Source organism: Paenibacillus apiarius (genome assembly GCF_017052585.1).
Classification (GTDB): Bacteria; Bacillota; Bacilli; order Paenibacillales; family Paenibacillaceae; genus Paenibacillus_B; species Paenibacillus_B apiarius.
Map to the genome: position 1 here is coordinate 2,365,001 of NZ_JAFFHZ010000001.1, position 57,671 is coordinate 2,422,671.

At 50.9% G+C, this 57,671-nt stretch carries 56 protein-coding genes, 2 rRNA genes and 2 riboswitches (2 of these 60 running past the window's edge); of the genes, 56 read left to right on the plus strand and 2 right to left on the minus strand.

Annotation, left to right across the window (positions count from 1 at the left end):
- Window positions 1-1,626: ribosomal RNA gene (locus tag JSQ80_RS10770) — 23S ribosomal RNA — on the plus strand (it extends 1,302 nt beyond the left edge of the window).
- 68 nt (window positions 1,627-1,694) lie between these two features.
- Window positions 1,695-1,811, plus strand: a 5S ribosomal RNA gene (rrf, locus tag JSQ80_RS10775).
- Window positions 1,812-1,916: 105 nt separating this feature from the next.
- On the opposite strand, the gene JSQ80_RS10780 is transcribed toward rrf, so the two are convergent.
- The gene (locus tag JSQ80_RS10780) at window positions 1,917-2,288 is read right to left on the minus strand and encodes a hypothetical protein (protein ID WP_240463619.1); all 372 of its coding nucleotides are present in this window, start codon (window positions 2,286-2,288) and stop codon (window positions 1,917-1,919) included.
- Window positions 2,289-2,816: 528 nt separating this feature from the next.
- Here JSQ80_RS10780 and JSQ80_RS10785 point away from each other — a divergent pair.
- The 10 genes from JSQ80_RS10785 (at window position 2,817) to rsmI (ending at window position 10,342) form a co-directional block, all read left to right on the plus strand.
- Window positions 2,817-3,002, plus strand: a complete 186-nt coding sequence (locus JSQ80_RS10785) for a sigma factor G inhibitor Gin (RefSeq protein WP_206095304.1) — start codon at window positions 2,817-2,819, stop codon at window positions 3,000-3,002.
- A 150-nt stretch (window positions 3,003-3,152) separates the two neighbouring features.
- A complete protein-coding gene (locus JSQ80_RS10790; RefSeq protein WP_336245725.1) occupies window positions 3,153-4,799 on the plus strand; it encodes an aminotransferase class I/II-fold pyridoxal phosphate-dependent enzyme in 1,647 nt (548 codons plus the stop codon).
- Window positions 4,796-5,461, plus strand: a complete 666-nt coding sequence (gene tmk, locus JSQ80_RS10795; RefSeq protein ID WP_206095305.1) for a dTMP kinase — start codon at window positions 4,796-4,798, stop codon at window positions 5,459-5,461. Before JSQ80_RS10790 ends, tmk begins: the two co-directional genes overlap by 4 nt.
- Window positions 5,462-5,503: 42 nt before the next feature.
- Window positions 5,504-5,833 carry a cyclic-di-AMP receptor gene (locus JSQ80_RS10800; protein WP_019420265.1) on the plus strand — a complete coding sequence of 110 codons (330 nt, stop codon included), beginning with the start codon at window positions 5,504-5,506 and terminating at the stop codon, window positions 5,831-5,833.
- A gap of 24 nt (window positions 5,834-5,857) precedes the next feature.
- The gene (locus JSQ80_RS10805) at window positions 5,858-6,301 is read left to right on the plus strand and encodes a YaaR family protein (RefSeq protein ID WP_087434312.1); all 444 of its coding nucleotides are present in this window, start codon (window positions 5,858-5,860) and stop codon (window positions 6,299-6,301) included.
- Window positions 6,302-6,345: 44 nt separating this feature from the next.
- On the plus strand, window positions 6,346-7,326 hold the full coding sequence (gene holB, locus JSQ80_RS10810; RefSeq protein ID WP_206095306.1) for a DNA polymerase III subunit delta': 981 nt from the start codon (window positions 6,346-6,348) through the stop codon (window positions 7,324-7,326).
- Window positions 7,327-8,127, plus strand: coding sequence for a PSP1 domain-containing protein (locus JSQ80_RS10815; RefSeq protein ID WP_019420268.1), 801 nt, complete (start codon window positions 7,327-7,329; stop codon window positions 8,125-8,127). It begins immediately after the preceding gene.
- Window positions 8,128-8,160: 33 nt separating this feature from the next.
- On the plus strand, window positions 8,161-8,547 hold the full coding sequence (yabA, locus tag JSQ80_RS10820; RefSeq protein WP_087434314.1) for a DNA replication initiation control protein YabA: 387 nt from the start codon (window positions 8,161-8,163) through the stop codon (window positions 8,545-8,547).
- A 126-nt stretch (window positions 8,548-8,673) separates the two neighbouring features.
- Entirely contained in the window at window positions 8,674-9,438 is a 765-nt protein-coding gene (locus JSQ80_RS10825) for a tRNA1(Val) (adenine(37)-N6)-methyltransferase (protein WP_087434315.1), read from the plus strand.
- A 1-nt stretch (window position 9,439) separates the two neighbouring features.
- Window positions 9,440-10,342, plus strand: coding sequence for a 16S rRNA (cytidine(1402)-2'-O)-methyltransferase (rsmI, locus tag JSQ80_RS10830; protein WP_206095307.1), 903 nt, complete (start codon window positions 9,440-9,442; stop codon window positions 10,340-10,342).
- Between the two features lie 204 nt (window positions 10,343-10,546).
- On the opposite strand, the gene JSQ80_RS10835 is transcribed toward rsmI, so the two are convergent.
- Window positions 10,547-10,801 (minus strand): AbrB/MazE/SpoVT family DNA-binding domain-containing protein, encoded by a 255-nt coding sequence (locus JSQ80_RS10835; protein WP_005545514.1) that lies wholly within the window; start codon window positions 10,799-10,801, stop codon window positions 10,547-10,549.
- A gap of 362 nt (window positions 10,802-11,163) precedes the next feature.
- Between JSQ80_RS10835 and JSQ80_RS10840 the strand changes: the two genes are divergently transcribed.
- The 44 genes from JSQ80_RS10840 to cysK form a co-directional block, all read left to right on the plus strand.
- Window positions 11,164-12,447 carry an HD domain-containing protein gene (locus JSQ80_RS10840; protein WP_206095308.1) on the plus strand — a complete coding sequence of 428 codons (1,284 nt, stop codon included), beginning with the start codon at window positions 11,164-11,166 and terminating at the stop codon, window positions 12,445-12,447.
- Between the two features lie 102 nt (window positions 12,448-12,549).
- Window positions 12,550-13,317, plus strand: a complete 768-nt coding sequence (locus JSQ80_RS10845; protein ID WP_206095309.1) for a TatD family hydrolase — start codon at window positions 12,550-12,552, stop codon at window positions 13,315-13,317.
- Between the two features lie 192 nt (window positions 13,318-13,509).
- A riboswitch (cyclic di-AMP (ydaO/yuaA leader) is annotated at window positions 13,510-13,710 on the plus strand.
- Between the two features lie 312 nt (window positions 13,711-14,022).
- Window positions 14,023-15,135 carry a ubiquitin-like domain-containing protein gene (locus JSQ80_RS10850; protein WP_206095310.1) on the plus strand — a complete coding sequence of 371 codons (1,113 nt, stop codon included), beginning with the start codon at window positions 14,023-14,025 and terminating at the stop codon, window positions 15,133-15,135.
- A 305-nt stretch (window positions 15,136-15,440) separates the two neighbouring features.
- Window positions 15,441-16,013, plus strand: coding sequence for a ribonuclease M5 (gene rnmV, locus JSQ80_RS10855; RefSeq protein ID WP_087434320.1), 573 nt, complete (start codon window positions 15,441-15,443; stop codon window positions 16,011-16,013).
- A 5-nt stretch (window positions 16,014-16,018) separates the two neighbouring features.
- A complete protein-coding gene (gene rsmA / locus JSQ80_RS10860) occupies window positions 16,019-16,912 on the plus strand; it encodes a 16S rRNA (adenine(1518)-N(6)/adenine(1519)-N(6))-dimethyltransferase RsmA (protein ID WP_206095311.1) in 894 nt (297 codons plus the stop codon).
- 96 nt (window positions 16,913-17,008) lie between these two features.
- A complete protein-coding gene (yabG, locus tag JSQ80_RS10865; protein WP_206095312.1) occupies window positions 17,009-17,902 on the plus strand; it encodes a sporulation peptidase YabG in 894 nt (297 codons plus the stop codon).
- 147 nt (window positions 17,903-18,049) lie between these two features.
- Complete coding sequence (gene veg / locus JSQ80_RS10870) at window positions 18,050-18,325, plus strand: biofilm formation stimulator Veg (RefSeq protein WP_087434323.1); 276 nt, start codon at window positions 18,050-18,052, stop codon at window positions 18,323-18,325.
- 176 nt (window positions 18,326-18,501) lie between these two features.
- Window positions 18,502-18,681: a small, acid-soluble spore protein, alpha/beta type gene (locus JSQ80_RS10875; protein ID WP_087434324.1), complete on the plus strand. Its 180-nt coding sequence runs from the start codon at window positions 18,502-18,504 to the stop codon at window positions 18,679-18,681.
- Window positions 18,682-18,886: 205 nt separating this feature from the next.
- Window positions 18,887-19,741: a 4-(cytidine 5'-diphospho)-2-C-methyl-D-erythritol kinase gene (gene ispE / locus JSQ80_RS10880; RefSeq protein WP_206095313.1), complete on the plus strand. Its 855-nt coding sequence runs from the start codon at window positions 18,887-18,889 to the stop codon at window positions 19,739-19,741.
- Window positions 19,742-19,904: 163 nt separating this feature from the next.
- Window positions 19,905-20,753 (plus strand): pur operon repressor, encoded by an 849-nt coding sequence (purR, locus tag JSQ80_RS10885; protein ID WP_087434326.1) that lies wholly within the window; start codon window positions 19,905-19,907, stop codon window positions 20,751-20,753.
- A gap of 24 nt (window positions 20,754-20,777) precedes the next feature.
- Window positions 20,778-21,161, plus strand: coding sequence for a RidA family protein (locus tag JSQ80_RS10890; RefSeq protein ID WP_206095314.1), 384 nt, complete (start codon window positions 20,778-20,780; stop codon window positions 21,159-21,161).
- A 137-nt stretch (window positions 21,162-21,298) separates the two neighbouring features.
- The gene (spoVG, locus tag JSQ80_RS10895) at window positions 21,299-21,583 is read left to right on the plus strand and encodes a septation regulator SpoVG (RefSeq protein WP_005545528.1); all 285 of its coding nucleotides are present in this window, start codon (window positions 21,299-21,301) and stop codon (window positions 21,581-21,583) included.
- Window positions 21,584-21,705: 122 nt separating this feature from the next.
- Window positions 21,706-23,100 (plus strand): bifunctional UDP-N-acetylglucosamine diphosphorylase/glucosamine-1-phosphate N-acetyltransferase GlmU, encoded by a 1,395-nt coding sequence (glmU, locus tag JSQ80_RS10900; RefSeq protein ID WP_272491114.1) that lies wholly within the window; start codon window positions 21,706-21,708, stop codon window positions 23,098-23,100.
- A gap of 151 nt (window positions 23,101-23,251) precedes the next feature.
- Window positions 23,252-24,205 (plus strand): ribose-phosphate diphosphokinase, encoded by a 954-nt coding sequence (locus JSQ80_RS10905; protein WP_087434329.1) that lies wholly within the window; start codon window positions 23,252-23,254, stop codon window positions 24,203-24,205.
- A gap of 121 nt (window positions 24,206-24,326) precedes the next feature.
- Complete coding sequence (gene pth, locus JSQ80_RS10910) at window positions 24,327-24,887, plus strand: aminoacyl-tRNA hydrolase (protein ID WP_087434330.1); 561 nt, start codon at window positions 24,327-24,329, stop codon at window positions 24,885-24,887.
- A 64-nt stretch (window positions 24,888-24,951) separates the two neighbouring features.
- Window positions 24,952-25,182: an anti-sigma-F factor Fin gene (locus JSQ80_RS10915; protein ID WP_087434331.1), complete on the plus strand. Its 231-nt coding sequence runs from the start codon at window positions 24,952-24,954 to the stop codon at window positions 25,180-25,182.
- A gap of 227 nt (window positions 25,183-25,409) precedes the next feature.
- A complete protein-coding gene (gene mfd, locus JSQ80_RS10920; RefSeq protein ID WP_206095315.1) occupies window positions 25,410-28,940 on the plus strand; it encodes a transcription-repair coupling factor in 3,531 nt (1,176 codons plus the stop codon).
- The gene (locus JSQ80_RS10925) at window positions 28,927-30,018 is read left to right on the plus strand and encodes a peptidylprolyl isomerase (RefSeq protein WP_206095316.1); all 1,092 of its coding nucleotides are present in this window, start codon (window positions 28,927-28,929) and stop codon (window positions 30,016-30,018) included. Before mfd ends, JSQ80_RS10925 begins: the two co-directional genes overlap by 14 nt.
- Before the next feature lie 445 nt (window positions 30,019-30,463).
- Window positions 30,464-31,006, plus strand: coding sequence for a stage V sporulation protein T (gene spoVT, locus JSQ80_RS10930; protein ID WP_087434334.1), 543 nt, complete (start codon window positions 30,464-30,466; stop codon window positions 31,004-31,006).
- A 318-nt stretch (window positions 31,007-31,324) separates the two neighbouring features.
- Entirely contained in the window at window positions 31,325-33,067 is a 1,743-nt protein-coding gene (locus JSQ80_RS10935; protein ID WP_206095317.1) for a putative polysaccharide biosynthesis protein, read from the plus strand.
- Between the two features lie 108 nt (window positions 33,068-33,175).
- Window positions 33,176-34,696: a bifunctional methyltransferase/pyrophosphohydrolase YabN gene (yabN, locus tag JSQ80_RS10940; RefSeq protein ID WP_206095318.1), complete on the plus strand. Its 1,521-nt coding sequence runs from the start codon at window positions 33,176-33,178 to the stop codon at window positions 34,694-34,696.
- Between the two features lie 185 nt (window positions 34,697-34,881).
- The gene (locus JSQ80_RS10945) at window positions 34,882-35,154 is read left to right on the plus strand and encodes an HU family DNA-binding protein (protein ID WP_019420292.1); all 273 of its coding nucleotides are present in this window, start codon (window positions 34,882-34,884) and stop codon (window positions 35,152-35,154) included.
- Window positions 35,154-35,432: an RNA-binding S4 domain-containing protein gene (locus tag JSQ80_RS10950; RefSeq protein WP_206095319.1), complete on the plus strand. Its 279-nt coding sequence runs from the start codon at window positions 35,154-35,156 to the stop codon at window positions 35,430-35,432. The genes JSQ80_RS10945 and JSQ80_RS10950 overlap by 1 nt, the downstream gene beginning before the upstream one ends.
- Before the next feature lie 161 nt (window positions 35,433-35,593).
- Window positions 35,594-35,637: riboswitch (PreQ1 riboswitch) on the plus strand.
- A 303-nt stretch (window positions 35,638-35,940) separates the two neighbouring features.
- Window positions 35,941-36,612 carry a 7-cyano-7-deazaguanine synthase QueC gene (queC, locus tag JSQ80_RS10955; protein ID WP_206097551.1) on the plus strand — a complete coding sequence of 224 codons (672 nt, stop codon included), beginning with the start codon at window positions 35,941-35,943 and terminating at the stop codon, window positions 36,610-36,612.
- Window positions 36,609-37,097 carry a 6-carboxytetrahydropterin synthase QueD gene (gene queD, locus JSQ80_RS10960; protein WP_087434338.1) on the plus strand — a complete coding sequence of 163 codons (489 nt, stop codon included), beginning with the start codon at window positions 36,609-36,611 and terminating at the stop codon, window positions 37,095-37,097. The genes queC and queD overlap by 4 nt, the downstream gene beginning before the upstream one ends.
- A complete protein-coding gene (gene queE, locus JSQ80_RS10965) occupies window positions 37,094-37,819 on the plus strand; it encodes a 7-carboxy-7-deazaguanine synthase QueE (RefSeq protein ID WP_206095320.1) in 726 nt (241 codons plus the stop codon). The genes queD and queE overlap by 4 nt, the downstream gene beginning before the upstream one ends.
- A gap of 46 nt (window positions 37,820-37,865) precedes the next feature.
- Complete coding sequence (gene queF / locus JSQ80_RS10970; RefSeq protein WP_206095321.1) at window positions 37,866-38,357, plus strand: preQ(1) synthase; 492 nt, start codon at window positions 37,866-37,868, stop codon at window positions 38,355-38,357.
- Window positions 38,358-38,431: 74 nt separating this feature from the next.
- On the plus strand, window positions 38,432-38,719 hold the full coding sequence (gene yabP / locus JSQ80_RS10975; RefSeq protein ID WP_087434341.1) for a sporulation protein YabP: 288 nt from the start codon (window positions 38,432-38,434) through the stop codon (window positions 38,717-38,719).
- Window positions 38,716-39,357 carry a spore cortex biosynthesis protein YabQ gene (gene yabQ, locus JSQ80_RS10980; protein ID WP_087434342.1) on the plus strand — a complete coding sequence of 214 codons (642 nt, stop codon included), beginning with the start codon at window positions 38,716-38,718 and terminating at the stop codon, window positions 39,355-39,357. Before yabP ends, yabQ begins: the two co-directional genes overlap by 4 nt.
- Window positions 39,358-39,501: 144 nt before the next feature.
- Window positions 39,502-39,828: an FtsB family cell division protein gene (locus tag JSQ80_RS10985; protein ID WP_176392865.1), complete on the plus strand. Its 327-nt coding sequence runs from the start codon at window positions 39,502-39,504 to the stop codon at window positions 39,826-39,828.
- Window positions 39,829-39,956: 128 nt separating this feature from the next.
- The gene (locus JSQ80_RS10990; protein WP_087434343.1) at window positions 39,957-40,442 is read left to right on the plus strand and encodes a S1 domain-containing RNA-binding protein; all 486 of its coding nucleotides are present in this window, start codon (window positions 39,957-39,959) and stop codon (window positions 40,440-40,442) included.
- 514 nt (window positions 40,443-40,956) lie between these two features.
- Complete coding sequence (spoIIE, locus tag JSQ80_RS10995; RefSeq protein ID WP_206095322.1) at window positions 40,957-43,461, plus strand: stage II sporulation protein E; 2,505 nt, start codon at window positions 40,957-40,959, stop codon at window positions 43,459-43,461.
- 176 nt (window positions 43,462-43,637) lie between these two features.
- Window positions 43,638-44,402, plus strand: coding sequence for a vWA domain-containing protein (locus JSQ80_RS11000; RefSeq protein WP_206097552.1), 765 nt, complete (start codon window positions 43,638-43,640; stop codon window positions 44,400-44,402).
- Entirely contained in the window at window positions 44,374-45,417 is a 1,044-nt protein-coding gene (locus JSQ80_RS11005; RefSeq protein ID WP_206095323.1) for a protein kinase domain-containing protein, read from the plus strand. Before JSQ80_RS11000 ends, JSQ80_RS11005 begins: the two co-directional genes overlap by 29 nt.
- Before the next feature lie 185 nt (window positions 45,418-45,602).
- The gene (gene tilS / locus JSQ80_RS11010) at window positions 45,603-47,192 is read left to right on the plus strand and encodes a tRNA lysidine(34) synthetase TilS (RefSeq protein WP_206095324.1); all 1,590 of its coding nucleotides are present in this window, start codon (window positions 45,603-45,605) and stop codon (window positions 47,190-47,192) included.
- Window positions 47,193-47,321: 129 nt separating this feature from the next.
- Window positions 47,322-47,870 (plus strand): hypoxanthine phosphoribosyltransferase, encoded by a 549-nt coding sequence (gene hpt, locus JSQ80_RS11015; protein ID WP_206095325.1) that lies wholly within the window; start codon window positions 47,322-47,324, stop codon window positions 47,868-47,870.
- Window positions 47,871-47,960: 90 nt separating this feature from the next.
- Entirely contained in the window at window positions 47,961-50,102 is a 2,142-nt protein-coding gene (gene ftsH, locus JSQ80_RS11020; protein WP_206095326.1) for an ATP-dependent zinc metalloprotease FtsH, read from the plus strand.
- Window positions 50,103-50,306: 204 nt separating this feature from the next.
- Window positions 50,307-51,251 carry a quinolinate synthase NadA gene (nadA, locus tag JSQ80_RS11025; protein ID WP_087434349.1) on the plus strand — a complete coding sequence of 315 codons (945 nt, stop codon included), beginning with the start codon at window positions 50,307-50,309 and terminating at the stop codon, window positions 51,249-51,251.
- Window positions 51,252-51,330: 79 nt separating this feature from the next.
- On the plus strand, window positions 51,331-52,947 hold the full coding sequence (gene nadB, locus JSQ80_RS11030; protein WP_206095327.1) for an L-aspartate oxidase: 1,617 nt from the start codon (window positions 51,331-51,333) through the stop codon (window positions 52,945-52,947).
- Window positions 52,940-53,803, plus strand: a complete 864-nt coding sequence (gene nadC, locus JSQ80_RS11035; protein WP_206095328.1) for a carboxylating nicotinate-nucleotide diphosphorylase — start codon at window positions 52,940-52,942, stop codon at window positions 53,801-53,803. Before nadB ends, nadC begins: the two co-directional genes overlap by 8 nt.
- A 6-nt stretch (window positions 53,804-53,809) precedes the next feature.
- Window positions 53,810-54,583, plus strand: a complete 774-nt coding sequence (locus tag JSQ80_RS11040) for a type III pantothenate kinase (RefSeq protein WP_206097553.1) — start codon at window positions 53,810-53,812, stop codon at window positions 54,581-54,583.
- Window positions 54,584-54,630: 47 nt separating this feature from the next.
- The gene (gene hslO, locus JSQ80_RS11045; protein WP_206095329.1) at window positions 54,631-55,548 is read left to right on the plus strand and encodes an Hsp33 family molecular chaperone HslO; all 918 of its coding nucleotides are present in this window, start codon (window positions 54,631-54,633) and stop codon (window positions 55,546-55,548) included.
- Window positions 55,549-55,590: 42 nt separating this feature from the next.
- On the plus strand, window positions 55,591-56,541 hold the full coding sequence (locus JSQ80_RS11050) for a peptidylprolyl isomerase (RefSeq protein ID WP_206095330.1): 951 nt from the start codon (window positions 55,591-55,593) through the stop codon (window positions 56,539-56,541).
- Window positions 56,542-56,785: 244 nt separating this feature from the next.
- Window positions 56,786-57,671: the 5' portion of a cysteine synthase A gene (gene cysK / locus JSQ80_RS11055; RefSeq protein ID WP_206095331.1), read on the plus strand. Its footprint extends 53 nt past the window's final position; 886 of the gene's 939 nt are visible here — the first part of the coding sequence; its start codon is at window positions 56,786-56,788; its stop codon lies off the right edge, out of view.

The window sequence follows — 57,671 nt, forward strand, 5'->3', positions numbered from 1 at the left end:
CCGGTATGAGTAACGAAAAGACATGTGAGAATCATGTCCGCCGAAAGCCTAAGGGTTCCTGGGGAAGGCTCGTCCGCCCAGGGTAAGTCGGGACCTAAGGCGAGGCCGAAAGGCGTAGTCGAAGGACAACAGGTTGAAATTCCTGTACCACCGTAAGCCGTTATGAGCAATGGGGGGACGCAGAAGGATAGGGACGCGAGCTGATGGATGCTCGTCCAAGCAGTGAGGCCGGTCAGTAGGCAAATCCGCTGACCATAAGGCTGGGCTGTGACGGGGAGGGAAATTTATAGTACCGAAGGTCTTGATTTCATGCTGCCAAGAAAAGCCTCTAGCCAGGTGAAGGTGCCCGTACCGCAAACCGACACAGGTAGGCGAGAAGAGAATTCTAAGGCGCGCGGAAGAACTCTCGTTAAGGAACTCGGCAAAATGACCCCGTAACTTCGGGAGAAGGGGTGCCTCGGTAGGGTGAATAGCCCGAGGGGGCCGCAGTGAAAAGGCCCAAGCGACTGTTTAGCAAAAACACAGGTCTGTGCGAAGCCGCAAGGCGAAGTATACGGGCTGACGCCTGCCCGGTGCTGGAAGGTTAAGGGGAGTGGTTAGCCGCAAGGCGAAGCTATGAACCGAAGCCCCAGTAAACGGCGGCCGTAACTATAACGGTCCTAAGGTAGCGAAATTCCTTGTCAGGTAAATTCTGACCCGCACGAATGGCGTAACGACTTGGGCGCTGTCTCAACGAGAGATCCGGTGAAATTTTAATACCTGTGAAGATGCAGGTTACCCGCGACAAGACGGAAAGACCCCATGGAGCTTTACTGCAGCTTGATATTGGACTTTGGTACGGTCTGTACAGGATAGGTGGGAGCCTGCGAAGCCGGTGCGCCAGCATCGGTGGAGGCATCGTTGGGATACCACCCTGATCGTATCGGAGTTCTAACCTAGGACCGTAATCCGGTTCGGGGACAGTGTCAGGTGGGCAGTTTGACTGGGGCGGTCGCCTCCTAAAGAGTAACGGAGGCGCCCCAAGGTTCCCTCAGAATGGTTGGAAATCATTCGAAGAGTGCAAAGGCAGAAGGGAGCTTGACTGCGAGACCTACAAGTCGAGCAGGGACGAAAGTCGGGCTTAGTGATCCGGTGGTACCGCATGGAAGGGCCATCGCTCAACGGATAAAAGCTACCCTGGGGATAACAGGCTTATCTCCCCCAAGAGTCCACATCGACGGGGAGGTTTGGCACCTCGATGTCGGCTCATCGCATCCTGGGGCTGAAGTAGGTCCCAAGGGTTGGGCTGTTCGCCCATTAAAGCGGTACGCGAGCTGGGTTCAGAACGTCGTGAGACAGTTCGGTCCCTATCTGTCGCGGGCGTAGGAAATTTGAGAGGAGCTGTCCTTAGTACGAGAGGACCGGGATGGACGTACCGCTGGTGTACCAGTTGTCTCGCCAGAGGCATGGCTGGGTAGCTACGTACGGAAGGGATAAGCGCTGAAAGCATCTAAGCGTGAAGCCCCCCTCAAGATGAGATTTCCCAATTAGTAAGACCCCTTGAAGACGACGAGGTAGATAGGTTCGGGGTGGAAGCACAGCAATGTGTGGAGCTGACGAATACTAATCGGTCGAGGGCTTATCCTAATAACAATGATTCTAGAGCAAATGAAACTTTCGCGTTCAGTTTTCAAGGCGCAATCCTTGAATATCTGTTTGGTGGCGATAGCGGAGGGGTTCCACGCGTACCCATCCCGAACACGACCGTTAAGCCCTCCAGCGCCGATGGTACTTGGACCGCAGGGTCCTGGGAGAGTAGGACGTTGCCAAGCAGACAAAGCCCACTGATGATTTTCATTGGTGGGCTTTTTTCTGTTTATTAGCATGATTTTTTCGTGAAGATACAGAAAAACACCCGCCTGCGGGTGTTTAGATTATTACGCTTTATAGACAGAAAGATCGGACTCGTTCAGCTTCACTAACCCATTTTTTCCTTCGGCCAACGCGGATAATGTACCAAAAATACGGGGGGCCATCAGCCATAAATGCCAAAAAACGAGCTGCAGCGTAAGTCCGATAGGAAGCCAAGGACTAATGATGCCAATGACGATAAACGTAATGAAAGTGGTGTGCCACAATATTTTCGACCAATACCGATGACTGATAAATTGCTGTTCTTGCGGCAGAAAGCCTATCCACGGCATCCGCCATCTCCATGTCCATCTTCCTTTATATGCATAACGGTCAATGACGAAGACAGACCTTCCGGTAACGTAATGCACCCATCCGATAACAATCCATGAAGTCACTACATATGCAATTCCTATCGCACCGCTCATATATATTGCCGCTAAAAATGACAACGCAGCCAAAAAGAGAAACCAAACTGAAAAAGCGCGTACAAACCGGACCTTTTTCAATAGCTGGTAATGGTAAAAGGTTCGATCGCTGTTTAATGAGGACATTGTACGTTTTCATCCCTTTCGTCATCTTGAGGAATAGGTTATATATCGGAATATTATCTATGAAAATGTAGAATAGCTCTGAAAATGCAAAGGGGTACGTTTTCCATAGAAGAAGGACATATCCCTAACTCATACGCATTGAGCGTACAGACACCAAAGCGGCGGGTCGCTCATAAACATACATGTAGAAACCGGGATCCCTGTCATGTAACGAGCAACGGGCCTATTTTTCAATAAATGAAGGGATTAGTGTTAGGGAGACTCATCGTATTCTGTCCATATTAAAAAAGTTATGAAAGCACCTATGAAACTGGTATAAATCCATAGAGTATGGGGCATACTAGCTATAAAACGTCCAAAGGTGGGATTGCCATGGAAAGTCAGGAGACGGCACACTGTATTGTGTGTGGTGAAGCGACGGATGACGGCATAACGGTCGTCAATCAGTTCATTTGTACCTCCTGTGAGCAGGAGATGGTCAAGACCGATGTGCAGGACAAAAAATATCCTTTTTTCATTCATCGTTTAAAACGTCTGTGGGTGCACATTAATGCATAAGGTCATAGGGTGAGAGCTCAATTAATGGGCTCTTTTTTTGCTATTTGGCCAGGAATAAGGATGAAGCCCAGCGTAATATAAGCTACAATTGTAGTAGCAGCTGAACAGTGGCGTTTTTTAAGAACGTACTTGAAATCAGGCAAACTAGAAATGGTGCACACGAAAGGGCATATCGCCATGAACCGAGACGAACTGCAAACCAACAACCGATTATGTGACGCAAGAGCTCCCATAGCGGAGGCTTTGCTTCATTATATAAAAGAAAGACGGGCCTCGTTCCATGTTCCCGGGCATAAAAATGGGGCGGTGTACGCGCAAGCCGTGCAGGAAGCCGCTGAGGAACATCGAGATTTGCTGCAACGCATGGCACAGCTGTTGGCTATCGATGTAACGGAAATTGAAGGTACGGATGACCTTCATCATCCGACGGGAGTCATAGCGGAGGCTCAGCAGTTGGCGGCTCAATGCTTTGGAGCTGAAGAGACGCATTTTCTTGTAGGTGGAAGCACAGTAGGCAATATGGCGCTTCTAATGAGCTGCTGCAGTCAACCTGGGGATCTCATTCTTGTACAGCGGAATGTGCACAAATCTGTTCTCCACGCCTTAATGTTGGCCGGGGCGCGAGCCGTGTTTCTATCTCCGAGAATAGACAGCGGAAGCGGGTTGGCTACCGCGCCGCATGTTGATGCCGTAACGGAGGCTTTGTCAGAATTCCGTGAGGCGAAGGCGGTGTTCGTGACCAATCCGAATTATTACGGTATGGGCATCGATTTGCGGCCTCTTGCTCAGACGGCGCACCAACACGGCATTCCGCTTCTCGTAGATGAAGCCCATGGGGCTCATTATGGACTGCATCCGTCCTTTCCCGGCTCGGCATTGGCAATGGGGGCGGACGGTATCGTGCAGTCCACGCACAAAATGCTGAGCGGCATGACGATGAGCGCCATGCTGCATGTACAAGGGCCTTACGTGGCACGGAAGAGGTTGAAGCAACTGCTGACTATGCTTCAGAGCTCAAGCCCTTCCTATCCGCTAATGGCTTCGTTAGACGTTAGCAGGCAATGGGTTGCCGTCAAGGGGCCACAAGCCTTCGAGCAAGGGCTGGCAGCGGCAATGTGGCTGCGGCGGCAGATGGATAAGTTGCCTAGATTCGAGCTGCTGGACAAGCCAGAGCGCAACGCATCCGCTGAAGAGAACGAGCCGGGCGAAAGGAACGCTCTGACGGCATACGACAATCTCGATCCGTTGAAGGTGGTCATCCGAGAGAAAGACGGCTGCATCAGTGGATATGACTTGCTTGAAACACTTGCGGAATACGGTTGTGTCGCAGAGATGGCAGACCTTCGGCACGTCGTGTTCGTATTCACTCTGGGCACTACGCTGCAGGATGCTAAGCGCTTATTTGAAGCATTGCAATCGATTGCGGTGTCACTAGATAATAAACCTTCATATGATGGTATTGGCGCACAGGCGAACACCCAATCAATTGGAAGTTTGACGTCGTCCAGGTCTCATTCTGAGCCGGTTCCTTTTTCTATCTATGAAGGCAATGTGGGTGCAACGAAGCAAGTTCCTTTGCAGGAGGCGGCGGGCTTGACGGCTGCGGAAGCCGTTATCCCGTATCCTCCGGGCATACCGCTCTTATACCGTGGGGAAACCATTACATCCGCTGCTGTGAACGAGTTGACCAAGCTCGCGGCAGCCGGGGCGAAATGCCACGATGCAGAGGATTACAGCTTGCAGACGATAAAAGTATACGTAACGAAGGACGAGACGGGAAAAGGGGAATTGAGATGACAGACAGACAACGTCCTGGTTGGTTCATTACTCTTGAAGGCGGGGAAGGCGCGGGAAAGACGACCGCAATGCAGCAGCTTGCGGACAGTCTCAATATGCGCGGACTTGATGTAGTCATCACTCGTGAGCCAGGAGGCATTCCGATTGCGGAAAAGATTCGCCACATTATTCTGGATCCGTCCCATACTACGATGGATGCGCGCACGGAAGCGCTGTTGTATGCGGCGGCCCGGCGCCAGCATCTGGTCGAGAAGGTTATTCCGGCATTACAGAAGGGCGCTATCGTATTATGCGATCGCTTCGTTGATAGCAGTCTTGCTTATCAGGGGCATGCGCGCGGCTTGGGAATGGATGCGGTGTGGGAGATCAACCGTTTCGCCATTCACGATACGATGCCGGATGTGACGTTCTGGCTCGATATTGATCCGGAGATCGGGCTCGGCCGAATTGCGGCGAACGATACGCGCGAATTCAATCGGCTCGATCAAGAGCAGCTTGCATTTCATCTGGCGGTGCGTGAAGGATATGCGCGTTTGGCAGAGCTGCACCAAGAACGTATCGTCCGCATCGATGCCAATCAGCCGAGTGAGGGCATTAAACGCCAAATGTTCGACATTTTATATGAAAGAACGCAGGATTTCAGGGTGCGGACGTGTAAGTAAGTAGAATAAACAATCACTGAAGTTATAAGGAGGATGACAGGCATGAAAATGATTGTAGCCATCGTACAGGACAAAGATAGCAACCGTCTTTCCGGTGCACTAGTCAAAGCCAACTTTCGTGCAACAAAGCTGGCAAGTACAGGTGGGTTTTTGCGAGCGGGCAATACGACGTTCATGATCGGTGTCGATGATGATCAAGTTGGTGCCGTCCTGAATGTCATCCGCAACAACTGTAAAGTAAGAGACCAATTGGTAACGCCCGTAACACCGCTTAGCGGCACGACGGATTCTTATATGCCTTTGCCGGTAGAGGTGCAGGTTGGCGGAGCAACCGTCTTTGTATTGCCGGTTGAACGATTTGAGCAATTCTAGACCATTGATTGCAGGTGATATGAAGTGAAAATCAATCCCGGATATCGTCCGCTAGGCCAAGACGTCCGCATGGGTGAGTCGCTGAACAAGCCGGTTCAGCATAAAACGTTCGCAGACATGATGCATCATAGCCATCAGCGTTCCAGCGGCGAGGAGTTGCAGCAGCGGCTGCAGGATATTTACCGGCAAGGCGAACGGCTCGCCAAGTCGATGACAGTGCGAGAGCTGCGCCAGTATCGGACGATGGTGAAGCGGTTCCTGGAAGATACGGTTCGTCAGGGGATGAAGATCCGCGACGCGCGAGGCTGGGATCGCCGGGGACGGAACAAACGCTATAAACTCGTAGATGAAATTGATGAAGCGTTGATTGCATTAGCGGAAGAATTGTTGGAGACCGAGCAGGGCAAAATAGAGCTCTTGCAAAAAGTCGGAGAAATCCGTGGCATGCTAATCAATTTATTATACTGAATCGGACTAACAAGGCATGTTTATAATGGAAGGATTACTAAACGATGTCGTTTGAGCACATATTAGGACAAGAACGCGCGAAGAAAATATTGCAGAATGGTCTGCGTTCGGGTAAGGTCTCACATGCATATTTGTTCAGCGGTCCGAAAGGAACGGGGAAGCTTGGGACGGCACTTACGTTTACGAAAGCACTGTTCTGCGAACAACTGCAGGATGATGCTTGCGATGAATGCCTGTCTTGCCGCAAAATCGAGCATGGCAATCATCCAGATGTGCAAGTGATTTCACCCGAAGGCCAGAGTATAAAAATCGATCAAATCAGAGAGCTTCAGCGAGAGTTCTCCTATCGCACCCATGCGGCTGGGCGGAAGGTGTACATTGTGGAGCAGGCGGAGAGCATGACCGTGCAAGCGGCCAACAGCCTGCTTAAATTTTTGGAAGAACCGACGAGTCCGATTACAGCGATTCTTATTACAGAAAATGGTCAAGCCATGCTTCCTACCATTCAGTCACGTTCGCAATGGGTGCCTTTTACCCCGCAAGATCCGCAAATGATCTGCAGCGAGTTGATAAAACAAGGATGTCCGGCTACGTTAGCGCGCGCCGCTGTTCATGTAGTGAACGGATTGGATGCTGGCATACAGCTGTGCCAACAGAATTGGTTTGCAGAACTAAGAAACGTAATGTTACAATTAGGAAAGGAGTGCGGAACGCGTTTGCCTTCCGCACTTCTTATGGCACAGCAGAAGGTGTTCAAGACCGAGCTTGCAGAGCATGCGGACATGTTGTTTCGTTTGTTCCATCTCTGGTTTCGAGATATGTTGAACTACCAATACAACCGGCAGGACAGCCTTGTCTTTCGAGATCAGCTAGATACGATAGGCAAGTTGGCCTGGACGAAATCGGCTGAAGGGTGGATTCGGTGCATGGATGCGGCGACGGAAGCGCAGAAGCGGGTACGCGCCAATGTAAGTCCGCAGCTTGCGTTCGAGCAGTTTCTGGTTGGGATGCAAGGAGGTACTTGATTGTATAATGTAGTCGGCGTCCGTTTTAAAAGAGCGGGCAAAATTTATTATTTCGACCCGGTCGAGTGGCCGGTCCAGAGGGACCAGCATGTGATCGTCGAAACGGCGCGCGGCATCGAGTACGGCAAAGTCGTCATCGGTCCGAAGATCGTCGGCGAGAACGATGTAGTGCTTCCCTTAAAGAAGGTAATTCGGATCGCCAATGAAGCTGACGCTTCTTTGGTGGAATCGAATCGGCAAGCAGCTAAGGATGCCTTTACCACCTGTATTGAGAAAATACGGGCTCATCAGTTAAAGATGAAGCTGGTGGATGTAGAGTATACGTTTGACCGGAACAAAATTATTTTTTACTTCACGGCAGAGGGCCGCGTAGATTTTCGTGAGCTGGTAAAGGATTTGGCCAGCGTATTCCGCACTCGGATTGAGCTTCGGCAGATCGGGGTAAGGGATGAAGCGAAGATGCTGGGCGGTATCGGCCCATGTGGTCGGGTATTATGCTGCTCCTCGTGGTTAGGTGATTTTGAACCGGTATCTATAAAAATGGCAAAAGACCAGAACTTATCGTTGAATCCTACCAAAATATCCGGTTTGTGCGGTCGTTTGATGTGCTGTCTGAAGTATGAGCATGACAATTACGAAAGCGCCAAGGAAGAGCTTCCGACGGTAGGAAAATGGGTTGTCACGTCGTACGGAGAGGGCAAAGTTGTCGGCATCAATGCCGGCGAGCGAAAGGTGCATGTTCAGCTGGCTGAGATAAGCAAGGTCAAAGAGCTTCCTTTTGACGACGTTGTTGTAAAATAATAAGGCGGACTTTTCACGCTCTGGGGTGGGAACTTGGAGAAGAAAGACATTTTTGCGCAGATTCATGAATTGGAAACGCATATGGGAGACCTTCATCAAGAGCTTGGTGCGCTGAAACTCGTCGTCAAAGAACTGCTGGAAGAGAATCAACGCTTGTGGATGGAGAATCAGCAGTTGCGCAAAGTGCTGCACCACGAACACCATGAACATTTGGAAGCCTTGCCGGAAACAGAGGGAGAATCAGCACCCGCAGCCGATGACCCTGAACTTTTTAACGAGGCCAAGGAAAATGTGGTTGGCGAAGGTTACGACAATTTAGCGCGGCTGTACCATGAAGGGTTTCACATTTGCAACGTGTATTATGGACATTTGCGGACGGAAGGCGATTGTTTGTTCTGTCTGTCCTTCCTAAATAAATAACCGCGGCCGTAGGTGAGCGGGAACGGAATGTTCCCCCGCCTACGGCTTCTTCATATCTAAAGAAGCAGTCTGCTGCACTGCCCAAAAAGCATGCAAGCAGGCAAAGGCAGGGGAGTTATGAGAAAAATGGGTAACACGGTGAAGCTTCAGCCTTCGGAACGGGTTGATGATTTGCTGACGCATGAGCTTAAAATTATTCAAAGCTCCGAAGTGTTCAGCTTCTCCATGGATGCCGTGCTGTTGGCACGATTTGCGTCCGTTCCGGCACGCGGACGGATTATGGATCTGTGTACGGGCAATGGCGTAGTTCCTTTGCTGCTGTCAACACGGACTAAAGCGGACATCGATGGCTTGGAAATCCAATCGCGATTAGCCGAGATGGCAAGCCGCAGTGTGCAGCTTAATGGCTTGCAGGAGCGAGTCACAATTATGGAAGGCGATCTGAAAACGTTTCAGCCGCGGCCGGAGCGTCCGTATTATGAGCTGGTGACCGTCAATCCTCCATACATGCCGATTCAGACAGGGGATACAAAGGTAAATACGCATCAGGCGCTGGCCCGTCATGAAGTGGCATGTACGTTGGAGGATGTTATCCGTGCCGGATCCAGGTTGCTAAGGACAGGCGGAAAGATGGCCATGGTGCATCGGCCTTCCCGCTTGACGGACATGATGGCGCTTATGCGGCAGTACCGGCTTGAACCGAAGCGCATTCGCTTTGTTCACCCGCGGGCAGGTACGGAAGCCAATATGGTGCTGATTGAGGCTGCTCGGGACGGTAAGCCGGATGTGCGGTTGCTGCCGCCGCTAATCGTATATAATGAAGGAAATGAATATTGCGAGGAATTAATGGACATTTATTATGGTCAAGCCTCGCAGTTGAAGGATGGATAATATGGACATCACCGAACAATATAGTTATCAAGATGCTTCCGGCACAAGCGGCGCGCTCTATTTGGTCGGAACGCCGATTGGCAATTTGGAGGATATGACATATCGAGGCGTACGAACACTGACCGAAGCAGATATCATTGCCGCAGAGGATACGCGCGAGACGCGAAAGCTCCTGAGTCATTTTGAAATTCACGGGAAAACGCTGTACAGCTATCATGAGCATAATAAGCAGGCCAGCGGCCCGGAGCTGGTTCGGCTCATGCAAGAAGGGAAGCGTATCGCCCTTGTGAGCGACGCCGGGCTGCCGGCCATCTCCGACCCCGGGGCCGATCTGGTCCGGATGGCGGTAGAAGCCGAACTTCCCGTCATTCCGATTCCAGGCCCCAACGCGGCGCTTTCCGCGCTTATCGCCTCGGGGCTGCCGACCGAACGGTTCACGTTCGCAGGCTTTCTGCCCCGCGACAGGAAACGCGCCGAGTCCATGCTGGCGTCACTCACGGCAGAGGCCGGCACGCTTCTCTTCTATGAGTCGCCGCATCGTGTCGCCAAGACACTGGAACGTATCATGAATACGTTCGGCGGGAACCGGCGCATGGCGCTGGCCCGTGAATTGACGAAGCGATACGAGCATTTCGTTCGTGGAAGCGTCAGCGAATGTCTGGCTTACGTACAGGAACATCCGCCGCTAGGCGAGTACTGCATCGTGCTTGAAGGGATCGGCGAGGACGAGGCCGCTGCAGCGGAGGCCGGCCAGGCTTGGTGGCAGCCACTAAGTGAAGAAGAGCACGTAGCGCATTACGAAAGAGAGCAGCTTATTTCTCGTAAAGAGGCAATGAAGCTGGCTGCCAAAGATCGCGGCGTCTCAAGACGGGACATTTATCAAGCTTTGCTGCGAATGGAATGAAGAAGCTTGTGGGGAACTCCATTCCGCCAACAGCGTAACCGATGGAGAGCGACAAGCATCTTGACGTGCTGAAGGGCGTGGAACCCGCGCCCCACAACAAAAAAAGACCCTCATGGTTGGGTTCAAAACCATGAGGGCATCAAGGAAGATATGAAAAAGGTTAGAATTAACATGTGTGATTAGTGCTATTATATACTATTTTTCTTATTTTGTCACAGGTTGAGGAATTTCCGATATACATTCGTGACAAACAATTTTTCCTTTAAAGTATGTAACGTTTTCGGCATTACCACAGAAGATGCATGCAGGCTCATATTTTTTAAGCATAATGCGCTCTCCATCCACATAAATTTCCAGCGCATCTTTCTCACCGATTCCAAGGGTGCGGCGAAGCTCGATTGGAATGACGACACGACCCAGTTCATCAACTTTGCGAACGATACCAGTGGACTTCATCATAGTTTAACGCTCTCCTCTTTAATTACATAATAAGTCACAATTCGACAAATTTCTAATTTGGCTGTTTATTATCGTACCAACCATTCCCAAATTAGTCAACCTGTAAAATTCGTAGATATCGTGCTAATTTATGGTTTTTAGCATTTTTTTAACTGAATTTTAACTATTTTTTACGATTTAGTACTCACATTTGCACTTAGATGGTGATTTTTGTTAGGAAATAAAGGGAAACGCGGATAAACAAAACCTTTTCGACAACTTCATCAATTTTGAAAACGATGTCGAATAATATATGAATGTGAACCTTTAATAACGAATGTCTTGAAAATTTGAATCAAATGATTAGAAGGGAGTGAAGATCCATGTTAAAAGAAGAAAAGGTATTTAAAGACCCGGTACATAATTATGTCCATGTCCAGGATCGCACGATTTGGGATCTCATCAATACGAAAGAATTTCAACGCTTGCGCCGCATCCGCCAGCTTGGAACGTCATACTTGACGTTTCACGGGGCAGAGCATAGCCGATTTTCCCATTCACTCGGTGTATACGAAATAACGCGCCGCATCATTTCTCAATTCGAACGCAACGGCTACGAGGACTGGCCGCAGGAACAAAGCCTGGTAGCGTTATGTGCTGCCCTGCTTCATGATGTGGGGCACGGGCCGTTTTCCCATTCCATTGAAGAAGCGTTCGGGATGTTCCATGAAGATTGGACATGCCGCATTATATTGGAAGATTCTGAAATCCATCAGGTGCTTAGCCGGATTGATCCGGCATTTCCTGAGCAGGTAGCAGCGGTCATTCAAAAAACGTACAACTATCCGATTGTCGTCAACCTGGTGTCCGGTCCGCTTGATGCGGATCGCATGGATTACTTGCTTCGGGACGCCTATTTTACCGGTGTCAATTACGGAACTTTTGATATTGACCGGATACTGCGGCTTGTGCGCCCATATAAAGAGCGGATTGTCGTAAAGGAAAGCGGAATGCATGCGGTGGAGCATTACCTGCTCTCGCGTTATGAAATGTATTGGCAGGTGTATTTTCACCCTGTTACACGCAGCTCGGAAATGGTGCTGAGGCACATTTTCAAACGGGCCAAGGAGCTTTATTTGCAAGGCTACTCGTTCCGCTACTTTTTGGAGCCGCTGGATGCGCTGTTTGAGGGTACGATGACAACGGCACATTACGTGCAGCTTGACGAGGCTTTTGTTCAGACTGCATTTATGCAATGGATGAATGAACAGGACAAGCTTCTTGCCGACTTGTGTCAACGATTTATCGAGCGTAAACTGTACAAGTATATTGAAGTCGACGAGTTGAATCCCGAGTGGGTGGAACGGCTATGTCAGGATTGGCATGCGGCAGGCTTGGATCCGGAATACGATATCATGTTCGATTCCCCTTCAGATAATCCATATGATGTGTATCGTTCGGGAGAGGAACCGACGCAGCAGCATATATTGCTGTGGGATGGCCATGACCAAGTGATGGAATTGTCTAAAAAATCGGATATCGTGCGTTCCATCAGCGGCATTCGCCGCGGGAACCACTATATTTATTTCCCGATGGACAAACTTAAAGCGGTAGAGCACCGGCTCACGGACGAAGTAAAGCGGATGTTCCTGAAGCGTGGAAAATGAGCCAAAAGATGGATTGATGGATGAAACTCGGCACAACGCTTTCATAAATTATGAAGCAATGAAGGCAGTACTCATTATATTTTGGAAAAGGAGCGCATCGACGTGCTATTTGATACGCATACCCATTTGGACAACGAAGCATTTAACGAGGACCGCGAGGCAGTCATCGCCCATGCAGTGGAGCAGGGCGTTACGCGTATGGTCAATGTCGGCTTTAACCGCGAGACCATTCCCACAACAATGGCGTTAGCTGAGAAATATGATTTCATCTATGCGGCGGTAGGCTGGCATCCGGTAGATGCTATAACGATGAAGCCGGAAGATATCGATTGGATTGCCGAGCTTGCCAAGCATGACAAAGTCGTCGCCATCGGAGAGATTGGCCTCGACTATCATTGGGATACATCACCGAAGGATGTTCAGCAGCGTGTATTTCGTCAGCAGATCGGACTGGCCCGGGAGTTGAACATGCCAATCGTCATTCATAACCGCGAGGCTCATGAAGATGTGGTCCGTATTTTACGTGAAGAGAAGGCTAGTGAAGTCGGCGGGATTATGCATTCCTTTTCCGGCAGCTGGGAGACCGCAAAAGTGTGTCTGGAAATGGGGTTCTACCTTTCCTTCGGCGGCCCGATTACGTTTAAAAATGCAAAACAGCCCAAAGAAGTGCTTGTCAAGGTGCCTAATGACCGATTGCTCATCGAAACGGACTCCCCTTATTTGACTCCGCATCCTTTTCGCGGGAAAAGAAACGAGTCTGCACATGTGCGTCTCGTAGCGGAAGCGGGAGCGCAATTGAAGGGAATGGAATATGAAGAATTTTGCAGAATAACGACCGAAAACGGAGTGACATGTTTTGACATACGGTGAAAATCAATGAAAAACCGATGAAATAAAGTTCTAGACCACAAGATAAGTGGATTTGTTCAAGAAAAATCGATTTTGTTACTTTTTTTTAACCCTTTTTGACTTAAAACGTGATTGATACCGTCTTTACAAGGTGATTGCAAACACGATATGATTTCTCACAGATGTTCGTAAACACTTGAATATTGTTCCAACCAACCAGTATCGCTTAATCTCCATTACGGAGAGCGGGGGAACCAAAGCGTGAGCAGTTCGGAATGAATACATGTTCATTCATCCGGAATGCATCCTAGGGGTGAGTTCTGAACAGTCGAGCCATGAGCCGGCGAGTTCAGATAGGGCGACTCTCAAGCCCGAACCCGACAGCTAACCTCGTCAGCGTATCGGAGAGAGGGGTCCTCGCGCGTCCTACACTGTTGACGTTTGGGTTTCATTTGGGAAGCCACGACAAGAGTCGCCTCTTACGCTAGGCTTCTTTTGTTTTCTCTTGAAACTTCTTTTCTCGAATAAAGAAAAGAAAGACGTCATAGGGTGTAAGAAATAGGAGGTGGGAGCAGCCGTTACTGGAGTTGGTGTGAAGAATTCGACCATGGCTTGCGTATAAGCCCGACAGATGAACGTATTCTTCACAAACATTCTTGATATAGTCGCGTCAGATGGAATCATGCAAAACACTCGACGGCGGGACTATGTAAGGAGGACCGAGAAGTGGGAGAGATCGTTAATGATGAAACCCATGAACCCCGATCATCCAGCATGTCGCTCGCAATGCGATGGAAGCATGAAAATGTACGTGTCGTGTCTGTCATTGCTGCTGTTGCGGTTGTTATCACGTTGATTATGGTATTATATATGTATGGTGCATCGAAGAAGACACTGTCCGTCCGCGTAGATGGACAAGAGCACGCTTTGGAAACACGCCAAGAGACGCTGCGCAATGTTTTGGATGAGCATGCGATAGCGTTAGGTGCGCATGATGAAGTATCCAAACCGTTGGATGCGGAAATAACAGATGGCGACAACATCGTCATCGAACGCGCATTGCCCATTAACGTGATGGTAGACGGACAGAAGAAGACACACTATACGACCAAAAAATCGGTGAGCGACGCTTTAGCAGCGCTCCAAATACCCGTTAAAGAAACGGATAAGATATACCCGAGTAAAGATGCTGCCGTTGCAAACAATATGGACGTTCGTATCGTGCGCGTCAGCAAGAACGTAGTAGAGCGGAAAGTGAAGGTTCCATTCCAAGTCGTCAAGAAAGCTGACCCTAGCTTGTTGAAGGGGAAGACGAAGACGGTTCAAAAGGGGAAAGAAGGAATCGTCGTCCAAAAGATTGAAAAAGTTTACGAGGACGGAAAGCTTGTATATTCGCAATTAGTGGATAAGTCCGTTCAGACGAAGCAGGTCAATCAAATTTTAGCCTACGGAACGAAGAAGGAACCGGAAGTGGCGGTTCTGTCGGCAAGCTCTTCGAATGCCCGTTCCGGTAAAGTCGGCTTCAGCTACAAGGATATGCTGGAAAACGTTCAATTAACTGCTTATACGGAACAAGAAGGCTCTGCTGGAGCGAAGACCGCTTCCGGAACCAAGGTGGTTGAAGGGCGTACGATTGCGGTAGATCCGAAGCTCATTCCGCTTGGATGGTGGGTGTATATCGAAGGCATCGGCTTCCGGCGCGCGGAAGATACAGGCGGAGCGGTTAAAGGCAAAATTATTGACGTTTATTACGATAGCAAAAGCGCAGTACGGAAGTTTGGCCGGAAAAAGGGCCATACGGTATATGTGATCGGTCCGGTGAAGCCGGAAGCGAATTAATTGATGTGATGACGAGGCAGAGGACTTCCGGTTTGCTGCCGTGTATTTAGGATATAGTAATGGATAACGATTTATGTCATGCTAAGGAGAGGGAGATCCCTCTTCTTTTGTGCTTTTTAGAGGTACTTTAGGAAGGCCACTTTTCAGCACCGAGAAGGTTGCAAGAACCCGAAGAAGGAGGAGCGGAGTGCAGGCGAGACTGCATGAGTACCGGACTTCAAGGGTGAATGCAAGATTCGATGCCGAGTCACATCTTGAGATGCTTCGTGATCAAAAGTGGGGGACATGAGGAAGGAGCAAGAACGTTGATACGAGAAGTAATCGTCGTAGAAGGAAAAGACGACACCGTCGCCATTCAGCGCGCCGTGGAGGCCGATACGATCGAGACAGGGGGATCGGCACTCAATGACATGACCATTCGCCGCATCGCTTTGGCGCAAGAGCGGCGCGGCGTTATTATATTTACGGATCCCGACCATGCCGGAGAGCGAATACGCAAGCTGATCGCAGCACAGGTTCCCGGCTGCAAGCATGCGTTCTTGCCAAGGCACGAAGCGATTGCGAAAGGGGATCTCGGGGTGGAGAATGCTTCCCCGGAAGCGATACGCAAAGCGCTGCAGCAGATACGTACAGAAATGCCGGCGCTCCATGCGGAGCTTACGTGGACAGATTTGGTGGAAGCGGGGTTGACGGCTTATGCAGGTTCCGCCGAACGCCGCAGACAGCTGGGTGAACGATTGGGTATCGGTTATTGCAATGCGAAGCAGATGCTTAAACGCTGCGCCATGTTTCAAATCGGGCGGAAAGAGTTCGAACAGGCATTGAATGAATTGGATCCATACAATCTTGCCGCGCAACAACAGCAGAAGGAGACATGAATCGAATGAATCAATCGTTTACGGATATCGCAACACCTTCGCGAACGAAGGAAATTGTTCGCAAGCACGGCTTTTCTTTTAAGAAGAGTCTGGGACAAAATTTCTTGATCGATATGAATGTGATGCGGCGCATTGTCGACGCAGCCGAGCTGGATGCCGCTACAGGAGCTTTGGAGATTGGTCCGGGGATTGGAGCGCTTACGGAACAGTTGGCGAAGCGGACAGGCCGTGTAGCGGCTGTAGAGATTGATCAGCGTCTCATCCCCATCTTGGACGAAGTGATGGAACCCTATCCGAATGTGCAGGTCGTTCACGGCGATGTGCTGAAGGTAAATTTGCGGGAGCTGTTCCGCGAACAGTTCCATGGAGTGGAGAAAGTTAGCGTTGTGGCTAATCTTCCCTACTATGTGACCACGCCGATTATGATGAAGCTGTTGGAGGAGCGGCTGCCGCTGAAGCATATTGTCGTCATGATTCAGAAAGAAGTGGCTGAACGAATGGCTGCAAGTCCGGGGGGCAAGGAATATGGCAGCTTAAGTGTGGCCGTGCAATACTATGCCGTGCCAGAGCTTGTTTGCACCGTTCCGGGTACGGTCTTTATTCCGCAGCCCAATGTAGAATCTGCCGTTATTCGACTGCGCGTGCGGGAGGAACCGCCTGTTCAAGTGGCGGACGAACAGCGTCTGTTTGAGGTCGTGCAGGCCAGCTTTGCTCAGCGGCGCAAGACGCTATGGAACAATTTGAAGGCGCGCTACGGCAATGTGTGCGGGACAGAGTCTTTGGCCGAAGCGGTTGCGTCTGCAGGCATTGAACCGACAAGACGGGGAGAGACGCTGTCTCTTGAAGAGTTCGCCCGCTTAAGCGATTGCATCGGACGTGCGGTGGATGCGGCTGGATAAGCTTCTGCATTGCCTAGCCAACTAGACGATCGCCAATATAGGCAATCACCAAATTACACTTTTGCCCATAGGATGGTTGAAGAGGTGATCGATCCTATGAAGCAAGGAGATCTGGTCGTACGCAAGTCATACGGCGGCGATATTACATTTCGCATCGATGCGGTTTTTCAGGATATGGCGGTTATAAAAGGGACTGAATTTCGTCTGCTCGCCGATTCTCCGGTTCAAGACTTGGTCAATGTATCGGAAGCAACGATTAAGCGTCGCACACAGCAAGCTCATATCCATATGCTGGAATCGGTGAAGTCAATTGAACAGCATCAACGCCAACAGACCGAACGCCGCCGCGCCGAGTTTAAATTTTCCGAGGTCCCCAATTCGTCTGCTTATTTCGATATGCCTGGCAAGGTACTTCATTTGGATGGCGACTCGAACTATTTGCAGAAGAGCATGGCGATATACAATCAGCTTCGGGTGCCGGCCGAGGGGCATTACGTGCATGAGTCGAACATGGCGGATATGCTGTACCGCTTGCTTCCGCGCGTCCATCCGGACATCGTCGTCATTACGGGACATGACGGAGTGCTGAGAAGCGTGAAGGATAGGGATTTGTACAGCTTGCAGAGCTATAAAAATTCGCAAAACTTCGTGAAGGCCGTCCAAATCGCCAGACAGTTCGAACGCCATCTTGATTTACTGACCGTCGTAGCGGGAGCATGCCAATCCCACTTCGAGGCGCTCCTGCAGTCAGGAGCGAACTTCGCCAGTTCCCCGGGCCGGATTATGATACATGCGTTGGATCCGGTGTATGTCGCTGTAAAGGCTTCCTATACGTCCATAGGTGAGACGGTGCAGATCGGCGATATTACGTCGCATACGATGACGGGATTGGATGGATTGGGCGGAATCGAGACACGGGGGAGCTACCGGGTTGGAATGCCGAAATGGAAAGATTTGTCTAGTTTGAATGTAACACCATCCGTAATTTGAATAAAAAATGATGAATTGTAGAAACTTAAGAAATTGGGCAAAAAAACACATTGACACCTAACAAACCTTGTTGTTATAATTATTTATTTAATTTGACATTTCCTCTAACTTTGTTTATAATGGACAAGGAAAGAGGTGGTAGCTACAATGGCGAGAAATGCGCTATTTGAAATTCGTCGCTGTCTTGAAGCTCATGTCGGCCAGAAGATTTTGCTCCGTGCAAACGGTGGTCGTCGTAAGACGATTGAACGCACGGGTGTGTTGGAAGAAACCTACCCTTCTGTATTTATTGTCAAGTTGGACCAGGAACAGAACGCGTTCAAACGGGTGTCCTATAGCTATGCAGATATATTAACAGAATCGGTCGAAGTGACCGTATGCGCCGAGAACGGCGAGCTGAAGATCGAATACGTTCGTGGTTGAACGTTCATGACGGGCAGTCCTTTATGGGCTGCTTTTTTGTTGCCCACAAATATGATCGGGTCGCAGCGAATAACCCTTTTTGCTCTAACCAACATTATAGATACACGCCTCGCGCAGCGTATTGAAATGCGCACATTTTTGGAATCGGAACGGATTCCGCCGAAGGAGGTATGACGATGGGTCGAAGAAGGCGCAGCAGCTTTATGTCTGAGGAGTTGAAGTACGAATTAGCAAAAGACCTCGGCTTCTATGACACCGTTGCCCAATACGGATGGGGGGCCATCCGAGCCAAAGATGCAGGAGATATGGTCAAGCGCGCCATTCAATTGGCCGAGCAAGCCGCAGCGAAGAAATAATCGATTGTTGTCCCAAAAGAAGCGAACGGAATGACATCATCGTCACTTCTGTTCGCTTTCCTTATTCAGTGTTTGGTTATGGTTGGACCATGGAAAAAAAGGCAAAGCTGGTATCAATGATATCCCGTTCTACGCGAATGACTTGCCAAGTAGAGTCTGTTATAATAACGTAAGCGATCCGTAGGATAAAGAAGGGTGAACGCGAGTGAAAGTATACGAGAAGGCGCCAGCCAAGATTAATTTGCTACTGGACGTGTTACGCAAGCGTGAGGACGGATATCACGACGTCGAAATGGTAATGACGATGGTGGACTTAGCGGACCGTCTCGAAATGGACGAACTGCCTCGCGACACGATTATCATCTCCAGTCAAGCAGGTTACATACCGTTAGATGAGAAGAACTTGGCGTTCCAAGCGGCAAAACTAATTAAAGAACGATATGAAGTGAAGCAAGGCGTATATATTCATCTGGACAAAAAGATACCTGTCGCAGCGGGCTTGGCCGGAGGCAGCAGTGATGCTGCAGCGACGCTGCGCGGCTTGAACCGGTTATGGCGGCTTGGCATTTCGGACGAGGAGCTGCAGCGGTTAGGTGCGGAGCTTGGTTCGGATGTGCCGTTCTGCGTGACGGGAGGCACGGCGATTGCCCGGGGGCGGGGCGAAAAGCTCGAAATGATCGAGAACCCGCCGCAATGTTGGGTAGTGCTTGCCAAGCCGCCCATTAACGTGTCTACGGCCGATGTCTACGGACGTCTGAGGGTGCAGCATATTCAGGAGCATCCTTCCTTGGCGGGGATGCTGCAGGCAATCCAAGGCCAAGACTTTCATGCCTTGTGCGAATCGCTAGGCAACGTGCTGGAGGACGTGACGCTGCCGATGCATCCGCAGGTGCAGCAGTTGAAGGAAGCAATGGAGAAGCTCGGCGCAGAAGGCGTGCTCATGTCTGGAAGCGGCCCGACGGTATTTGGCTTAGTGTCCAAGGAATCGAAGATCGCACGGATTTACAATGGCCTGCGCGGGTTCTGCAAGGAGGTATACGCCGTCCGCATGCTCTCCTAAAGGTTAACTTTTGATCACGAAGTGTAACGACATGATGGAGCTTAAGGCAATTTCGTTACGAAAAATGAAATTTTTGTCTTGACAATCTGTTGTTGTCTTGATAAATAACGTACATTCATGTAATATCAACAATATATTATTCGGTTTTGAGCGAGGAGTTACGATGAAAAAATTGAAGCGCAGCGCTCGTCTGGTCGAAATGACACAATATCTCATGTCTAATCCGCATAAGCTCATCCCTCTCACAACATTCGCTGAACGGTATGGGGCCGCCAAGTCTTCCATCAGCGAAGATTTGGCTATTATTAAGGAAGTGTGCGAGACGGAAGGAACAGGCGAATTGCTCACGCTGGCTGGAGCGGCTGGCGGGGTGAAATATATCCCGAAATGCGGCCCTGATAAGGCTTTGCCTGTTATTGAGTCGTTATGCACAGCAATGGAGCAACCCGATCGGATGCTTCCAGGCGGCTACTTTTATATTACGGATATATTAGGACAACCTGGACTGATGAACGATGTTGGCCGGATGTTTGCATCGGCTTTTGCTGGACGTGATATCGATGTGGTCATGACGGTGGAGACGAAAGGGATACCAATTGCATATGCTACGGCAGCCCACCTTAATTTGCCGGTTGTATTAGTTCGCCGCGACCATGTCGTAACGGAAGGTTCAGCGGTCAGCATTAACTACGTGTCTGGCTCCCAGAAGAGCATTCATACGATGACGCTGGCGCGGCGGGCTTTGAAGGAACGTTCGCGTGTCCTTATTGTGGACGATTTTATGCGGGCTGGCGGTACCGTGCACGGCATGGTGGATTTGCTGCACGAATTCGACGCTACCGTAGCGGGAGTCGGCGTGCTGGTAGAGTCGGAAGACGTGTTGAAAGAGGAGCGCTTGCTGACTGATTACGTCTCTTTGATTCGCGTGTCCGCGTCGGAGCCGCGATCACGTCAGTTGATAGTGAAACCAGGGAACTATTTTGATAATCATGAAGTCATGATCGAACGATAAGCATCACCAAGAGGAGGTCTTTCTATGTCTAATGCATTAGAAATGATTGCGACAACCGAGGCGCCGGCTGCCATAGGTCCGTATTCCCAAGCAGTCAAATGGGGCGATCTCGTATTTACCTCCGGTCAAATCGCACTGACTCCAGAAGGTCAGTTGACGGAGGGCGGCGTCGAGGAACAAACGCACCAAGTATTCCGCAATTTGCAGGCCGTTTTGAAAGAAGCGGGCACTTCTTTGGATAATGTGATAAAAGCCACTGTGTTTCTAAAAGATATGAATCAGTTCGCACAAGTCAACGCCATCTATGAATCGTACTTCGGTTCCCATAAGCCAGCACGCTCCACGGTTGAAGTAGCGCGGCTTCCCAAAGATGTGTTTGTCGAAATTGAACTCATTGCAGCGATATAAATCGAAGCTTGTCGAAATGGCTAAAGAAGGTTAAAAAAATTCAAAAAAAGTTTGTTTCTTGGCAAATTTAAGAAGGATTTTAGTTGCGCGTGTGGAATTATACACCAAGTCTTGATGGAAAAAGGTGGTGAACACACGTGCAAATTACTGATGTCAGACTCCGCCGCGTCAACACAGAGGGGAGAATGAAAGCAATCGCTTCGATTACGATCGACAACGAATTTGTTGTCCATGACATCCGTGTTATCGATGGTAACAACGGCATGTTCGTAGCGATGCCGAGCAAGCGGACGCCAGACGGCGAATTCCGCGACATTGCTCATCCGATTTCATCGGCGACACGCGAGAAGATTCAAGCTGCGGTATTGGCTGAATATGAGCGCGCAGCTACGGAAGAGGAAGTTATTGAAGAGGGCGCATAATTTTTTGGTTAATATTGGGGTTGCAAAGAAAGAGAGCCAATCATAGGGGGCTCTCTTTTCTTTTTGTTCATAATGAGATATATTCTACTATGGAGTAAAGGGAGAGCAGGAGGTCGAACGCTTTGAAAAGAATGGCCATTGTGCTTGCTGCTGGACAAGGCAAACGCATGAAGTCGAAGTTGTATAAAGTGCTTCATCCGGTGTGTGGAAAACCGATGGTGGGACATGTTCTAGATGCGGTAGAGCGCGTGCAGTGCGAGCGCACAGTCGTTGTCGTGGGACACGGTGCCGAATCAGTTCAAAGCTACCTGGGTCATCGCGCGGAATTTGCTTTACAAGCGGAACAACTTGGTACTGGACATGCAGTAAAGCAAGCAAAGGCGCTTCTTGATGGTGAACAGGGCATGACTCTCGTCATTTGCGGAGACACGCCGCTAGTGACATCGGAGACGTTGGCACAGTTGATGGAGCTGCACGCGCGTGCACAGGCGTCAGCGACGATTTTGACGGCTGAACTGGAGGAGCCGACCGGCTATGGCCGGGTTATTCGCGGCATGGATGGTTCGGTCTTGAAAATCGTTGAGCAGAAAGATTGCACGCCGCAAGAGCAGTCGGTGAAGGAGATTAATACGGGGACTTACTGCTTTGATAACGCAAAGCTGTTTGCGGCGCTGGAGCAGGTTACAAACCATAACGCCCAGCAAGAGTATTATTTGACTGACGTTATCGGCATTATGAAAGCGCAAGGAGAAACCGTACAAGCTTTTTGTACGGGTGATATCGGCGAGTCGATCGGCGTAAATGACCGATTGGCGCTGTCGGAGGCAGAGCGCTTGATGCGGGAGCGGATCAACAAACGCCATATGTTAAATGGTGTTACTATTATCGACCCTGCGCAGACGTATATCGAAGCGGACGTCGAGATCGGACCGGATACGGTGCTTGAACCCGGAACGAGTCTGAAAGGACGTGCGACCATCGGAGCGGATTGCGTGATTGGACCGAATACGGAAATTACCGATTCCTTCGTAGGCGAGCGTGTGCATATTAAGCAATCAGTGGTGCAGGAAGCCGTTATCGGCAGCGATAGCAGCGTAGGCCCGTTTGCGTATTTGCGCCCGGGTGCGCGCCTTGGCGAACACGTCAAGGTTGGCGATTTCGTTGAGATTAAAAATGCCTCTCTGGACGATCATACGAAAGTTTCGCATCTAAGTTATATTGGCGATGCGAAAGTAGGCAAGAATGTAAATATTGGGTGTGGGGCGATTACGGTCAATTATGACGGATATAATAAATCCGTTACGGAAATCGGCGACGATGCGTTTATCGGCAGCAATGTCAATCTCATCGCACCGATCAACGTGGGCAATGGAGCCTATGTCGTTGCAGGTTCAACGATTACACACCATGTTTCAGATAATGAATTGGCGATTGCCCGTGAACGTCAGGTGAACAAGCCGGGCTACGCGGATAAGATCCGCGCCCGTGCTAAAGCAAAGAAAGAACGGGAATCGTAAGCAATATAGTTGCGTCATCGCTTAATTATGGTTTAGCATGTAGATGAGAGCCTTTAAAGTTGAGACCATTAACGGATAAGCTAAGCAACACCATTAACGGACATTATTAAATAACGATGAACAAGAACCGGCACGGAGGGTTTTTAATATCATGACTTATTGTGATTCCAAGTTGAAAATTTTCACTTGTAACTCCAATCCTAATTTGGCGAACCAGATTGCAGAATACATCGGTATTCCGATGGGCGATGCAGAAACGAAGAGCTTTAGCGATGGAGAAATTCAAGTTAAGTTGTCTGAAAGTGTACGCGGTTGCGATGTCTATGTCGTACAATCGACCTGCTATCCGGTAAACGACAACTTGATGGAGTTGCTCGTAATGGTGGACGCATTAAAGCGTGCATCGGCAAAGAGCATTAACGTTGTCATTCCTTACTATGGCTACGCTCGCCAAGATCGCAAAGCTCGTTCGCGCGATCCTATTACGGCGAAGCTTGTGGCGAATCTGATCGAAACAGCAGGTGCGCATCGTGTTATTACAATGGATTTGCATGCGACGCAAATTCAAGGTTTCTTTGATATTCCAGTGGATCATATGCTTGGCGTCCCGATTTTGGCGCAGTATTTCCGCTCGAAGCAATTAGAAAATGTTGTCGTCGTATCGCCTGATCATGGCGGTGTCGTACGCGCCCGCAAATTGGCTGATTTCTTGAACGCGCCGCTTGCGATTATCGACAAGCGCCGTCCAGAGCCGAACGTCAGTGAAGTCATGAACATCATCGGGGATATCAAGGGCAAGACTGCCATCATTATCGATGACATTATCGATACGGCAGGAACGATTGTCCTTGGGGCGAATGCGTTGGTCAAAGCTGGAGTGAAAGACGTCTATGCTTGCTGCACGCATCCGGTTCTGTCCGGTCCTGCGATGGATCGTTTGGAGCAGTCTCCGTTCAAAGAAGTGATCGTTACAGATACGATCCCGATCAAGCATGAAAACCCGTCCAGCAAGCTGCATGTGCTGTCGGTTGCACCGTTAATGGGTGAAGCGATCATTCGCGTTCACGAAGAATTATCGATTAGTAAATTGTTCGAAATTGAATAAGGGCGCCAGCTCTTATGGAATTGTGAAGATGCAAGCAGAAGCAGTATAGTTGAACGAGGGTTACGTCTTTGGCTGCGGCCGAAGAAGTAACCCTTATCGGCATTTGAAAGGAGGAGCAGTCTTGAAATGGATTGTAGGTCTCGGGAATCCGGGAATGAAATATGCTTCGACGCGCCACAATATTGGCTTTATGGCCATAGATGAGCTCTCGAATCGCTTTGGCATCGACATACGGGAGAGCAAATGCAAGGCGTTAATCGGCGAAGGCCGGGTCGGCACAGAGAAGGTAGCTCTTATCAAACCGATGACATTCATGAACTTATCGGGTGAAGCCGTGCGTGCCTATATGGATTACTATAAAGCGGACATCGAAGATTTCATCGTTTTGTATGACGATATGGATACGGAGCTAGGCAAAGTGCGCTTGCGGTATCAAGGCAGTGCCGGGGGGCATAACGGCATCAAATCCATTATTCAGCATCTCGGGACACAATCTTTCAACCGGGTGCGGATGGGCATTTCCCGGCCGGAGCCAGGACGTGAAATCGTTGACTACGTGTTGTCAGGGTTTGCAAAAAAAGATCAGGACACGCTCCAGCAGACGGTGGACAAGACATGCGACGCAGTTGAGTATGCGTTAACGCATACGTTTGATCAAACGATGGCGAAATTTAACGGCTAATAGGCTAATTTGCTTTCATTAGGGACATACTAAACGGTATATTCCCTGAATTGGAGGCATATAGATGTCTGTGAACTATGTCTGCAAACATTGTCATACGTTAATTGGGCGCATTGAAGGAAGCGGCATTGATGAAACCCGGCTGGGCTTTCATCAGCTAACGCCAGAGGAGCGCCATCAATATATATTGGTTCATTCCAATGGAGACGTAACGGTGCGGATGACTTGCGATTATTGTACGGAAGCGATACAAATGCACCCCGAATTGTCGCTGCTGCCATCGCCTTTGCAATGACGGCTTGATATACGGAACATACGTCAGCCTTGGCTTGTTTGCCGAGGCTTATTTTGAATGAGCACTAAATCTAGCAGAACCCGTTCTTCCTTGTAGGGTTTAGGCGGCACGGTCCGTTTATACTTGGAAGCACGCGCGTAATATGTTGAAGGGCGAGAGGACTTCTCACTTTCGGACCTGAAACTAGCATACCGTAATTTTTTGGGTGAGAAAGAGGTGCCTGTCCTTTGTTAAATGCACTCATGCAAGCATTATCCGAAGAACGCGATATTGAATCCATTGCTGCCGGCATTCGCGCGGGAATGAAGGAACAATTAGTGTCCGGCATGTCAGGTTCGGCACGCCAAGTAATGATGGCCGCGCTCCATAAGCAGTTGGAACGGCCGGTGCTCGTGGTAACGCATAATATGTTTTCCGCGCAGAAGGTAGCGGAGGATTTGCAGGAGTGTCTCTCTTCAGACGAAGTGCTGCTCTATCCGGCGAACGAGCTGGTGGCTGCGGAAGCGGCCATCTCGAGTCCCGAGGTGAATGCGCAACGAATTGAAGTGCTGACACGCTCTGCCCAAGGCTTTCGCGGAATTGTCGTCACGCCGTATGCTGGATTGCGGCGGTTTTTGCCTGCCCGCGAAGTGATGGCTCAAGCGACTGTGTCGTTGACGCTAGGTGATGTGCTCCCGCTGGAGAAATTTTTGGACCAGATGGTGTCTCTCGGATACGAGCGGACCGAACGGGTAGAAACGAAAGGGGAAATGAGCGTACGCGGCGGCATCGTCGATATCTATCCGCTCACTTCGCCATTCCCGTACCGGATTGAGTGGTTTGACGATGAAGTCGACTCGATTCGATCGTTCGATCCGCACGATCAACGTTCTATGGAGAAGCTGAAGCAGTTGACGATCACGCCAAGCCAAGACTTGATTGCGGATAAGACACGCTTCGGCCAAGCGGCTGAAGCGGCATCGTCACGTCTGGAAGACCAACTATCGAAGATGGCCGATCGGCAGGTAAAGGATAAGCTGGAGCAAGAAATCGGCTATGAAATCGAACGATTGCGCGGTTCCGTCTACTTCAAAGAAATGTATAAGTATGTGTCAGTGCTCTATCCGGAGCAGCACACATTGTACGATTATATGCCGCAGGACACGCTTCTTATTATGGATGAGCCTGCGCGCGTCATGGAGACGGCGAAGCAATTGGATCGCGACGAAATGGAATGGAGCACGCACCTGCTGCAGAACGGCAAGACGCTGCCATCGCTCCAGCTTGGACTGAATGCAGATGATACGCTTGCCAAGCGTCCGTTCCAAACCGTCTTCATGGCGTTGTTTTTAAGACAGGTGCCGCATACGCAGCCGCAAAATATCGTTAACGTCATGTGCCGCACGATGCAGAACTTCCACGGTCAGATGAACGTGCTCAAGGCGGAAATGGAACGGTGGAAGAAGACCGGCGCCAACGTCATCATGCTTGCGAACGGAGACGAACGCGCGGATCGCATCCGGCGCGTGCTGCAGGATTATCAGATCCCCGAGCCGACCATTCTAAAGGGGAACTTGCAAAGCGGCTTCGAATTGCCGTCTGTCCATCTAGTCGTCATTACCGAAGGCGAAATGTTCTCGCAGAAGCAGCGCAAGGCGCGGCGGACGGAGCAGAGCGCGAAGATGGACAACGCGGAACGAATCCGCAGCTATACGGAGCTCAAAGTAGGAGATTACGTCGTTCATCAGAACCACGGGATCGGTAAATATATCGGCATCGGCACGTTGGAGATCAACGGCATTCATAAAGATTATTTGCATATCCTGTATGCCGGCGGAGACAAACTGTCCGTTCCGGTCGATCAGCTCCATCTTATTCAGCGCTACGTCAGCTCGGAGGAAAAGGAGCCGAAGGTTTATAAGCTGGGCGGTACGGAATGGACAAAGGTCAAGAATAAAGTCCGCTCATCGGTTAAAGATATTGCGGACGATCTCATTAAGCTGTATGCCGCAAGACAAGCTTCTTCAGGCTATGCCTTTGAGAAGGATACGCCGGAGCAGCGCGAATTTGAAGAAATGTTCCCTTACGATGAGACGCGCGACCAGCTTCGCACCATCGAGGAGATTAAAAAAGATATGGAGATGCCTCGCCCGATGGATCGCCTGCTCTGCGGGGACGTTGGATACGGCAAGACGGAGGTCGCGGTGCGCGCTGCCTTTAAAGCGGCGATTGAGGGCAAGCAGGTTGCGATTTTGGTGCCCACCACCATTTTGGCGCAGCAGCATTATGAAACGTTCCGGGAACGCTTTGCCGAATATCCATTCAACATTCAAGTAATGAGCCGATTCCGCTCGCGCAAGGAACAGAATGAGACGATTAAAGGCCTGAAGACAGGCGTTGTTGATATTGTTATCGGCACTCACCGTTTGCTCTCGCAGGATGTCGTTTTCAAAGATTTGGGCATGCTGATCGTTGATGAGGAGCAGCGCTTCGGCGTCACCCATAAGGAGAAGCTGAAGCGGCTCAAGATGAACGTGGACGTGCTGACGCTAACTGCAACGCCGATTCCGCGTACGCTTCATATGTCCATGCTGGGCGTGCGGGATCTATCGGTTATCGAGACACCGCCTGAGAACCGGTTCCCGGTTCAGACCTATGTGCTCGAGTATAGCGATGCGCTCGTGCGGGAGGCGATTGAACGGGAACTTGCGCGGAATGGCCAAGTATATTTCCTGTTCAATCGCGTTCAGGGGATTCACCAAATGGCAGACCATATCAAGATGCTCGTGCCGGAGGCCCGGGTGACGGTCAGTCACGGTCAAATGTCGGAGCAGGAGCTGGAGAAGACCATTTTGGATTTTCTCGACGGAGAGTACGATGTGCTCGTCAGCACGAGCATTATCGAGACGGGCGTGGACATACCGAACGTGAACACGCTCATCGTGCATGATGCGGACAAGATGGGCTTGTCCCAGCTGTACCAGCTGCGCGGCCGTGTCGGGCGTTCGAACCGGATTGCATACGCGTACTTTACGTATCAACGGGATAAAGTATTAAACGAGGTTGCGGAGAAAAGGCTGCAGGCAATTAAGGAATTTACGGAGCTCGGTTCCGGCTTCAAAATCGCGATGAGGGATTTGTCCATCCGTGGAGCGGGGAATCTGCTCGGCGCGGAGCAGCACGGCTTCATCGCCTCGGTCGGGTTCGACTTATACTCACAAATGCTTGGAGATGAAATAAACAAGCGGAAAGCCGAGCTGGATGGCATCGCAATCGAGGAACAGCAGGAGCTCTCTACGCTTATCGATTTGAACATCGACGCCTATTTGCCGCCGAATTATATTTATGATAGTATTCAGAAGATTGAGATCTATAAAAAAGTAGCCGGTCTTGCCTCATTAGACGAAGTCGAAGAATTGCGGGATGAACTCATCGATCGCTTCGGGGAGCCGCCCCTCGCCGTATTGCAGCTGCTTGCCGTTGCCCGGCTGAAGCTGTATGCGAAGCAGTATGGATTGGAATCCATTGTGCAACGCGGGGATGCGGTCACCTTAAAGGTCCACCCTTCGGCTGAACCGTGGTTAGACCGTAAGAAATTGGCTGCCATCGCCACTAGCATTGATCGACGTATTGCAGTAGACCGGAATACGCATGGCATCGTAAAAGTGAACGCGCGTGGAATGGACGCAATGCAGCTGTTGATGAAGCTTGAGCAATTCATGCAAGAGGCGAAAGATGCGATCAAATCGAAGGGAGAATTGCAAAATGTTGCAAAATAACAAGACGCGTTCCAAGAAGTGGCTAATGCTTGCATTGTCTGCAGTGCTCGCGCTTTCCGTATTGGCGGGCTGCGGCAAGAGCAATGCCGGTTCCGGAGCAGGAACAGCAAATAAAGACGACAGCAAAGTCGTAGCTACGTATGAAGGCGGAGAAATTACACAAAAAGAGTTCGACATAGAGTTAAGCAACATGCTGCTGATGTATCCGGAATATGCTCAGCTTATTAATATGGACCAATTCCGCGAATACTTCTTGAAGCAGCAGGTTGCTTATGAATATCTACAAGGCAAGGCATCCGACAAGTCCAAGACAGAGGGCGAGAAGAAAGCCAAGGAACAGCTGGAGACGATGAAGAAGCAGCAGGGCTTCAAGGAAGCTTTGACCGAGAAAAAAATAACGGAAGACGACGTCCTGAAGTATATGACGCGCATCCTGACCGTTGTCGTAGACTACAACGATAAAGTGACGGAAGACCAATTAAAAGCTCAATTCGAAAAAGACAAAAAGGAAATGACGGTTGCGTCCGTTCGCCATGTTTTGATTGGCTTTAAAGACAAGGAAGGCAAAGAGCGCAAGAAAGAAGACGCGCTTAAGCGGGCGAAGGAGATTTCTGCCCGCTTGAAGAAAGGCGAGGATTTCGCGAAGCTGGCGAAGGAATATTCCGATGACGGAGGCTCCGTAGAGAACGGCGGCTTGTATAAAGATACGCCTGTTGGCAACTGGGTGCCGCAGTTCAAGGAAGCGGCGCTGACGCTGCCGATTAACGAAGTGAGCGATCCAGTCGAGACGGATTATGGCTATCATGTCATGCGCGTGGAATCGCGTACCGTGAAGACGTATGACAAGTTGACCGAGGACGAGAAGACAACGCTGCGCACGCGTGCCGCTTCCGAAATCATGAACGGCTTTATGGAAAAAGATTTGGACAAGCTGATTAAGAAGATTGACTTGCCGAAGATGGAAGAAGCGAAGCCAGAAGGCGAGAAGAACGACAAGAAGGAAGACGCGAACAAAGAAACACCGAAGGACACTGGAGCGACAGACAAGAAAGAGGATAAAACGGAAGGAACGAAGTAATTATCCTCGCACTGCTTGAACATGGTTGTATAACAATGCAAAGCGGCTTCTCCCGTTTCGGGCAGAGGCCGCTTTTTTTGAGGGTTATATTCATGAATTGGAGAAATGTAGGCATACTATAAGTAGTTTCCTGTGGACATCGTAAAAGGACAAGTCGAAAGAACTATACCGATTCGACAAAAACAGATACTAAAACCAATTAGTGCTAAAGGAATTGGACAAAATGTGAAAATTATGAGAAAATGAACTAAAAAGTTGTCGTTTGATGTCGAAAAATGTGATTTTTTTTGCAACTTGGATGGCTTTTCCTACGTATCATGTGTATGTATAAGAACTTGGGAGTAGTTGAATACTATGGTCAGTGTTAGAATCCATACCGCATCTCTCCTAATTAACAATAATACAGTAGACCTAAAATTACTTACGGAAAGCGGGGCAACCATTTATGAAAGCTACTGGTATTGTTCGTCGTATTGATGACCTCGGACGTGTTGTTATTCCAAAGGAAATTCGCCGCACATTGCGGATTCGCGAAGGAGATCCACTTGAAATTTTTGTAGATCGTGATGGCGAAGTCATTCTAAAGAAATATTCCCCAATCGGAGAGCTAGGCGATTTTGCTAAGGAATATGCGGAATCTTTGTATGAGAGCACCGGTCATATTACGATGATTTCCGACCGCGATACTGTTATCGCGGTAGCAGGCGGTTCCAAGAAAGAATATTTGGACAAGCAAATCGGCATGCTGCTTGAAAATTGCATGGAAAACCGCAAGACAGTCGTCGAGACGAATTCAGGCAACTACGAAATCGTTAAAGACAATCAAGAACCATTCTCTTCGTTCGTAGTGGCTCCTATTGTAACGGGCGGCGACCCTATCGGCACAGTCGTGCTGTTGAATAAGGACGATAGTGTTAAAATGGCGCAAATGGAAATGAAAATGGCGGAAACGGCTGCTGGCTTCCTCGGCAAACAGATGGAGCAGTAATCATATATCTGCATAGAAGAACTCCTGTACGAATAAGGTGCGCGTCTAGCGTGAAACCTTAATGGTGCGGGAGTTTTTTTAATAAAAAGAGGCGGTCATCCATGTACAATGGCCCTTATGTTCATTCTTCCATACAATCAGAAGGGTGTTCATTAGAATCTCCATGTGAGCCCCGACTTCTGAAGGCTTGGGAGGATAGAGCAAAGGAGCAATAACAGCGCTATATGACCCGCGTTGCGTACGGCGCTTCCCATCCTTGCCCCGTAACCGATTATGATATAATACGGTACGAACGTTACAGAATGGGCGGGATGACACTTGAATGAACGAAAATCCCGCACGGCGGGACAAGTCGTATCCGGTGCGCTGATATTAGGGTTGGCTACGGTCGTGTCGAAAGTAATCGGCACGTTGCAAAAGATCCCGTTGCAAAATATCGGGGGAGACGGTATTTTCGGTATCTATAATGCGGTATACCCGTTCTATGTTCTGCTTGTCGTCGTCGCTTCGGCCGGGATTCCGGTAGCGGTCGCCCGCTTGGTGGCGGAATGTGAGGCGGCCGGTGACGAACGGGGCTCGCGGCAGGTGTTGCATGCGTCCTGTGCGCTAATGTCCGTTACGGGCCTTATAGGCTTCGCCGCGATGATGTCAGGAGCGGAAGCGATAGGCGGATGGATTGGCAACCGCCACACCGTGCCGGCGATCCAGAGCTCGGCATATGCGCTGCTCGTTATGCCGCTCGCCGCAGCCTTAAGAGGATATAATCAGGGGCGCGGGGAAATGAATTCGACAGCCGTGTCGCAAGTAATTGAGCAGACAGGCAGGGTGACGGTCATGATTGCGCTGCTGCTATATTATACAAGTCATGGTGCAGCAGATGAGACGGTGGCCGCAGGGGCCACGTTCGGATCATTTGCGGGCGGCGTGTGCGGTTTGCTGACAATGGGGATATACTGGTGGATAGAGCATCGCAAGCGGCCGAACCGCATGGCAAGGCAACGGAAAGACACTTTTGCCGCAGCCACAGATGAAGCTGTAACGGTTCATTCCGTGCAGCAAGGGGGACGGCAGCGACCGGATAGCGCCGTTGTTCTGGTTGGGCCTGCTTCACGCCGACAGGGGGGCGGGTCGCCCACGCTCTGGACTATGATGCGGCGTCTCGCCTGGACGGCTCTGCCGATCTGCCTTGGCGCAATTGTGATGCCGGCCGTGAATGTGGTCGATGTGTTCACGGTGCCGCGCTTGCTGCTGGAGCAAGGCTTGAGCGAAGCCGGGGCGCTTGCGCAGTTCGGCATATATAGCCGCGCGTTTCCGCTTGTGCAGCTTGTCACGATGGTCGCGGGTTCGCTTGCCGTCGGACTTGTGCCAACGGTAGCAGAGGCGGTACGGCGGCAGGATGAGCCGCAGCTCCGCGCAATCATTCAAGCGTCACAGCGCTGGGCGTGGCTGCTTGGCCTGGCCGCCACGGCAGGGCTCATCGCTCTGGCGGAGCCTATTAACGTGGCGCTATACACGGATAACGCCGGATGGACGGCGTTCGTGCTGGTCGCTTCCACGGCGGTTAGCGGCGTCTTCCAAGCGGTTACCGCCGCTTTGATGCAGGGCATGGGCGCAGTCAGGGCCCCGGCGCTGCATCTGCTGGCCGCCGCTTGCGTGAAGGCGGCCATGAATGTGTGGCTCGTCCCGGCTTACGGCATTGCCGGGGCAGCCACTTCCGCGGCAGCGGCGCTCGCCCTCGCAGCGGCGCTGAATGCGCTCGCGCTGGCACGCGCCAGCGGCGTCGGCATCGCCGCCTGGGGGGCTCGCAGCGGACGGCTGGCGCTTGCCCTCGCCGGCATGGCCGCTGCCGTGTGGCTGGCTGCGGCGTTGCCAGCGTGGCTTGGCGCCAGCGGGCGCTCGGGCGCGGCGTTGGCTACGGCCGTCGGCGTGCCGCTCGGAGCGGCAGCATTCGCTGCGCTCGCTGCCGCGCTTGGCGCGGTAACGCCGCAGGAGCTCGCCACCGTGCCGCGCATCGGGCCGCGTCTGGCCGCATTCGCGTCACGTCTTGCGCGGCGCTCTTAGCCTCGCGGCACAAGCGTTGCCTTGGCGGAGGCTGCCAGGCCATGAAGCCGCCTGGTGCGATTTCATTCAGGATAGGAACATGACCTTTATCATAAAGGAGGCATCATTATGCCCGGTAATATTACGGTCGTCGGCCTTGGCTCCGGCGATGCCGGCCAGTTGACGCTGGCCGTATGGACTCTGCTGCAGCAATCTCCGCACATCTATGTGCGCACGGAGCATCATCCGGTTATGTCTTTATTCGGGGAGCACGGAATTTCGTACCGCTCTTTCGATCGCATTTACGAGACACAGGAAGACTTTCCGTCCGTTTATGCCGAGATATGCCGTGAACTGATGGCGTCGGCTGTTGCCAATCCGGAAAGCACGATTGTATATGCCGTTCCAGGCCATCCGATGGTGGCGGAAGCGACGGTCCAGCTGCTTAAGGAACGCTGCCCCGATCAGGGGGTTGCGTTGAAGATTGTCGGCGGAGAGAGCTTTCTCGATCAGGCGTTCACAGCGCTCGGATTCGATCCGATTGAAGGCTTTCAATTGCTGGATGCGTCAGGGCTTCAGCCTGCTGGCCTGAATCCACGGTTGCACACGGTCATCGGACAAGTGTATGATACGTTTACGGCTTCTGACGTGAAGCTAAGTCTGATGGAGATCTATCCGGATGACTACGAAATCACGGTTGGTCATGCGCTCGGTGTTGAAGGAATGGAGAAGATTGTGCGCGTGCCGCTTCATGAGCTCGATCATCTGGACGGCTACGGCAATCTGTCGCTCATCTGGGTTCCGCGCACAACGGATGATGCGGTGCGGAACCGCACGTTTGGCCGCCTGCACGAAATTGTGTCCATCCTGCGCAGTCCGGAAGGATGCCCGTGGGACCGGGAACAGACACATCAATCGATTCGGAAGAACCTTATCGAGGAAACGTATGAGGTGCTCGAAACGATCGACGAAGATGATCCGGCACATATGCAGGAGGAGCTCGGCGATTTGCTGCTGCAAATTATGCTTCATTCCCAGATGGAGGAAGAAACGGGCACATTCGGCGTGTACGATGTCATTCAGGGGCTGAATGAGAAGCTGATCTTCCGTCATCCCCATGTATTTGGGGACACGCATGCAGCGGATGCTGAATCGGCTCTCGGCAATTGGGAGCAGATGAAAGCGGAAGAGAAGCGCCGCAAAGGGATTGCAAGTGAAGCAGCATCCGTTCTGGACGGCGTGCCGAGAGATTTGCCGGCGCTGATGAAAGCCTACAAATTGCAGAAAAAAGCGGCTAAGGTCGGCTTTGACTGGGATCGTGTGGAAGATGTACTTGACAAAGTAGCCGAAGAATTGCAAGAATTGCGAGAGGCGATTGCTTCGGCAGATTCGGCAGCTGGCGAAGCGGATAAGGATAAGCATATGATTCATGCGGCCGAAGAACTGGGCGACGTGCTGTTCGCGGTCGTTAATGCAGCACGCTTTATATCCGCGGATCCGGAAGAGTCGCTCACCCTCACGAACCGCAAATTTGTGCGCCGATTTAAATATATCGAAGAGCAGCTTCGTATAAACGGCAAATCTTTTGACCAAACTGATTTACTAGAAATGGAGCAGTGGTGGCAGGAAGCGAAGCGGCTCGAACCGTAACCCGGGCGTGCAGCGGCCCTAATATTCTCTATTTTTCGCCAAAATATGAAAAAGTGCCGCAACCGGGAAGGAATTTTCTTAAAAAGCAAGAATACATACATGCATTAAGTATTCCGCGGCTCAAGCGTCAGCTTGCAAGCCAACACACTCTATGAATGAATAAGAGGACTGGGAGGCCAATACACATGAACAAAACTGATTTGATTACTAACATCTCTACAAAAAGCGGCTTGACTAAGAAAGACGTTGAATCCGTCCTGAACGGTTTCTTCGGCGAAGTAACAGACGCATTGTCGAAAGGTGACAAAGTTCAACTGATCGGCTTCGGCACATTCGAAACTCGCAAACGCGCAGGCCGCACGGGCCGCAACCCGCAAACAGGCAAAACGATCGAGATTCCTGAATCCGTCGTTCCAGCGTTCAAAGCGGGCAACAAACTTAAAGAAGCAGTAAAATAATGCGCCTGGACAAGTTCCTGAAAGTCTCGCGACTCATTAAGCGGCGTACCGTTGCGAAGGATGTGTCCGAACAGGGACGTGTAGTCTTGAATGGACGTGAAGCGAAGCCGAGCACGTCCGTTAAGGTCGGCGACGAGATAACGGTTCAATTCGGACAGAAGCTCGTCACCGTCCGCGTAGAGCGTCTCCAAGAGACGACGAAGAAAGATGAAGCCGCGGGCATGTACACGCTGCTGAAGGAAGAAGCCATTCCGAAATCGAACGACTTCGGCTGGTAGAAGCCATATGCATGACAAGAAGAAACGGTTCTTCCCTTTGCTGAAGGGAAGGGCCGTTTTGTGCGTTCCAGCATGTATCTAGCTAAATATGGTTTTGAAACTTGCGCCTGCATTCTCTATAATGAATAGCAACTGCATACACTCCGCGAGGACCATACCTTGCGGGAGAGGTTCGCAATCTCCCTCTATAAAAAACTAAGGCTGACAGTATCCTACGGATCTAGTAGAGACAGTTCAAAAAGTGGTTTTTTTGAACGCTCACTAGTATGTTTCCTTAGTGCTGTCTTTTTTGTGCTCTGCAAGTCCGGTTTTAACGAAGTCACTCATTTACACTTGTACTTGCAGCACATGCCTTTCGCCTTGTTCAAGAATGCAAGTATGCGGGCGCGTCCCGGTGATGGCAGACGAGGGAACAAGAAAGGATGAGAACAATATGACAACAGAGAATAATTACACCAATGTGCAGGGCTCCACTGACGCATGCACATGCGGCACCGGGAAGGTCGAGATGCCCGCGGAAAAGGCGGTGGTCGTCTTCAGCGGCGGTCAAGACAGCACCACGTGCTTGTACTGGGCCATGAAGCGCTTCGGCGAAGTGGAGGCGATTACGTTCGATTACGGACAGCGGCACAAGAGCGAGTTGGAATACGCGCAGCGGATTGCGGAGAAGCTGAACATCCCGCACCGCATTCTTGACATGTCGCTGCTCAATCAGCTGGCGCCGAACGCGCTGACGCGGGAAGATATTGACATCGCGCATGAGGAAGGGCAATTGCCGAACACGTTTGTCGAAGGACGCAACCTGTTGTTTTTTTCGTTCGCGGCGATCTATGGCAAGCAAATTGGCGCAAAGCATATCGTTACCGGTGTCTGCGAAACCGACTTTAGCGGTTATCCAGACTGCCGCGACATATTCGTCAAATCATTAAACGTTACGCTCAACCTGGCGATGGATTACGGCTTTGTCCTGCATACGCCGCTGATGTGGCTGAATAAAGCACAGACATGGCGTCTTGCCGATGAGCTCGGCGCATTCGACTTCGTGCGTACGGAAACGGTCACCTGCTATAACGGGCTGCCTGGCGACGGGTGCGGCGAGTGTCCGTCATGCAAGCTTCGCCGAGCGGGGCTGGAAAGCTATTTGGCGGAACAACAGCAGGAAGAGGGGATGAACGCATGAGTGTGCCGGGACCGTTTCGCATTGTAGACAAGCTGCAGGCGTTAGGCACGGACATTTCACGGGAATCGCTGCGCTATCATCGCCATCGGGTGCTCGTAAGCAAGGAATTTACCTTTGATGCGGCTCACCATCTGCACGCCTATGATGGCAAGTGCAAAAACCTTCACGGCCATACGTACAAAGTCGTATTCGGATTAAGCGGATTTGTGAACGAGATCGGATTGGCGCTCGATTTCGGAGACATTAAGGACATTTGGAAGGAGCGCATTGAACCGTATGTCGATCACCGTTATTTGAACGAAACGCTGCCTCTGATGAACACGACGGCGGAAAATATGGTTGTCTGGCTGTATGAGCAAATGGATGCTGCGCTGAATAAGGAACCGTACGCGGATCGATGTGAAGGCGGTCGAGTGGAATTCGTGCGCCTTTATGAGACGCCAACAAGCTACGCCGAGGCCAGACGGGAGTGGATGTGCTCATGACGATACCGGTGCTGGAAATCTTCGGCCCGACGGTGCAGGGGGAAGGCCTGCTTGTCGGCCAAAAGACGATGTTCGTGCGCACCGCCGGCTGCGATTACCGTTGTTCATGGTGCGATTCCTCCTTTACGTGGGATGGATCGGGGAAAGAAGACATTCGCCCGATGACGGCACAGGATATTTTCGGCGAATTGAACAGACTGGCTGCTGGGCGCTTTGAGCATGTCACCCTATCAGGCGGCAATCCTGCCCTGATACCTGACATGGGCGAGCTCGCCGATCTGCTGCATGCGCAAGGCATTCGCTCCGCAGTGGAGACCCAAGGCTCGCGTTGGCAGGAGTGGCTTATGCGCATTGATGATGTCACGCTGTCCCCGAAGCCTCCTAGCTCAGGGATGAATACAGATTACGAGCGGCTGGATGACATTTTGAACCGGCTGTGGAACCGTTCCGAACGCAGAGGATTATGCTTGAAGGTAGTCGTATTCGACGAGCAGGACTTGCAATATGCCATTGGCATCCATGAGCGGTATGCTGACATTCCATTCGTCCTGCAGACGGGCAACGACGATGTTCGCAGCTCCGATGATGAAGAGCTCATACGGAATTTGCTGCGCAAATATGAATGGCTTATTGACCGCGCCGCCGCTGAACCGAGGCTGAATCGGGTTCGGGTGCTGCCGCAGCTTCATACGCTTGTATGGGGCAATAAGCGCGGCGTATAACACGAGGTAATATGAATTTACAAGAGAGTTCGAGAGGAGCTTACTTATGGCAGGCAGAAATGAAGCGGAACTGCAGTTGCACCAGCTCGGCGCCAAGACGGAATATCCGTCAGACTATGCGCCGAATGTATTGGAATCGTTTGACAACAAACACCCGCACCGTGATTACTTTGTCAAATTCAATTGTCCGGAGTTCACGAGTCTATGTCCAATGACAGGCCAGCCGGACTTCGCAACGCTGTATATAAGCTACATCCCCGATCGGAAATGCGTTGAGAGCAAAGCGTTGAAGCTATATATGTTCAGCTTCCGCAATCACGGCGATTTCCATGAAGACTGCGTCAACATCATTATGAACGATCTTATCGCCCTGCTCGATCCAAAGTATATCGAGGTATGGGGCAAGTTTACCCCGCGCGGAGGCATTTCCATCGATCCGTATTGCAATTACGGACGTCCGGGAACAAAGTACGAAGAGATGGCATCCTATCGGCTCATGAATCACGATATGTATCCGGAAAAAATCGATAACCGATAACGATTGCGCAACAATCGGAGTTCTATTCTTCCGTCCCCTTCATAAGCTAGTGTTGAGAAGGAGGGGTACATGCTATGATCGAATTATCGAAATCAACGGCCAAACGTCAGGAAGTCAAAATGCTGAACCGGAAGCTGCTTGAAATTAGCGGTGTAAACAAAGTGGAGAGCTTCGACAGCGAAGAGTTCTTGCTGGATACCGAGTGCGGATTTTTGACGATACGCGGCCACAATTTGCATATTAAAAACTTAAGTCTCGAACAAGGCCTCGTCGCCATTGAAGGCACGGTCAACTCCCTGACCTATTTGGACGCGAACGCTCAAGATAAATCCAAGGGCTTCTTCGGGAAGTTATTCAAGTGAGCCTGTATACGCAGTGGATGACGGTCTTGCTCATGATGATGAGCGGGCTGGCGCTGGGTTTGGTGTATGACAGCTATCGCGTCGTAGCGGGGCAATTCAAATTCCCGCGATGGACTATCCCCTTCTTGGACGTCATGTATTGGCTTGCTGCGACGTTGTTCGTGTTTCAAATGCTCGTCAAGGGCAATCAGGGAGAATTAAGGTTTTACGTATTCCTTGGACTGGCCTGCGGGGCATGGCTCTATGCGGTCATCCTCAGCAAGCTGGCCGTCACGATCGTGATGTGGTTGGTCAAGGCGATGAAGGCGATCGCGCGTTTCGTGCTCCGTTGCCTCTACGTCCTTATCATTATGCCATTGAAAGCGGTATGGTTTTTTACCAAGGGCTTCATTATATTTTTGAAATCGGTCGCTATGTTCCTTATCAAAATTGTGCTACAATGTTTAAGACCGCTGGCACTGCTTGTGCTATGGGTATTCCGGCCGCTTGTCATGCCGGTATGGAACCGCTTCGGGATGACGGAGCGAACGATGAGAACATGGCGGAAGCTGAAGCAGACGGCTCATCGCATCACTGCTTGGATGAATCAGGGTATACAGTTCATTGGACGCGTCATTCATCCGAAGAATAAGCAATAATAACTGTGTCGATCAGTAATCTCATTCACCTCGCAGTATCGGATTGTCCTTGATCAGACGACGTAAGAGTCGTACCGCCCGTTTCATAGGGAGCAATAGAGGGTATACGTAAAAGTGGACGATTGAACTCAAGGAGGTGTGCGTATGTCTGTGTCTGTTTCCCGAACACCAGACCGCTATCGCGATAAGAAAATAGCTGGAGCGAAACGCAGGCTGCGTCTGTGGACAGCCTTTATGGTACTGTTTTTGGGATGGGGCACTTATACGTACATTACTCAAATGTCCACAATGGAAGATTTGCGTCAGGATCTGAAGGTGCGCGAGAAAGAAAAGCAAGCTGCGGAGCAAATCCGCAATGAGTTGAAGCAGGAGGTGGATCGGCTCAATACGACCGAATACATTCTCCAGATTGCGCGAAGTCGAGGCATGGTGCTGCCTGATGAAGTCATCATCCGAAAACACGATGAATAGGCGTAAAATCGGGACAACCGTCGGTTGACCAATATCGCGCCGTTACAGTATAATCACCACATAAGCATTGTTTTTGTTGATCAGGGCAATGTTTCGTTCAACATTTTAAGGGAGGAACATTTTATTCTATGACAATTGAAGTGGGCACCAAGTTAGAGGGCAAGGTGACAGGTATTACGCATTTTGGAGCGTTCGTTGATCTGTCGGGAGGTGTCACGGGACTGGTTCACATCTCTGAAATTGCCGATAACTACGTCAAGGACGTGAATGACCATTTGAAGATTGACGATATCGTCACGGTCAAAGTTATTAACGTCGACAAGGACGGCAAGATTGGCTTGTCTATTAAGCAAACGATCGATAAACCTGCATCGGAACAGAGACCTCCAAGAGGACCCCGTCCGGACCGTCCAGGACCTCGTCCTGATCGTCCAGGAAGAGACGGCGGCAGGTATGGACAAGGGAACCGGGACCGGGGGGGACGCAAGTCGCCTAATTTCGCTTCTTTTGAGGATAAAATGTCGCGCTTCCTGAAGGATAGCGAAGAACGCATTTCTTCTTTGAAGAAGAACACGGAATCCAAGCGCGGAGGCCGTGGCGCTCGTCGGATGTAATGAATATATAAATGCAAGCCGCAGGCCGGGTTATCGGCGTTGCGGCTTTTTTAATGTGTGGCAAGCTTCCTTCCTGCCTTTTCAGGGTACGGAAGGTTTTTTGTATTAGCCGGACGCCGTGCGTCTGTTTCCGTGCTGCGGCTACCGTGATACCATATACCGTCCTCCACGTTGTGACGGAATCGGGGGTTCGTCGCACGCCGTTTGTCGGCTGTACTTTTTTTGTCGGTGGAGTCGGCGCTTACGACAGGTTATTACGCCATTCCGTATGCTTTACCCCCGATTAGTCCCCGCTTCACGTGGAAGCGTTACAAAAATGTGACAACGCCGCTGCTGCGGAGAGGAGGGAGAAGAGGCCGCAATCCCTTGTCAGGCTGTGCTTGTCCGTTTTTTTGCATGAGGCTCAACTCATGTCGGAAAGTTTTTTGGATGGAATTCCTTATTATGACAAACTATTTTGATTCCCTTTTCTATAATGAGAGCACACAATTCATAGAATAGGTGGTGCTAGGCAATGAGTAAGACGAAAGTAATTCCGTTTCCGAAGAAAAGCTGGCAAGGTGGCATGGACGGTGAAGGGGTATGGGCGCAGAGCGCCAACAAATGGCGTTTGGAGCGATTCAGACGCGTCCTTGGCACACGCAAGTGGACAATTATGTTCGTCTTAATTGGATTTTTGCTTGGACGAGCCATGATTTTGAATGAGTTGTTTCCGTTTGCAGCAGCTTTTTTCGCGGTTATTTACTTTACTCGCCGTGAACTGGCGACATGGGTAGGAACGGCGTTGCTTGCCGGCAGCTTGTTCGCCCCCATGCCGATTACGCTTATGATGGGAATGCAGCTCTTGCTCATTGTCCTCCTGCACCGCGGGTTGAAAGCATATGAACGAACGGATATGAATGCCGCTCCGTTTATGGTATTCAGTGCCTCGCTCATCGTAAAGTTATTCGTCACCTTCGTATCGACATCATTTACATGGTACGCCTTCCTGATGGACTTTACCGACGCCATTCTTGGCTTGGTGCTCACTTTGGTGTTCATACAGGCGCTGCCGGTGCTGACGATGAGCAAGCGCAATTACACGTTGCGGATCGAGGAAATGATTTGCCTGATGATATTGCTTGCCTCTGTGATGACGGGAGCCGTCGGTTGGACAGTCCAGTCGCTCCAGCTCGATCATATATTGTCGCGATATTTTGTCCTTCTGTTCGCGCTTGTCGGCGGCGCCCCGCTCGGAGCTTCCGTAGGAGTCGTGCTGGGCCTGATTCTAGGCCTTGCCGAGCCGAGCTCTTTGACGCAAATGAGCGTATTGGCGTTTGCCGGGCTCTTGGCCGGGCTGCTGCGCGAAGGGAAACGCTGGGCCGTCGCCTTCGGCATGCTGCTGGGGACAGCGATTCTGTCCGTCTACCTGGGGCCCCCGACTCAAGTGATGGCTTCTACCTGGGAGACGATCGTCGCTGCGGCGCTGTTTTTGCTTACTCCTAAATCCATATGCTTGACCTTGGCCAAGTATGTGCCTGGAACGAACGAACATGCGAAGTCGCAGCATGAGTATGCGAAGCGGGTCCGGGATATGACCGCTGATCGCGTGCAGCAGTTCTCGGGAGTATTCCGTCAGCTGTCAAGCAGCTTCAAGCAGACGGCCAATACGGACAACCCGCTTACAGATGATGATAAGGCGAATAGCCTCATCGAATCGGTATCTGCCGTAACGTGCACCGCTTGTCCTAGACGCCAATCCTGCTGGAGCCACAAATATGTGCAAACGATGACAGTGATGACACAGATGCTGCACAAGGTGGAGGATCAGTCCGAATATTCCGAATGGAAAGGGAAGCACATGCCCCAGACATGGAAGAGCCACTGTATGAAGGCGCAGCAGGTGATCGCTCTGCTGCGCGACCATTCTATTCGCTATCAACATGATGAGCATTGGCGCAAGCAGATTCAGGAGAGCAGGCATTTCGTGGCCAATCAGCTGGACGGAGTATCGCAAGTGATGGATGACTTGGCGCGGGAAATCCAGCGGGAAGGACAGGAACTCTTTATGCAGGAGGAGCAAATTCGGCAAGCGATGGAGGACTTGGGCTTGTCTGTGCATCGGGTAGACATATTGACCTTAGAACCCGGACGCATCGAGATCGAAATGATACATTCCTTCACGGACGGCTATGACGAATGCCGCAAATTAATCGCGCCGCTATTATCGGATATATTGGGCGAGCATATCGCCGTGCGCGAGGAGCGGATGACAGGGAGGGAAGGCCATGGGATGGTAACCTTTGTATCGGCTAAAGCATTTGAAGTAGAGAGCGGTCTCGCCAGTGCGGCGAAGGGAGGAGATGTGTTATCGGGGGATAGCTTCAGCGCTTTGGAGCTCGGAAGCGGTAAGTACGCAGTTGCTTTAAGCGACGGGATGGGCAATGGAGAGCGGGCCCGCATGGAGAGCAGCGCCACTTTGAATTTGCTGTCTCAGCTGCTGCAGTCAGGCATAGACGAGAAGCTGGCCATTCAATCGGTAAATTCTGTACTGATGCTTCGTTCACCGGACGAAGTGTTTGCGACCGTCGATTTGGCCATCATTGATTTATACTCAGCCAATGCAACCTTTATGAAAAGCGGTTCAATTCCAAGCTTTATTAAGAGCGGAAGCGAGGTGCGTTTAGTTTCTTCTGGAAATTTGCCGATAGGTATCATACAGGATATTGATATCGAGCTTGTTGATTCTTCATTACAGCCGGGAGACATACTCATCATGATGACAGATGGCATTTTTGACGCGCCAGGACCTGCGGTAAATAAGGAAATATGGATGAAGCGCCTAATCAGTGAGCTGGAGACGGATGATCCGCAGGAGATCGCAGACATTTTGTTGGAAACGGTCATTCGCCATTCCAGCGGGCAGATAGAAGACGATATGACGGTCGTCGTCACGAGGGTGACGAGGCATCAGCCGCAGTGGGCCACTCTGCATTGGAATGGGCATGATCGAATGGACCGCCCGCTTACGGTAAGTTGACACTTGTACTTCCTGGTGTTGAAAAGTAATCTTTTTGAACATGTTGCTATTTAATGTTTCTTCATCGCTTTCTCTAGCAATCGGATGGCGCCTTGCCCAGTGTCAGGGTTAAACTCTCTCATCACGGGCAACACTAGAGCTAGATTGTTAGTGACGATGAGAGGGCGATGGGAATGATGAAGCAGATCTTACTCATTACGGACGGATGTTCCAACGTGGGGGTGCAGCCGGCGGTTGCCGCCGCTCAGGCGAGAGAGCTCGGCATTACAGTGAATGTTGTCGGCATTGTTGATTATGGAACGATAGGGGTGTTGGGCGGACGTGAAATTGAAGATATTGCTCAGGCGGGGGGTGGCATCAGCCGGATTGTGCAGTCGCACCAACTCTCGCAGACTATTCAGATGATGACGCGCAAGACCGTCGTGCAGACGATTCATCAAGCCGTGAATAAAGAGCTGCGTCAAATATTGGGCGCTGATGGAACGGATAGCGTTGAAGCGCTCCCTCCGGATCAGCGCGCAGAAGTAGTGCGTGTGATGGATGATATGAGTGAGCAATCCGAGCTTAGAGTTGCTCTATTGATTGATACCAGTGCGAGCATGAAGCCGAAGCTGGCGGCAGTGGAGGAGGCGATACGCGATTTGATGCTCAGCCTGCAGGCGCGGATCGGGAGGAGCGAATTGAGCGTCTTTCATTTTCCGGGGCCTCATGGAGGGGAGGAAGCAGTGCAGGATCTGGAATGGACCGATGATATCGGACGCGCAAAACGCTTATTTCAACGGCTGAACATGCGGGGTACGACGCCAACGGGTCCGGCCCTCTTGAAAGTGATCGACTATTACCAATATGATAGTCATATGGGCTCTTCCACGGCAGACGAGCCAGCGTATCAACAAGAAGGAACGGGAACGGATGGGATATGGAGTGACTACATCGTTTAAAGCGGGGGGACAACTGCATACCGTTAAGACTGCGGTTCGGCAAATCAGCATCGCGCCCGGAACCGTGCTGAAAGGCGTGTGGAACGAACGCATGTATCGTGTAGAGCGGCTTCTGGGGCGCGGTGCGAACGGTGTCGTCTATTTGGTGACCATGCTGGCGATGGAGGAGAACCGCGAGCGAGGCTCGGGGTCATTCGCACTCAAGATGGGAGTGGATGCGGTCGATTTTCAATCGGAAATCAATGCGCTGCGCTCTTTGGAGCGACAGCGCCGCACACAGGGCGGCCGAGTCGGCCGTAACGGCGCCAGGCCTTTTCTTGTCGACATTGACGATGCGGATGTGAGCGGGCAGCGGATTCCGTTTTACGTCATGAGGTATGTTCCCGGTGTAAGCTTAAAGGCGTACATTTATAAGAATGGAGCCGACTGGTACGGTCTGGTCGGAGGCAAGCTATTGGCCAGGCTGCATAAAGTCCATCAGCACGGCTGGGTGTTCGGTGACCTGAAGGCGGAAAATGTGCTCGTCAATAACGATGGCACAGTCGAGCTTGTCGATTTTGGCGGGTTAACTGCAATGGGGAGTAGCGTGAAGCAGTTCACCGAGCTGTATGATCGCGGGTACTGGCACGCAGGCTCCCGATCGGCCGATTGCGGGTACGATTTATTTTCGTTTGCCGTGCTGACGATTCAGATTCTCGGCGAAAAAGAATTACGCGAACGTTTAAAGGCAAGCTTGCCGCAGACACGCGATGTAAAGGATTTGCAGGACATCGTGCGCAGCAACCCGCGATTGAAGCCTTTTGAAGCGTGGCTTTCGCGTGCTCTAAAAGGCGCATTCGCCTCCTCGGAGGAAGCTCATCGACAATGGCAGGAACTTAGCCATCGACTATACCGGACGGGCAAGAAGCCTCATAGGCCAACTCCGCTATGGTTGAAATGGTTTTTTGGCGTGTCTTTATTTCTGCTTGCAACAAGTATCGCGCTTGCGGGTTGGGGCTTCGATTTACAGAGGTGATTGTGTTATATTGGAAAAAGAAAAAGGTTTGAATCTTAATGAAATTTGGATCGTACTAATTACTTAATACATAACATAATGAAATTCGGTATAACGAGATTCTGTCTTTTGGGTCTGCCTCATACATACGCTTGTTCGAGTTGAATTAGCAAGAAGTTATATTGAACAGAAATCGGGGATGAACAATGGCACCAAGAGAAGGACCGGGCCAAGGAAGCGAGTATGCTTGGCGGCAGTGGATAATGAGACTGAAGGATACGGCGGAGCAGCATTTTCTGTGGAACGAGGGGGACACGATCGTGGTTGCGGTATCCGGAGGGCCGGATTCGATGCTGCTTCTTTATGCGCTTCATGAATTGATTGAACAGGGTGAAGCAGAAGGCGCGCGCCGTCTCGTTGCCGCTCATGTTCATCACGGCTTCCGCGGCAGGGAATCAGATGAAGAAGCATTGTTTGTAGAGCGGGAAGCGCAGAAGCTGGGCATCCGCTTCGAAATGACGCGCGTTGATGCTCCTGGACTGGCGGAACGGCGCGGTCTGAATCCGCAAGCGGCTGCTCGCGAGCTGCGCTACCATTTCCTGCAGGATGTTGCAAAGCATTATGGCGCTTCACACATCGCGCTTGCCCATCATGCCGATGATCAAGCGGAGACCGTGCTGATGCGCATGCTGCGCGGAACGGGAAGTTCCGGTCTGGCCGGCATGGCCTGGAAGCGCGAAGAGGGAGAACTTGCGTATATTCGGCCGCTGCTTCATATGCGGAAGACGGACATACTGGAGTGGTGCGCCATGCGGAACATTCCCTATATAACGGATAGCAGCAATACGAAGCGTGACTACACCCGCAATCGATTGCGGCTGGATATTTTGCCTCTATTAGAGAATGAAAATCCGCAGCTGGTGGGAGCGCTATGCAGAATGGCGGATACGCTGCGGGATGAGGCCGACTGGATGGAAGAAGAGACGCGCAGATTGTTTCAATGTCATGTGAAGACGGTAAGCAATGATGAAGGAAGTCCATTCGTTTCTTATGCCGGATCGGGCTATCTTCTGGACCGTGGGGCATTTTGCAATACACATGTTGCTTTACAACGCAGGTTGATTAAACTAATATTAAATTATCTCACGCGGGAAGCGGAACAGATGGATTTTGACGTCATTGAGACGCTTCGGAATGCGGCGGCAAGAGAACACCCTTCCACTTGGAGGATGGATGTGTCTCGCGACGTTGTGTTCGTGCGTGAATATGACCGCTTGCTATGGCTGCTCCAGGATGTCGCTGCTTCTGATGATATCCGCTGCGTGACGAGCTTGACGATACATAGAACGAGTTCCTCGGGTCGTTTATCGTTGCCGCTTAACAACAGCACGCTGCATTGGATGATCGGGGCCGCAACGGATAGGGATGCGGCTGGGAATATGCGGAATTTCATTGACGGCAGCGACTCAATCGCAAGGCCGCGTGTGCGCGGAAGGGCTTGGGAAGCTCAGTTCGATGCGGACACATTGTGCTGGCCGCTTCATGTCCGATCTCGCCAGCCAGGTGATCGGATGCGTGTGCAAGGATTAAACGGCAGCAAAAAAGTGCAAGATATGTTCGTTGATGCTAAAATTGCTCCGTCATTGCGAAGCTTCATTCCCATTATGACGGATAATAACGGACAGATAGTATGGGTGCCCGGAGTACGGCGTTCCGATGTTGCGCTCGTACAGCCGTCAACACAGTGCATCATTCATTTCGTACTGGAAGGCGGGGCGCATGCTTCAACGCAGTAGCATCGATATTGCGGCATCGGTATCGTAACCGCATGGAACGATCCATGTTCACATAAGTATTATAGGTTGTTCAAAAATTCCTTTTTTTGAACACGCACTATTAGTATTCACTCTAGGAGGGGCCCATCATTGCAGAACGACATTGAAAAGGTAGTATTTAGCGAGGAACAAATTCAAGCGAGAGTGCAGGAGTTGGGAGAACAACTCAGCCGTGACTATGAAGGAAAGTGTCCGCTTGTCATTTGCGTCCTGAAAGGCGCTTTTATCTTTATGGCCGATTTGGTGAAGCGCATTTCCGTTCCTTTGGAATTGGATTTTATGGCAGTGTCGAGCTATGGAGCATCGACGAAATCGTCAGGCGTAGTCCGGATTATTAAGGATTTGGATGTGCCTGTTGATGGGCGCGACGTATTGATTGTGGAGGATATTATCGACACGGGATTGACGCTAAGCTATCTTATTGAAGTGCTGCAAGGACGTAAAGCGAATTCCATACGTGTAGTTACGCTCTTTGATAAACCGGCGCGCCGCAACGTTGATATGGAAGCTGATTATAAAGGTTTTGTGCTGCCCGACGAATTTATCGTCGGTTATGGTCTCGATTTCGCCGAAAGATATCGCAACCTCCCATACATTGGCGTATTAAAACCTGAAATTTATACAGATGAAGCAAAATAACAATTTCGCTGTCATTGCTTGCGTGGTCAAGTTGTGATGGCAATACGTGCTATGATACAATAACTTCGTGTCCTTGAGAGGAGGTTGGGGATGAATCGGTTTATCAAGAACTCTGGTTTTTATCTGATTCTTTTTTTAGTCGTGGTTGGTATTGTCCAATTTATCGGAAGCGGCAATGAAGCCACGGACACCCCGAGATATGACCAGTTTCGGAAAGAGCTAACGACCAACAATATAGACGAAATGACAATTCAATATGAAGGTCGGGCATATTTGGTCATCGGTAAATATAAGAAGATTCCAGAAGGGGCGAAATCTCAGCAATTCGTAACGTATATTCCGGATAGCAATCCGGCTGTACAAGAGATTATGAACGCTGGGGAAAACCAGCAATCGCTTAAAATTAACTGGAAAAAAATGGAGGAACAAAGTCTCTGGCTTACGTTTTTAACCTCCATTATTCCGTTCATCATCATGTTCGTCCTGTTCTTCTTCTTCTTTAATCAAGCTCAGGGCGGGGCCGGCAAGGCAATGAATTTCGGCAAGAGCCGCGCTCGCTTGTATAACGAAGAGAAGAAACGCGTCACCTTTGAAGACGTGGCAGGCGCAGATGAAGAGAAGCAGGAATTGGTGGAAGTTGTAGAGTTCCTGAAAGATCCGCGCAAATTTGCCGCACTCGGCGCGCGCATCCCGAAAGGTGTGCTCTTGAACGGTCCTCCGGGTACCGGTAAGACGTTGCTTGCCCGTGCGGTAGCGGGTGAAGCTGGAGTGCCTTTCTTTAGCATTTCCGGCTCGGACTTCGTCGAAATGTTCGTCGGGGTCGGTGCGTCACGCGTGCGTGACTTGTTCGAAAATGCCAAAAAGAATGCGCCTTGCATTATCTTTATTGATGAAATCGATGCCGTAGGACGTCAGCGCGGCGCCGGACTTGGCGGCGGGCATGACGAGCGGGAGCAGACACTCAACCAATTGCTCGTTGAGATGGACGGCTTCGGAGCGAACGAAGGCATCATCATTATCGCGGCGACGAACCGTCCCGATATTCTCGATCCGGCGCTTCTGCGTCCGGGCCGCTTTGACCGCCAGATTACGGTGGATCGCCCAGATCTGAAGGGCCGCGAAGCGGTACTGAAAGTTCACGCGCGCAACAAGCCGCTGAACAAAGACGTAAGACTCGGAACGATCGCCAAGCGGACGACTGGATTTACAGGCGCCGATTTGGAGAACTTGTTGAATGAAGCGGCGCTGCTTGCCGCACGCAAGAATCACAAGGATATTACGATGCAGGACGTCGATGAAGCCATTGACCGCGTCATCGTCGGTACGGAGAAACGCAGCCGCATGATTAGTGATCGCGAGAAGCGCATTGTTGCTTTCCATGAAGCAGGACATACCATTATCGGATACTTCTTGGAGCATGCCGATATGGTCCACAAGGTAACAATCATTCCACGCGGACGCGCGGGCGGATACGTCATCATGATGCCGAAGGAAGACCGTATGCTCGTCACGAAGCAGGAGCTGCTGGACAAAGTGACTGGCTTGCTCGGCGGACGCGTTGCCGAAGAACTGTTTATCGGGGAAATAGGCACAGGCGCGTACAGTGACTTCCAGCAAGCGACGCGCATTGTCCGCAGCATGATTATGGAATACGGGATGAGCGACAAGCTTGGACCGATGCAGTTCGGTAATCGCCAAGGGGAAGTGTTCTTGGGCCGTGACTTGGGCCACGAACAGAATTACTCCGACGCTATTGCTTACGAAATTGACCAAGAGATGCAGAACATTATGAACGATTGTTATGAACGCGCGAAGCAGCTCTTGACAAAGCATACACGCGAAGTGAATTTGATTGCGACGACGTTGCTTGAAGTGGAAACACTTGAGCTTGAGCAAATCAAGGAGCTTATTGAAGAAGGCAAATTGAGCAAAGCTCCATTTGAGAGCAACTCCGATTCGGCTGATTCGTCCAATGCCGCTCCTGTTATTGAAACGACAGGAGATGTGAAGGTGAACGTAGTAGGCAAACCGGAGAAGCTCGGCCCGACACAATGGGACGCTTCCGGTACAACGAAGCCGGCAGACGATGCTGCGAACAGTTCTTCTACGCAAGAGCAGAAGCAGGAACCATCGTCATCCGAAGCGCAACAAGAGGCTCCATCTGATGAGTCGTCTTCTTCTCCTTCGGCTCCAACAGAAGAGAAGAAAGATGATAAGAAAGATGATAACTAAGATGGATACTGCAACATATGCCCATACCCTCATTCGCTGATTCTGGCGATTCTAGAGTGCACATTTCATGTGCACTCTATTTTTTATCTTGGGACGCTTCGAGATGAAGAGGGACTTTTTTAACAACCTCCTAGATTGAATTGACACAGGGTGAGGCGTTGTGTAAATTAAGTGTTAACGACAAGGCCAAGGGGTGAAGAGAAGGTGCAGTTAGAAGCACTGGCGCTGGCACGCAAGGAAGAGCAGCAACGGGAACTTCGCGAACGGTTAATGGAACTGAAGCAGGAACGCAATGCAATTATTCTTGCTCATTATTATCAGCGGGATGAAATTCAGGCAGTGGCTGATTTTCGAGGCGATTCGTTCCTGTTAGCCCAAAAAGCAGCGGAGACCGACGCGGAAGTTATCGTATTTTGTGGAGTTCATTTTATGGGGGAGAGCGCCAAAATATTGGCACCGAACAAAACCGTCATTATCCCCGATGAACGTGCCGGTTGTCCGATGGCCGATATGGTGAATGTGGATGGATTGCGTAAGCTGAAAGCGCAGCATCCGAATGCCAAAGTTGTAACATACATTAACTCTTCTGCTGAGATTAAGGCAGAGACGGATATTTGCTGTACGTCCTCAAATGCCGTTAAGGTTATCGAATCGCTTGACGCGGATGAGATTATTTGGGTTCCCGATAAAAATCTGGGCCATTATGTGCAAGAGAAGACAGGCAAAGAGCTTATTATATGGGAAGGGTACTGCAACACGCATGATATGCTGACGGTGAAAGATGTCGTGGAGATGAAGTCAAAATATCCGCATGCGCCGTTCGTCGTTCACCCGGAATGTCGCCCGGAAGTCGTGGCAATGGGGGATTTTGTAGGCAGTACGACAGCCATTCTTGAATATTGCAAACATTCCGATGCGAAGGAATTTATTATCGGCACGGAAGATGGAACGGGGTATCAGCTGCGTAAAGACAGCCCGGATAAGCAGTTCCATTTTGCAACCAAGTTTTTGGTTTGCCCGAATATGAAAGTGAACAACTTGAAAAAACTCGTGAAATGCCTCGAAACGATGCAGCCGCAAATTTACGTGCCGCCGCATGTTGCAGAGAAAGCACGTTTATCATTGGAGCGCATGTTACAAGTGAAGTAGCATGCGCTGCTCTTCTGATCAACAAGAAGCGGTTGTTCACAAAGTCCCCTTCGAGGGCTATTTGAGGAGATGAACGGGCATGATACCACCGTATTTGATCGATTTTTCACTTGATGACATCGAGCAGACACATACCGATGTTATCATCATTGGTGCAGGAATCGCGGGATTATATACAGCCATTAAAGCAAGCGAGCGGCATCGCGTGCTCATCATTACGAAGAAATCCCTCTTTGACAGCAACACGCGCTATGCGCAGGGAGGAATTGCGGCCGTGATAGCAGAGGACGATTCTCCTGCATATCATCGCCAAGACACGCTCGTTGCAGGAGCGGGGCTCTGCTCGCAGGAAGCGGTCAACGTGCTTGTTCATGAAGGGCCTGCCGGCGTGCAGGAGCTCATTAATATGGGAACCGCATTCGATGTGGAGAACGGGGCTCTGGCGCTGACTAAGGAAGGGGCGCATAGCCATCGGCGCATTCTGCATGCGAATGGAGATGCTACCGGCTACGAAATTGTGCGAGCGTTAGCCGAGAAAGTAAAGGGACTGCGCAACGTGACGGTATGGGATGACCACTTCGCGATTGACTTAGTCGCCGAAGGAGGGGAATGCCGCGGCGTTATCGTGCAGCGCCCTGGCGGTGCGCGCGTATTTGTGAGCGGGAAGGCAACTGTGGTATGCTCCGGAGGGACGGGTCAATTGTATCGTTATACGACCAACCCGGAAGTTGCAACCGGGGACGGCATCGCGATGGCGTTCCGGGCGGGAGCCTACGTTCAAGATATGGAGTTCATCCAATTCCATCCGACGGTACTCTGCTACCCGGGTGCACCGCGGTTTCTTATCTCGGAAGCAGTTCGGGGTGAAGGAGCAGTGCTTCGCAATATTAAAGGCGAACGATTCATGGAGAAATATCATCACCAATTGGAGCTTGCGCCGCGCGACGTTGTTGCTCGTGCCATCTTAAGTGAGATGGAAGCTACCAAATCGACGTTTGTTTATTTGGATATTTCGCATGAACCTGATGAGATGATTAAGCACCGGTTTCCTACCATTTATGAAACCTGTCTGCAATACGGTTTGGATTTAACGTGCGATTGGATACCGGTAGCGCCGGCGGCGCATTACATGATGGGCGGGATAAAGACCGACCTGAACGGAGAAACGAACATTCGCCGTCTGTTCGCCTGTGGAGAGACTTCTTCTACCGGAGTCCATGGAGCGAACCGCCTCGCGAGCAATTCATTGTCAGAGGCTATCGTCTTCGGCCGGCGCATCGTCGATCACATTTCCCAGCTTCCCCCGCTTATACCTTCCGAGACTCGCATGGATTACCAAGCGGAACGGCGGGAGCATTCGTGTCAGCCTGTTGTCGAACGGCGGCTGAAGCTGCAGAAGGTGATGGTGCGTTACGCCGGGCTGCGCCGTCAGGCGGATGGACTGGCTAAAGGATTGGACGAGTTGAAGCGGCAATGCACGATTTTTCATGTGAATTTGACCAAACGGGAAGAGTATGAATTTGCCAACTTGCTTACCTGCGCCATGCTTGTAGCCGAATCGGCCTCTTGGCGAGAAGAAAGCCGCGGAGCGCATTCCCGTGAAGACTATCCGGAGCGTGACGACGAATGCTGGCGCAAACATACGCTGGTGCATCGCGAGCGCGGGATAACGGAGGAGAGAATTAACGATGTTTAGCGTGGAACGAATGGCCTTGCGCCGCCAACTCGAAGCATGGCTGGAGGAAGACTTGGGGACAGGAGATGTCACGACTGCATTTACGATCCCTGCCGGACATACGTCTAAAGGGATAATTCACGCAAAAGATGATGGCGTCATTGCGGGACTTCCGGTTGCCGAAGCCGTATTTGAGGTCGTGGATGCTGAATTGCAATTCAAGGCCTTGGTTTCGGACGGAGACGTTGTCAAGCGCGGCACGATTTTGGCCGAAGTGGAAGGGAGTACGCACAGCATTTTAATGGGAGAGCGGCTTGCTTTGAACTTGCTGCAGCGGATGTCAGGCATTGCGACGAAGACGAGCTCTTTCGTACAAGCGATCGAGGGCTTGTCTGCCAAGCTCGTTGACACGCGCAAGACGACGCCGGGGCATCGCGCGTTGGAGAAATATGCAGTGAGAGTCGGAGGCGGCTTCAATCATCGCTTCGGCCTTTATGATGCGGTGATGATCAAAGACAATCACATCAAGGGCGCAGGCGGTATTCAGGCGGCTGTTGAACGGGCCCGCGATCAGATTCCTTATACGATGAAGATTGAAGTCGAGACCGAATCGCTGGCACAAGTTCGCGAGGCGATTCAAGCTGGAGCGGACATTATTATGCTCGACAATATGGACGACGCGGCTATGAAAGCAGCGGTACAGCTCATCCGCGAGGAGGGGCCGCATATTCGGATTGAAGCATCGGGAGGGGTCACGCTGGACACGATTCGCGGTAAAGCGTTGAGCGGTGTCGATGTCATTTCCGTTGGAGCGTTAACGTACTCTTTTGCGGCGCTCGACATCAGTCTCGATTTGAATGCGAAGAAAGAGGGTTAGTTGGCCGTGATATTCGTCATCGATGTTGGAAACACGAATATTGTACTAGGAGTATATCAACAGGAAACCTTGCTTCATTATTGGCGTTTGTCAACGAACCGGCAGGCGACCGCCGATGAGTACGGAGTCATGATTCATAATTTGTTTGCTTTAGCCGGATTATCGGTCAAGGATATTGAAGGCGTTATTATGTCCTCCGTCGTACCGCCGATTATGCATACGTTGGAACAGTTGTGCGAGACCTACTTGTATAAGACGCCGATCGTTGTCGGCCCCGGCGTAAAGACAGGGCTTAACATCCGCTACGAGAATCCGCGCGAAGTGGGTGCGGATCGGATCGTTAACGCAGTCGGAGCGATAGAGCAATATGGCGGACAAGATCCGTTGGTCGTGGTCGATTTTGGCACGGCTACGACGTTTGACGTAATCGATATGAAAGGGAACTATTTGGGAGGCTCCATTGTCCCCGGCATAGGTATTTCCACGGAAGCGTTGTACCAGCATGCCGCCAAGCTGCCTCGTATTGAGCTGACGAAGCCGAAGTCGGTCATTGGCCGGAATACGGTTCAATCGATGCAAGCGGGCATTATTTTCGGTTATGCGGGCCAAGTAGACGGGATTATTGACCGGATACGGGCGGAGCTCGGGGCGCATCCTAAAGTCATCGCGACTGGCGGGCTCGCCGAATTGATTGCCAGCGAATCGCGCACGATCGATACGGTGAATCCGCTGCTTACGTTGGAGGGATTGCGACTCATCTATAGCCGAAATAAATGTTAACCACGATATGGCCACACGTCTGAAAATATGTAGCGCAGGAGGATTCCATGGTAGAAAGCAATGAACAACATGCACAGGAGCAGAATAAACAGCAGGATAAACTTATCCGCGGCATGGCGCTCGGAGGGAAAGTCCGTATTTTTGCCGTTCGCACGACGCAATTAGTGGATGAATTGCAGCGCCGCCATGGCACTTACCCCACCGCAACCGCAGCTCTTGGCCGCACGGTTACTGCCGCCGCGATGATGGGTGCGATGCTGAAGGGAGAAGAGAAGCTTACGGTACAAGTCAAAGGCGATGGACCGATCGGGCAAATCGTAGCCGATGCGAATGCGCACGGCGAGGTTCGCGGGTACGTAACGCATCCGCAGGTTCATCTGGCGAGCAATGCGCAAGGCAAGCTCGATGTCGCCGGAGCGGTTGGCCGGGATGGCTTTATCCATGTCATTAAGGATTTGGGATTGAAAGAGCCTTATCGCGGCAGCTCGCCTATCATCTCTGGAGAGCTTGGCGAAGATTTCACCTATTATTTCGCAACATCCGAACAGACGCCATCGGCAGTCGGATTAGGAGTGCTGGTCGATGCAGACTCTTCTGTCCTTCATGCAGGAGGCTTCATCATTCAATTGCTGCCTGGATTAACGGATGAAGAAATCAACAAAATTGAACAGTCGCTCAGCGTGCTTCCACCGATTACTGCGCTGTTGGATCAAGGTCTGGAGCTTGAAGAATTGGTGACGTGGATTGTCGATGACGTCCAAGTGATGGACTCCATGCCAATCGTCTTTCGCTGCCAATGCTCCAGAGAGCGGGTGGAGAAGACGCTTATCAGTCTTGGCACAGATGAATTGAATGCTATCATTGAAGAAGACAAAAAGGCAGAAATCGTGTGCCATTTCTGTAATGAAGCGTATCATTTCAACCATGATGAATTAGTGGAACTGGTAGAACAAATGAAGAACTAGCGCACGTTTGAACGGAAATATGGGATAAGGGAAGCAAGCGATATGACGAAAGAAGTCAAAAGCTTATGGGGCTGCATCATTATTTTATTTACCTGCATCATCATACTCGCAGGCATCCTTATCTTTCGGCTCGACACAGCGGCAGAAGATCATGGTGCAACACTTCCCCCTGAATCCTCGTCAGTTGTTGCAACAATAGGCGATGAGCAGGTGACGCGAGCGGAATGGAACGATGAATTGAGGCGTCAGTACGGGGCTATGGTGCTGGAGCAAATACTGACGTCCAAAGCGGCGGAGAAAGAAGCGAACTCGCTCGGAATCAAAGTCACCCAGGAAGAAGTGGAGTGGGAGCTGAAGCAGCAGATGAGAGGGTATGATGATGACGAGGCTTATTTTCAGGCTATGCAGGAGCAGCTCGGCATGAGTCCCGAGCAGCTGAGGAAGGATTTGCACAACCGGCTTCTGATGGAGAAGATTGCGACTAACGAGATAGAGGTGACGGAGGAAGAAGTCGAAAAATATCTTGAGCAGCATCGTGATGTATATGAACCGGTTGCGTCATACGACATCGCCCACATTGTGGTTCCGACCGAGTGGGAGGCCAATGACATTTTGAAGCGGGTCCTGCAGGACGAAACCTTTACTGAACTTGCCAAGCAGCTTTCCCGCGATGAATTTACCGCCCACCAAGGCGGACGGCTTGGCTGGATTGATGAAGATGATCCTTTCATAAACAAAGCTGAATTGAATGCGGCTACCCAAATGTCAGTAGGTGAAATATCGGAACCAATCCAAGTGAAAGATGGATACGCTATCGTAATGCTGAACGGAAAAAAAGAAGTCGAACCGGAAGAACGCAAGGCGCTTCGAAGCCGGGTGCGCAAGGACTTAGCCCTGTCGAAGACGCCGCCTTTAACGGACTGGGAAGAGGCGCTGCGAAAAAAGTACAATGCGGCAATCAAGGATACGGCATTCGCCGAACAACATGGATAATGAAGGGATAATCGCAAGAGCGAGGGAGATGCCTGTTCTTGCGAATATCCCTTTTTTATTTGGACGCTGCTGTGTTTTGTAGGGACGGCAAGATGGATGTATTTTACCGATATACGGCACACAATAGAATGGAACATATTTCTGGCGCGCTCTTGACATCTGGCTTGTGGATTGCTAAGATGTAATAAAACCAAGTGAAATAGTCGGAAATGAATGTTAATGCAATCCATGGGAGGGCTTCGATATGCCAAGAATCGTCAATAGTGTCACTGAATTGATTGGGGATACCCCGCTGGTGCGTCTGAACCGTATTGTGCCTGAAGGCAGCGCGGAGATCTATGTCAAGTTGGAATATCAGAATCCGGGAGCAAGCGTCAAAGACCGGATTGCCATTAGTATGATTGAGGTAGCTGAGCAGGAAGGCCGTTTAAAACCGGGCGATACGATTGTGGAGCCGACAAGCGGCAATACCGGCATCGGTCTGGCCATGGTAGCGGCTGCCAAAGGATACAAGGCGATTCTTGTCATGCCGGAGACGATGAGCCTTGAACGCCGCAATTTGCTCCGGGCATACGGAGCCGAGCTTGTCCTGACCCCAGGCTCGGAAGGGATGAACGGAGCGGTGCGCAAAGCGGAGGAGATGGCGGAGGAGAATCCTTCTTATTTCATCCCGCAGCAATTCAAGAACCAAGCGAACGTGAAGATTCACCGTGAGACGACTGGGCCAGAAATAGTCGAAGCGATACAAGCGTACGACGGTAAGCTGGATGCTTTTGTAGCCGGTATCGGTACCGGCGGAACGATATCCGGTACAGGCGAAGTGCTGAAGAGCCATTTTCCTGACATCCGCATCGTAGCGGTAGAGCCGGCAGCTTCACCGATCTTGTCGGGAGGCAAGCCAGGAGCGCATAAGATTCAAGGTATTGGCGCGAACTTCGTTCCCGACATACTGAATCGGGAGATTTATGACCAGATTATTCCGGTTGAAAATGACGATGCTTTCGACATTGCCCGCCATGTGGCTAAGGAAGAAGGCATTTTATGCGGAATTTCCTCAGGTGCCGCCATTTATGCCGCGCTGCAGGTCGCGCGTGAGTTAGGCGAAGGCAAACGTGTTATTGCGGTTGTAC

Bases quoted from the DNA above. Each gene is read 5' to 3' on its own strand.
- JSQ80_RS10785 (WP_206095304.1), top strand. From the start codon at position 2,817: ATGGAAAGTCAGGAGACGGCACACTGTATTGTGTGTGGTGAAGCGACG.
- JSQ80_RS10790 (WP_336245725.1), top strand. From the start codon at position 3,153: ATGGTGCACACGAAAGGGCATATCGCCATGAACCGAGACGAACTGCAA.
- tmk (WP_206095305.1), top strand. From the start codon at position 4,796: ATGACAGACAGACAACGTCCTGGTTGGTTCATTACTCTTGAAGGCGGG.
- JSQ80_RS10800 (WP_019420265.1), top strand. From the start codon at position 5,504: ATGAAAATGATTGTAGCCATCGTACAGGACAAAGATAGCAACCGTCTT.
- holB (WP_206095306.1), top strand. From the start codon at position 6,346: ATGTCGTTTGAGCACATATTAGGACAAGAACGCGCGAAGAAAATATTG.
- JSQ80_RS10825 (WP_087434315.1), top strand. From the start codon at position 8,674: ATGGGTAACACGGTGAAGCTTCAGCCTTCGGAACGGGTTGATGATTTG.
- rsmI (WP_206095307.1), top strand. From the start codon at position 9,440: ATGGACATCACCGAACAATATAGTTATCAAGATGCTTCCGGCACAAGC.
- JSQ80_RS10835 (WP_005545514.1), bottom strand. From the start codon at position 10,801: ATGATGAAGTCCACTGGTATCGTTCGCAAAGTTGATGAACTGGGTCGT.
- JSQ80_RS10840 (WP_206095308.1), top strand. From the start codon at position 11,164: ATGTTAAAAGAAGAAAAGGTATTTAAAGACCCGGTACATAATTATGTC.
- rsmA (WP_206095311.1), top strand. From the start codon at position 16,019: ATGAATCAATCGTTTACGGATATCGCAACACCTTCGCGAACGAAGGAA.
- yabG (WP_206095312.1), top strand. From the start codon at position 17,009: ATGAAGCAAGGAGATCTGGTCGTACGCAAGTCATACGGCGGCGATATT.
- veg (WP_087434323.1), top strand. From the start codon at position 18,050: ATGGCGAGAAATGCGCTATTTGAAATTCGTCGCTGTCTTGAAGCTCAT.
- JSQ80_RS10875 (WP_087434324.1), top strand. From the start codon at position 18,502: ATGGGTCGAAGAAGGCGCAGCAGCTTTATGTCTGAGGAGTTGAAGTAC.
- purR (WP_087434326.1), top strand. From the start codon at position 19,905: ATGAAAAAATTGAAGCGCAGCGCTCGTCTGGTCGAAATGACACAATAT.
- JSQ80_RS10890 (WP_206095314.1), top strand. From the start codon at position 20,778: ATGTCTAATGCATTAGAAATGATTGCGACAACCGAGGCGCCGGCTGCC.
- JSQ80_RS10905 (WP_087434329.1), top strand. From the start codon at position 23,252: ATGACTTATTGTGATTCCAAGTTGAAAATTTTCACTTGTAACTCCAAT.
- JSQ80_RS10915 (WP_087434331.1), top strand. From the start codon at position 24,952: ATGTCTGTGAACTATGTCTGCAAACATTGTCATACGTTAATTGGGCGC.
- JSQ80_RS10925 (WP_206095316.1), top strand. From the start codon at position 28,927: ATGTTGCAAAATAACAAGACGCGTTCCAAGAAGTGGCTAATGCTTGCA.
- spoVT (WP_087434334.1), top strand. From the start codon at position 30,464: ATGAAAGCTACTGGTATTGTTCGTCGTATTGATGACCTCGGACGTGTT.
- yabN (WP_206095318.1), top strand. From the start codon at position 33,176: ATGCCCGGTAATATTACGGTCGTCGGCCTTGGCTCCGGCGATGCCGGC.
- JSQ80_RS10945 (WP_019420292.1), top strand. From the start codon at position 34,882: ATGAACAAAACTGATTTGATTACTAACATCTCTACAAAAAGCGGCTTG.
- JSQ80_RS10950 (WP_206095319.1), top strand. From the start codon at position 35,154: ATGCGCCTGGACAAGTTCCTGAAAGTCTCGCGACTCATTAAGCGGCGT.
- queC (WP_206097551.1), top strand. From the start codon at position 35,941: ATGCCCGCGGAAAAGGCGGTGGTCGTCTTCAGCGGCGGTCAAGACAGC.
- queD (WP_087434338.1), top strand. From the start codon at position 36,609: ATGAGTGTGCCGGGACCGTTTCGCATTGTAGACAAGCTGCAGGCGTTA.
- queE (WP_206095320.1), top strand. From the start codon at position 37,094: ATGACGATACCGGTGCTGGAAATCTTCGGCCCGACGGTGCAGGGGGAA.
- queF (WP_206095321.1), top strand. From the start codon at position 37,866: ATGGCAGGCAGAAATGAAGCGGAACTGCAGTTGCACCAGCTCGGCGCC.
- yabP (WP_087434341.1), top strand. From the start codon at position 38,432: ATGATCGAATTATCGAAATCAACGGCCAAACGTCAGGAAGTCAAAATG.
- JSQ80_RS10985 (WP_176392865.1), top strand. From the start codon at position 39,502: ATGTCTGTGTCTGTTTCCCGAACACCAGACCGCTATCGCGATAAGAAA.
- JSQ80_RS10990 (WP_087434343.1), top strand. From the start codon at position 39,957: ATGACAATTGAAGTGGGCACCAAGTTAGAGGGCAAGGTGACAGGTATT.
- spoIIE (WP_206095322.1), top strand. From the start codon at position 40,957: ATGAGTAAGACGAAAGTAATTCCGTTTCCGAAGAAAAGCTGGCAAGGT.
- JSQ80_RS11000 (WP_206097552.1), top strand. From the start codon at position 43,638: ATGAAGCAGATCTTACTCATTACGGACGGATGTTCCAACGTGGGGGTG.
- JSQ80_RS11005 (WP_206095323.1), top strand. From the start codon at position 44,374: ATGGGATATGGAGTGACTACATCGTTTAAAGCGGGGGGACAACTGCAT.
- tilS (WP_206095324.1), top strand. From the start codon at position 45,603: ATGGCACCAAGAGAAGGACCGGGCCAAGGAAGCGAGTATGCTTGGCGG.
- ftsH (WP_206095326.1), top strand. From the start codon at position 47,961: ATGAATCGGTTTATCAAGAACTCTGGTTTTTATCTGATTCTTTTTTTA.
- nadB (WP_206095327.1), top strand. From the start codon at position 51,331: ATGATACCACCGTATTTGATCGATTTTTCACTTGATGACATCGAGCAG.
- nadC (WP_206095328.1), top strand. From the start codon at position 52,940: ATGTTTAGCGTGGAACGAATGGCCTTGCGCCGCCAACTCGAAGCATGG.
- hslO (WP_206095329.1), top strand. From the start codon at position 54,631: ATGGTAGAAAGCAATGAACAACATGCACAGGAGCAGAATAAACAGCAG.
- JSQ80_RS11050 (WP_206095330.1), top strand. From the start codon at position 55,591: ATGACGAAAGAAGTCAAAAGCTTATGGGGCTGCATCATTATTTTATTT.